Origin of the sequence: Rhodococcus sp. HNM0569, from assembly GCF_012726205.1 — a bacterium.
Classification (GTDB): Bacteria; Actinomycetota; Actinomycetes; order Mycobacteriales; family Mycobacteriaceae; genus Rhodococcus_F.
The window spans coordinates 1-56,690 of record NZ_JAASAE010000013.1; the positions used below are offsets into that span (position 1 = coordinate 1).

Annotated in this window: 55 protein-coding genes and 1 pseudogene (1 of these 56 running past the window's edge); 35 read left to right on the forward strand and 21 right to left on the reverse strand. The window is 68.8% G+C overall.

Annotated features, from left to right (window positions below; translation table 11 throughout):
* Positions 1-220: pseudogene (locus HCA44_RS16360) on the reverse strand (HNH endonuclease); the annotation flags it as partial.
* A gap of 297 nt (positions 221-517) precedes the next feature.
* Between HCA44_RS16360 and HCA44_RS16365 the strand changes: the two are divergent.
* The 7 genes from HCA44_RS16365 to HCA44_RS16395 all read left to right on the forward strand — a co-directional run bounded on the left by HCA44_RS16365 (position 518) and on the right by HCA44_RS16395 (position 7,709).
* On the forward strand, positions 518-1,756 hold the full coding sequence (locus HCA44_RS16365) for a hypothetical protein (RefSeq protein WP_169650291.1): 1,239 nt from the start codon (positions 518-520) through the stop codon (positions 1,754-1,756).
* Positions 1,753-2,526 (forward strand): ESX secretion-associated protein EspG, encoded by a 774-nt coding sequence (locus tag HCA44_RS16370; protein WP_169650293.1) that lies wholly within the window; start codon positions 1,753-1,755, stop codon positions 2,524-2,526. The genes HCA44_RS16365 and HCA44_RS16370 overlap by 4 nt, the downstream gene beginning before the upstream one ends.
* A 61-nt stretch (positions 2,527-2,587) precedes the next feature.
* Positions 2,588-3,043 (forward strand): hypothetical protein, encoded by a 456-nt coding sequence (locus HCA44_RS16375; RefSeq protein WP_169650295.1) that lies wholly within the window; start codon positions 2,588-2,590, stop codon positions 3,041-3,043.
* A gap of 188 nt (positions 3,044-3,231) precedes the next feature.
* Positions 3,232-4,008, forward strand: coding sequence for a cyclase family protein (locus tag HCA44_RS16380; protein ID WP_169650480.1), 777 nt, complete (start codon positions 3,232-3,234; stop codon positions 4,006-4,008).
* A complete protein-coding gene (locus HCA44_RS16385) occupies positions 4,005-5,657 on the forward strand; it encodes a thiamine pyrophosphate-binding protein (RefSeq protein ID WP_169650297.1) in 1,653 nt (550 codons plus the stop codon). The genes HCA44_RS16380 and HCA44_RS16385 overlap by 4 nt, the downstream gene beginning before the upstream one ends.
* 129 nt (positions 5,658-5,786) lie before the next feature.
* Positions 5,787-6,278, forward strand: a complete 492-nt coding sequence (locus HCA44_RS16390; RefSeq protein WP_169650298.1) for a flavin reductase family protein — start codon at positions 5,787-5,789, stop codon at positions 6,276-6,278.
* A gap of 69 nt (positions 6,279-6,347) precedes the next feature.
* On the forward strand, positions 6,348-7,709 hold the full coding sequence (locus HCA44_RS16395) for an acetamidase/formamidase family protein (RefSeq protein ID WP_169650299.1): 1,362 nt from the start codon (positions 6,348-6,350) through the stop codon (positions 7,707-7,709).
* A gap of 18 nt (positions 7,710-7,727) precedes the next feature.
* On the opposite strand, the gene HCA44_RS16400 is transcribed toward HCA44_RS16395, so the two are convergent.
* The 3 genes from HCA44_RS16400 to HCA44_RS16410 form a co-directional block, all read right to left on the reverse strand.
* Positions 7,728-10,943 carry an arabinosyltransferase domain-containing protein gene (locus HCA44_RS16400; protein ID WP_346764768.1) on the reverse strand — a complete coding sequence of 1,072 codons (3,216 nt, stop codon included), beginning with the start codon at positions 10,941-10,943 and terminating at the stop codon, positions 7,728-7,730.
* A 74-nt stretch (positions 10,944-11,017) separates the two neighbouring features.
* Positions 11,018-11,983: a RelA/SpoT protein gene (locus HCA44_RS16405; protein WP_346764760.1), complete on the reverse strand. Its 966-nt coding sequence runs from the start codon at positions 11,981-11,983 to the stop codon at positions 11,018-11,020.
* 42 nt (positions 11,984-12,025) lie between these two features.
* Entirely contained in the window at positions 12,026-13,516 is a 1,491-nt protein-coding gene (locus HCA44_RS16410; protein ID WP_169650302.1) for a dicarboxylate/amino acid:cation symporter, read from the reverse strand.
* A 212-nt stretch (positions 13,517-13,728) separates the two neighbouring features.
* Between HCA44_RS16410 and nhaA the strand changes: the two genes are divergently transcribed.
* Positions 13,729-15,591, forward strand: coding sequence for a Na+/H+ antiporter NhaA (nhaA, locus tag HCA44_RS16415; RefSeq protein WP_169650304.1), 1,863 nt, complete (start codon positions 13,729-13,731; stop codon positions 15,589-15,591).
* A gap of 3 nt (positions 15,592-15,594) precedes the next feature.
* Here the strand turns inward: nhaA and HCA44_RS16420 are convergent, their stop codons facing one another.
* A complete protein-coding gene (locus HCA44_RS16420; RefSeq protein ID WP_169650305.1) occupies positions 15,595-16,593 on the reverse strand; it encodes an MBL fold metallo-hydrolase in 999 nt (332 codons plus the stop codon).
* Positions 16,594-16,753: 160 nt separating this feature from the next.
* On the opposite strand from HCA44_RS16420, the gene HCA44_RS16425 reads away from it, so the two are divergent.
* Complete coding sequence (locus HCA44_RS16425) at positions 16,754-17,461, forward strand: alpha/beta fold hydrolase (RefSeq protein WP_169650307.1); 708 nt, start codon at positions 16,754-16,756, stop codon at positions 17,459-17,461.
* Between the two features lie 10 nt (positions 17,462-17,471).
* Here HCA44_RS16425 and HCA44_RS16430 read toward each other — a convergent pair whose 3' ends face one another.
* Positions 17,472-18,851, reverse strand: coding sequence for a hypothetical protein (locus tag HCA44_RS16430; RefSeq protein ID WP_169650309.1), 1,380 nt, complete (start codon positions 18,849-18,851; stop codon positions 17,472-17,474).
* 363 nt (positions 18,852-19,214) lie between these two features.
* Here HCA44_RS16430 and HCA44_RS16435 point away from each other — a divergent pair, with 363 nt between their 5' ends.
* A complete protein-coding gene (locus HCA44_RS16435; RefSeq protein ID WP_169650310.1) occupies positions 19,215-19,505 on the forward strand; it encodes a hypothetical protein in 291 nt (96 codons plus the stop codon).
* Positions 19,506-19,584: 79 nt separating this feature from the next.
* Complete coding sequence (locus HCA44_RS16440) at positions 19,585-20,031, forward strand: DoxX family protein (protein WP_169650312.1); 447 nt, start codon at positions 19,585-19,587, stop codon at positions 20,029-20,031.
* A 12-nt stretch (positions 20,032-20,043) separates the two neighbouring features.
* On the opposite strand, the gene HCA44_RS16445 is transcribed toward HCA44_RS16440, so the two are convergent.
* Entirely contained in the window at positions 20,044-20,451 is a 408-nt protein-coding gene (locus HCA44_RS16445; RefSeq protein ID WP_169650314.1) for a hypothetical protein, read from the reverse strand.
* 105 nt (positions 20,452-20,556) lie between these two features.
* Here HCA44_RS16445 and HCA44_RS16450 point away from each other — a divergent pair, with 105 nt between their 5' ends.
* From HCA44_RS16450 to HCA44_RS16470, 5 genes are all read left to right on the forward strand, one after another.
* Complete coding sequence (locus tag HCA44_RS16450; RefSeq protein WP_169650316.1) at positions 20,557-21,054, forward strand: YbaB/EbfC family nucleoid-associated protein; 498 nt, start codon at positions 20,557-20,559, stop codon at positions 21,052-21,054.
* Positions 21,055-21,076: 22 nt separating this feature from the next.
* The gene (locus HCA44_RS16455; RefSeq protein ID WP_206038259.1) at positions 21,077-21,991 is read left to right on the forward strand and encodes a hypothetical protein; all 915 of its coding nucleotides are present in this window, start codon (positions 21,077-21,079) and stop codon (positions 21,989-21,991) included.
* A gap of 72 nt (positions 21,992-22,063) precedes the next feature.
* A complete protein-coding gene (locus tag HCA44_RS16460) occupies positions 22,064-22,405 on the forward strand; it encodes a type VII secretion target (RefSeq protein ID WP_169650319.1) in 342 nt (113 codons plus the stop codon).
* Positions 22,405-23,235 carry a hypothetical protein gene (locus tag HCA44_RS16465; protein ID WP_169650321.1) on the forward strand — a complete coding sequence of 277 codons (831 nt, stop codon included), beginning with the start codon at positions 22,405-22,407 and terminating at the stop codon, positions 23,233-23,235. The genes HCA44_RS16460 and HCA44_RS16465 overlap by 1 nt, the downstream gene beginning before the upstream one ends.
* The gene (locus HCA44_RS16470) at positions 23,232-24,158 is read left to right on the forward strand and encodes a hypothetical protein (RefSeq protein ID WP_169650323.1); all 927 of its coding nucleotides are present in this window, start codon (positions 23,232-23,234) and stop codon (positions 24,156-24,158) included. Before HCA44_RS16465 ends, HCA44_RS16470 begins: the two co-directional genes overlap by 4 nt.
* Here the strand turns inward: HCA44_RS16470 and HCA44_RS16475 are convergent.
* Positions 24,143-24,484, reverse strand: a complete 342-nt coding sequence (locus HCA44_RS16475; RefSeq protein WP_169650325.1) for a hypothetical protein — start codon at positions 24,482-24,484, stop codon at positions 24,143-24,145. The two genes, HCA44_RS16470 and HCA44_RS16475, sit on opposite strands and share 16 nt — an antisense overlap.
* 544 nt (positions 24,485-25,028) lie before the next feature.
* On the opposite strand from HCA44_RS16475, the gene HCA44_RS16480 reads away from it, so the two are divergent.
* The 4 genes from HCA44_RS16480 (at position 25,029) to HCA44_RS16490 (ending at position 26,720) form a co-directional block, all read left to right on the forward strand.
* Positions 25,029-25,220 (forward strand): hypothetical protein, encoded by a 192-nt coding sequence (locus HCA44_RS16480; protein WP_169650327.1) that lies wholly within the window; start codon positions 25,029-25,031, stop codon positions 25,218-25,220.
* Positions 25,221-25,236: 16 nt separating this feature from the next.
* Complete coding sequence (locus HCA44_RS16485) at positions 25,237-26,196, forward strand: ADP-ribosylglycohydrolase family protein (RefSeq protein ID WP_169650482.1); 960 nt, start codon at positions 25,237-25,239, stop codon at positions 26,194-26,196.
* A gap of 126 nt (positions 26,197-26,322) precedes the next feature.
* Positions 26,323-26,445 carry a hypothetical protein gene (locus tag HCA44_RS21200; protein ID WP_277350838.1) on the forward strand — a complete coding sequence of 41 codons (123 nt, stop codon included), beginning with the start codon at positions 26,323-26,325 and terminating at the stop codon, positions 26,443-26,445.
* On the forward strand, positions 26,433-26,720 hold the full coding sequence (locus tag HCA44_RS16490) for a hypothetical protein (protein ID WP_169650329.1): 288 nt from the start codon (positions 26,433-26,435) through the stop codon (positions 26,718-26,720). Before HCA44_RS21200 ends, HCA44_RS16490 begins: the two co-directional genes overlap by 13 nt.
* Positions 26,721-26,778: 58 nt before the next feature.
* On the opposite strand, the gene HCA44_RS16495 is transcribed toward HCA44_RS16490, so the two are convergent.
* Genes HCA44_RS16495 through HCA44_RS16515 form a run of 5 tightly spaced genes read right to left on the reverse strand, consistent with a single transcriptional unit; the run spans position 26,779 to position 31,780 of the window.
* A complete protein-coding gene (locus HCA44_RS16495; protein WP_169650331.1) occupies positions 26,779-28,122 on the reverse strand; it encodes an ABC transporter substrate-binding protein in 1,344 nt (447 codons plus the stop codon).
* Between the two features lie 33 nt (positions 28,123-28,155).
* Positions 28,156-29,295 carry a branched-chain amino acid ABC transporter permease gene (locus HCA44_RS16500; protein ID WP_169650333.1) on the reverse strand — a complete coding sequence of 380 codons (1,140 nt, stop codon included), beginning with the start codon at positions 29,293-29,295 and terminating at the stop codon, positions 28,156-28,158.
* Complete coding sequence (locus HCA44_RS16505) at positions 29,295-30,173, reverse strand: branched-chain amino acid ABC transporter permease (RefSeq protein WP_169650335.1); 879 nt, start codon at positions 30,171-30,173, stop codon at positions 29,295-29,297. Before HCA44_RS16505 ends, HCA44_RS16500 begins: the two co-directional genes overlap by 1 nt.
* A 30-nt stretch (positions 30,174-30,203) precedes the next feature.
* Entirely contained in the window at positions 30,204-30,908 is a 705-nt protein-coding gene (locus HCA44_RS16510) for an ABC transporter ATP-binding protein (RefSeq protein WP_169650483.1), read from the reverse strand.
* Entirely contained in the window at positions 30,908-31,780 is an 873-nt protein-coding gene (locus HCA44_RS16515) for an ABC transporter ATP-binding protein (RefSeq protein WP_169650337.1), read from the reverse strand. Before HCA44_RS16515 ends, HCA44_RS16510 begins: the two co-directional genes overlap by 1 nt.
* A gap of 172 nt (positions 31,781-31,952) precedes the next feature.
* On the opposite strand from HCA44_RS16515, the gene HCA44_RS16520 reads away from it, so the two are divergent.
* The 6 genes from HCA44_RS16520 to HCA44_RS16545 all read left to right on the forward strand — a co-directional run bounded on the left by HCA44_RS16520 (position 31,953) and on the right by HCA44_RS16545 (position 40,506).
* The gene (locus tag HCA44_RS16520; RefSeq protein WP_169650339.1) at positions 31,953-33,179 is read left to right on the forward strand and encodes a helix-turn-helix domain-containing protein; all 1,227 of its coding nucleotides are present in this window, start codon (positions 31,953-31,955) and stop codon (positions 33,177-33,179) included.
* Between the two features lie 85 nt (positions 33,180-33,264).
* The gene (locus HCA44_RS16525) at positions 33,265-34,518 is read left to right on the forward strand and encodes an aminotransferase class III-fold pyridoxal phosphate-dependent enzyme (protein WP_169650341.1); all 1,254 of its coding nucleotides are present in this window, start codon (positions 33,265-33,267) and stop codon (positions 34,516-34,518) included.
* Positions 34,515-37,403 (forward strand): FAD-binding and (Fe-S)-binding domain-containing protein, encoded by a 2,889-nt coding sequence (locus HCA44_RS16530; RefSeq protein WP_206038260.1) that lies wholly within the window; start codon positions 34,515-34,517, stop codon positions 37,401-37,403. The genes HCA44_RS16525 and HCA44_RS16530 overlap by 4 nt, the downstream gene beginning before the upstream one ends.
* Complete coding sequence (locus tag HCA44_RS16535) at positions 37,387-38,862, forward strand: NAD-dependent succinate-semialdehyde dehydrogenase (protein WP_169650343.1); 1,476 nt, start codon at positions 37,387-37,389, stop codon at positions 38,860-38,862. The genes HCA44_RS16530 and HCA44_RS16535 overlap by 17 nt, the downstream gene beginning before the upstream one ends.
* A gap of 4 nt (positions 38,863-38,866) precedes the next feature.
* The gene (locus tag HCA44_RS16540) at positions 38,867-39,553 is read left to right on the forward strand and encodes a GntR family transcriptional regulator (RefSeq protein ID WP_206038261.1); all 687 of its coding nucleotides are present in this window, start codon (positions 38,867-38,869) and stop codon (positions 39,551-39,553) included.
* Complete coding sequence (locus HCA44_RS16545; RefSeq protein WP_206038262.1) at positions 39,550-40,506, forward strand: D-2-hydroxyacid dehydrogenase; 957 nt, start codon at positions 39,550-39,552, stop codon at positions 40,504-40,506. The genes HCA44_RS16540 and HCA44_RS16545 overlap by 4 nt, the downstream gene beginning before the upstream one ends.
* A gap of 121 nt (positions 40,507-40,627) precedes the next feature.
* On the opposite strand, the gene katG is transcribed toward HCA44_RS16545, so the two are convergent.
* Entirely contained in the window at positions 40,628-42,754 is a 2,127-nt protein-coding gene (gene katG / locus HCA44_RS16550; protein ID WP_169650345.1) for a catalase/peroxidase HPI, read from the reverse strand.
* Between the two features lie 58 nt (positions 42,755-42,812).
* Positions 42,813-43,313, reverse strand: coding sequence for a Fur family transcriptional regulator (locus HCA44_RS16555; RefSeq protein WP_346764761.1), 501 nt, complete (start codon positions 43,311-43,313; stop codon positions 42,813-42,815).
* Positions 43,314-43,581: 268 nt separating this feature from the next.
* On the opposite strand from HCA44_RS16555, the gene HCA44_RS16560 reads away from it, so the two are divergent.
* The 5 genes from HCA44_RS16560 to HCA44_RS16580 are packed head-to-tail and all read left to right on the forward strand — an operon-like array spanning position 43,582 to position 48,194.
* Positions 43,582-45,252: an FAD-binding protein gene (locus tag HCA44_RS16560; protein WP_169650349.1), complete on the forward strand. Its 1,671-nt coding sequence runs from the start codon at positions 43,582-43,584 to the stop codon at positions 45,250-45,252.
* Entirely contained in the window at positions 45,249-45,605 is a 357-nt protein-coding gene (locus HCA44_RS16565) for a ferredoxin family protein (RefSeq protein ID WP_169650351.1), read from the forward strand. Before HCA44_RS16560 ends, HCA44_RS16565 begins: the two co-directional genes overlap by 4 nt.
* Entirely contained in the window at positions 45,602-46,606 is a 1,005-nt protein-coding gene (locus HCA44_RS16570) for an ABC transporter substrate-binding protein (protein ID WP_169650353.1), read from the forward strand. The genes HCA44_RS16565 and HCA44_RS16570 overlap by 4 nt, the downstream gene beginning before the upstream one ends.
* Positions 46,603-47,478, forward strand: a complete 876-nt coding sequence (locus HCA44_RS16575) for an ABC transporter permease (RefSeq protein WP_346764762.1) — start codon at positions 46,603-46,605, stop codon at positions 47,476-47,478. The genes HCA44_RS16570 and HCA44_RS16575 overlap by 4 nt, the downstream gene beginning before the upstream one ends.
* Positions 47,478-48,194 (forward strand): ABC transporter ATP-binding protein, encoded by a 717-nt coding sequence (locus HCA44_RS16580; RefSeq protein WP_240945591.1) that lies wholly within the window; start codon positions 47,478-47,480, stop codon positions 48,192-48,194. The genes HCA44_RS16575 and HCA44_RS16580 overlap by 1 nt, the downstream gene beginning before the upstream one ends.
* Before the next feature lie 13 nt (positions 48,195-48,207).
* Here HCA44_RS16580 and HCA44_RS16585 read toward each other — a convergent pair whose 3' ends face one another.
* On the reverse strand, positions 48,208-49,626 hold the full coding sequence (locus HCA44_RS16585; RefSeq protein WP_169650357.1) for an amidase: 1,419 nt from the start codon (positions 49,624-49,626) through the stop codon (positions 48,208-48,210).
* A 25-nt stretch (positions 49,627-49,651) separates the two neighbouring features.
* The gene (locus HCA44_RS16590; RefSeq protein WP_169650359.1) at positions 49,652-50,395 is read right to left on the reverse strand and encodes a maleate cis-trans isomerase; all 744 of its coding nucleotides are present in this window, start codon (positions 50,393-50,395) and stop codon (positions 49,652-49,654) included.
* Positions 50,396-50,487: 92 nt separating this feature from the next.
* Between HCA44_RS16590 and HCA44_RS16595 the strand changes: the two genes are divergently transcribed.
* Positions 50,488-50,991: a DUF3830 family protein gene (locus tag HCA44_RS16595; RefSeq protein ID WP_169650361.1), complete on the forward strand. Its 504-nt coding sequence runs from the start codon at positions 50,488-50,490 to the stop codon at positions 50,989-50,991.
* Positions 50,992-51,039: 48 nt separating this feature from the next.
* On the forward strand, positions 51,040-51,729 hold the full coding sequence (locus HCA44_RS16600; protein WP_169650364.1) for an ATP-binding cassette domain-containing protein: 690 nt from the start codon (positions 51,040-51,042) through the stop codon (positions 51,727-51,729).
* Between the two features lie 20 nt (positions 51,730-51,749).
* Here the strand turns inward: HCA44_RS16600 and HCA44_RS16605 are convergent, their stop codons facing one another.
* Complete coding sequence (locus HCA44_RS16605; RefSeq protein ID WP_169650366.1) at positions 51,750-52,586, reverse strand: Asp/Glu/hydantoin racemase; 837 nt, start codon at positions 52,584-52,586, stop codon at positions 51,750-51,752.
* A 144-nt stretch (positions 52,587-52,730) separates the two neighbouring features.
* On the opposite strand from HCA44_RS16605, the gene HCA44_RS16610 reads away from it, so the two are divergent.
* On the forward strand, positions 52,731-54,176 hold the full coding sequence (locus HCA44_RS16610) for an amidase (RefSeq protein ID WP_346764763.1): 1,446 nt from the start codon (positions 52,731-52,733) through the stop codon (positions 54,174-54,176).
* Positions 54,177-54,191: 15 nt separating this feature from the next.
* On the opposite strand, the gene HCA44_RS16615 is transcribed toward HCA44_RS16610, so the two are convergent.
* On the reverse strand, positions 54,192-54,482 hold the full coding sequence (locus tag HCA44_RS16615; RefSeq protein ID WP_169650369.1) for a hypothetical protein: 291 nt from the start codon (positions 54,480-54,482) through the stop codon (positions 54,192-54,194).
* 156 nt (positions 54,483-54,638) lie between these two features.
* Between HCA44_RS16615 and HCA44_RS16620 the strand changes: the two genes are divergently transcribed.
* Positions 54,639-55,337, forward strand: coding sequence for a restriction endonuclease (locus tag HCA44_RS16620; protein ID WP_346764764.1), 699 nt, complete (start codon positions 54,639-54,641; stop codon positions 55,335-55,337).
* A gap of 6 nt (positions 55,338-55,343) precedes the next feature.
* Here HCA44_RS16620 and HCA44_RS16625 read toward each other — a convergent pair whose 3' ends face one another.
* Positions 55,344-55,790, reverse strand: coding sequence for a 6,7-dimethyl-8-ribityllumazine synthase (locus tag HCA44_RS16625; protein ID WP_169650370.1), 447 nt, complete (start codon positions 55,788-55,790; stop codon positions 55,344-55,346).
* A gap of 53 nt (positions 55,791-55,843) precedes the next feature.
* Positions 55,844-56,690: the 3' portion of a hypothetical protein gene (locus tag HCA44_RS16630; protein ID WP_169650372.1), read on the reverse strand. The gene runs 548 nt beyond the window's last position; the window shows 847 of its 1,395 coding nt (coding positions 549-1,395); its start codon lies off the right edge, out of view — the gene reads right to left on this strand; the stop codon is at positions 55,844-55,846.

Consider the following 56,690-nt stretch of genomic DNA (forward strand, 5'->3'; position numbering starts at 1 on the left):
TCTCCAACAGGGTGTGCGCTGCCAACCAGGCCGCACCGTCGCGATACCCGGCCTCGACCGCCACCCGGCGCACCTCGACCTCCCCCATCACCACGACCCGCCGCGCCTGCAACCCCGCAATCACCCGCGACAACTCGACCGCCTCCGCGAGCAACTCGCCGTCAGCCGACTGCCACGGCTCACCGCCAGATGCGTCTACTACTGATTCCCCCAGCCCCATGAACGAACCTTAGTTCGAACACAGTTTCGACGTCAACGGTTCCGCGTAACAATCTTCAGAAACCACACCCACACCAACCACGCTGCCGCCCAGCACAACCCCCACCCCGAGCCCACAATGTCACATCGTGTGCGTCCAACGCACACACCGTCACATCGTGCCCGATTGCAGCGGTGTGCACAGCGTCGCAAGCCTGTGGATAACCGGTCGTCGGACCGCCGGTCGGCGGCATCCACCGGATAGGGTGACGGCGCGTCGTCGTCGACGTCGCGGGGTGGCTTTCTCGAGGGGGGAATTGTGACCGAACCGATCTATGTCTCCGATGTGGAGTACTTCCAGAAGCATGAATGGAGCCTGGAGGCGCTGCGGGCTCTCGCGCAGTCCATGGCACCTGCCACCGTCGTCGAAGTGCAGAACGCGTGGACGGCACTCGGCGCCGACGCCTGCGCCAGGATCATCGAGTTCGCGGACCGGATCCAGCGCGAGATCGACGCGTGCTGGCTCGGCGATGCGGCTGGTCGGGCCGTCCGGACTGCCGCCGCGTACGGTACCTCCGCCGAGAGCGTCGAATCCCAGATGCGCGGCGTCGCAGAAGCTCTCGGGCCGATCGGTGATGCTGTCGCAAGGCTCGGGAGCGGTGCGATTCCCGAGGATGTCGACTTGCCCGACGCGCTTTCGTGGTGGGACACGAACCACGACGACGAGCGGAGCCGCCGCCTGGACGAGGCGCTGCGTGTGATGAACACGGTGTACTCGTGGGGAGTCACGGGTACGGACGGCGCGGTGCCGGTGTTCGAACCGCTCGAACGGTTTGTCGCACGATCGGGTACGGGCGGCAATCCGCAGGAATCTTCCGACGGCGGTGCGGTGGACGCGGCCGGAATGCCCACAATGACGACGGGCGCGGCGAACCCGGATGTGCCGGCGCCTTCGGTAGGCAGCCTGGCTCCAGGCGCCGGCACCGGATCCGGTGCCGGCGGCCCTGTCGAGAAAGCAAGCACCGAGGAAGAGTTCGTCGTAGCCGGGCCCACGACCGACCAGAGCGTCGTGTCCACCCACGCGGCACCGGCGTCGACGAACGCCGCATCAACGTCGCCCACGGGTTCACCGTCGGCACCCGTGGCGGCAGCGTCGGGTGACAGTGCTCGGGTCGGGGGCGGTGCTCTCGGCGCCGGCAGTCACGGGGGAGCTGTGGGCACCGGTTCGGCCGGCCTCGGTGCAGGCGGCCTCGCGGGAGGTGTGGGGACGAGTTCGGCAGGCCTCGGTGGTCGTGATCTCGCCAGTGGCGCGGTCCTCGGTACGGTGCCGGGCGCTGCGGGTCCTGCCGGAGGTGCAGCGGGCGTGGCGGGTGCCCGGGCCGGCGCCGCCGCATCCCGGGGTGGCGGGATGGGCGCAATGATGGGTGGAGTCGGTGCCAGAGCGCGCGGCGAGGACGACAAGGAGCACGAATTGCCCGGATACCTCGTGACTCTCGGCAACGGCAACGCGCTGATCGGGAAGAGTGCGGCGGCCTCGCCCCGTGTGATCGGCGCATGATGCGCAACTGGCTGATGCGTGGCGAACAGTTCGCGGCGCTGTGGGAGGGTGCTGGGCAGGACACGCAGCCGTATCCGTTCACTCTCGTCAGTTCGGCGAGCACCCGCGACGAGCACGAACACCGGCAGAATCGGATCCGGTCGGCGTTCGCCGGGTCGGATCGCGACGACGTTCGCGCTGCCGTCAGGATTCTCGCCGATCCTGAGGTCTTCGTGGAGATCTCGGGGGTGGATGTCGACGGTTCGCCGATCCGCGTCGTCGGTGCGCAACTGCATCGTTGGTGTTCGGTCGCCGTCCAGCAGGCCGGCCTCACCGCCGATGCCGGTGGCGATGTCGTACTCGGCGCGGGCATCGCGGCGGGCCTCGCGCCGCTGCTCGTCGGTGTGATTCCCGAGAATGACGCGGGTCGAATCACTTTCGCACGACGCGACGAGGACGAGAACCACTTCGCATCGCGCAGTGTTCTCGACTGTGGTTGGGACAGGGCCCCGACTCCGCGTTTCGAGGACGTGATGACGGTCGCATGCGCGGGTCGAGGGCAGATCAAGGTGTTCACTGCTCCGCGCTACCGCAGCAACGAGATCGGACTCGTCCGCTGGTTCGACGCGGCGGCGGACGGGCGGTACATGATCGGCCCGCGTGACCCGGCGGCCGCGGTCCCCGCGAGTCCGCAGCTCATGGTGGACACCGTCACGGCGCTCGTCGAACAGGGCCTTGCCGAGCGTCGCGAGAGGACGGAAGCGCAGTGGTGGACAGAATCACAGTGGTAGACAGAATTACAGTGGTAGACAGAATCACATTGGTAGACAACGGGTTGCGAGGCGAGGAGCGATGAGTATCGACCACATTCGGCCTACGCCCGGCAACGCCGGTGAGTCTGCCACCTCGTCCGTCGGCAGCGCATGGAAGCCGATCCTCGACCATGCCGTCGGCGCGGGACGTCTCGAAGTCGATCCGGACGGGCTCAGACGGTGCATCGGGCTGTGTCACGACCACGCGACGGCGATGGGGGCGATGGCGGACAGGGCGCAGCGCGAGCTGAGGGTCGAGGCGTTGGGTATCGGCGAGCACGAGCTGGGTTCGGCACAGCAGTTGGTGAACAAGTTCGCGGACAAGGCAACCGGCGGAGGGCGGATCGCCTACGCGAGTTCGGCAGTCGGCATGCTCCGTGAGCACGAGTGCTTCGCGAGGGACATGCAGGCCACGCTCGAACGCGTGTTGCGCGCGTACGAAGAGCAGGAGCGAGTCACCGCGGACGGCCTCGACGAGAGTGGAGGTGCGCTGTGAGAGCCCCTGTTCGCCGCCCGCACCGGCTGTCGTCGAGCGTTGCAAGTGCAGCCGCACGACACGGGGCGGGTGCGCGTGACGCCCTCGCGGAGACGGCCACCTCGCGGAGCGCCAGAATGCGTCTCTAGCATCACCAGGACACACCGACCGAGGAGCGAGGCGCCGACGTGACCACATCCGACCCCACCCTGCTGGCGAGTTTCGTCGACGCAATCGCGTCCGGGCAACTCGAGGTCGTCGACCTCACGACCCCGTTGAGCAGTGCGACACCCGCGCTGCGATTGCCTGCCCCGTTCGCGAATCTCGTCGACTTCAGCCTCGAAGAAGTCAGCGCGTACAACGAGCCCGGACCGTTCTGGCGGCACAACAACATCCACACCGGCGAGCACGTCGGCACACACCTCGACGCACCGGTCCATTGGATCACCGGCCGCGACGGCGACGACGTCTCGCAGATCGCGGTCCGCCGGTTGGTGGGCACCGCGTCGGTGATCGACGTGGCGCGGCAGGTGGCCGCCGATCCCGACTATCTGCTCACGGTCGCCGACGTCGAGGCGTGGGAAGCGGAACACGGCCGCCTCGCCGTGGGCACATGGCTGCTGTTGCGCACCGGGTGGGAGGTGCGCGGCGGGTCCGAGGCGGAGTTCCTCAACGCCGACGAGAGCGGCTCGCACACCCCGGGCGTCGCCGTCGACTGCGCCGAATGGCTCGCAACCGAGCGTGAGATCACGGGCCTCGGCGTCGAAACCGTCGGCGTCGACGCCGGACTCGCCGGCGGCTTCGACCCCGCGTTCCCGGTCCACCACCATTTTCTCGGCAACGACAAGTACGGGCTCACATCGCTGCGCAATCTCGGTCGGCTGCCCGCGACCGGCGCGGTGATCGTCGTGGCGCCGCTTCCGATCGTCGGCGGCACCGGCAGTCCGTCGCGGGTCCTCGCGCTGGTCGAGGGCGCCGCCGCGTGACCGTCTACGGTCCGACGGTCGGCGACGTCGTCGGCCACGTGCTCGCAGATCTCGGCGTCGGCCACGCCTTCGGTGTCGTCGGCAGCGGAAATTTCGTGACGACCAACGCATTGCGCCGCGGCGGCGTGCCGTTCACCGCGGCACGGCACGAAGGTGGCGCCGCCACGATGGCCGACGCGTACTCGCGGATGTCGTCGCGCGTGGGGGTGGTGTCGCTGCACCAGGGCTGCGGCCTCACGAATGCGATGACCGGCATCACCGAAGCCGCGAAGAGCCGCACCCCGATGCTGGTGCTCACGGCGGACAGTCCCGCCGCGGCGCTGCGCTCGAACTTCCGCATCGACCAGGACGCGATGGTCGCGGCGGTCGGCGCCGTCAGCACCCGGGTCTACTCCGCTGCGACAGTCGTCGACGACGTGACGCGCGCCTACCGCACCGCCGTGGCCGAGCGGCGCACCGTCGTGCTCAATGTGGCGATCGACGTCGCGGCAGCGCCCGCGAGCGTCGTACGTCCGGTCGCGGCGGCGATCGAGCAGCTGCGTGTACGGCCGGACCGCGCGTCGGTGGACCGGCTCGCCGACGCGATCGGTCGTGCGTCGCGGCCGGTGTTCGTGGCGGGCCGCGGTGCACGGGCGGCCGGTCCCGAGATCGCGGAGCTCGCCGCCGCGGCGGGAGCCCTCGTGGCGACCTCGGCGGTCGCGAACGGCTTGTTCGTGGGGGACGAGTTCTCGCTCGGCATCTCGGGCGGCTTCTCCTCGCCGACGACGGCCGCGCTCGTCGCCGACGCCGACCTGATCGTCGGGTGGGGTTGTGCCCTCAACATGTGGACGATGCGGCACGGTCGGCTCGTCGGGCCGGAGGCCGTCGTCGCGCAGGTCGACGACGACGTCGCGGCGCTCGGCGCACATCGTCCCGTCGACGTGGCCGTCGTGGGCGACTGTGGGCAGACGGCGCGCGATGTCCTCACCCGGGTGTCGCCGGGCGCGCGGTACCGCACCGCCGAGGTGGCGCGCAGGATCGCGGACTCCGCACGGTGGCAGGACGTTCCGGTGGCCGATGCGTCGACCGCGGAGCGCATCGACCCCCGCGTGCTCACCCTGGCGCTCGACGCCATGCTGCCTGCCGAGCGCATCGTGTCGATCGACTCCGGCAACTTCATGGGGTATCCGTCGACTCACCTGTCGGTACCGGACGAGAACGGCTTCTGCTTCACGCAGGCGTTCCAGTCGATCGGTCTCGGGCTGTACACGGCGATCGGCGCGGCGACCGCCCGTCCGGACCGGCTGCCCGTGCTGGGTGCGGGCGACGGCGGATTCCTCATGTCGATCGCCGAACTCGAGACCGCGGTCCGGGCAGGGATACCGCTCGTGGCTGTCGTCTACAACGACGCCGCGTACGGCGCCGAGGTGCACCACTTCGGCGACGCCGACATGGGCACGGTGACGTTCCCGGACACCGACATCGCCGCGATCGCGTCCGGCTTCGGCGCCACCGGCGTCACGGTGCGCACCACGGCCGACCTGGACGCGGTGCAGCAGTGGATCGACGGGTACCGCGCGATCGGCGCCGCCCGCCCGTTGGTGATCGACGCGAAGATCACCGACGACGGCGGCGCCTGGTGGCTCGCCGAAGCGTTCGCCGGGCACTGACCTGGCACCGACGCATCCAGGACAGCCCGCTCAGTGGGATCACGCTGAGGGGAACCATCGCCCTCACTCGCATGATGGAGGACAATCGTGTGGAGGCCCGACGGCAGCAACGACTGGAGTGATAGCGACATGACGGCAGAACTCGACCCCGCGACGCTGCGCGATGCATTCGGGCATTTCCCGAGCGGCGTGGTCGCCATCGGCGCCGACGTCGACGGCACGCGGGTCGCGATGGCGGCGAGTTCTTTCGTGTCGGTCTCGCTCGAGCCGCCGCTGGTCGCGGTGTGCATCCAGAACACGTCCACCACGTGGCCCCGGCTGACGGAAGCCGCCGCGATCGGCATCAGCGTGCTCGGCGAGAGCCACGACGGTGCGGCGCGCTCCCTCGCATCGAAGACGGGCGACCGGTTCGCGGGGCTGACCACGACCACGTCCGTGTCGGGGGCATTGTTCGTCGACGGCGCGAGCGTGTGGCTCGACACCCAGGTCGAGCAGGAGGTACCCGCCGGCGACCACATGATGGTGCTGCTGCGCATCACCGATCTGCAGGTACGTGAAGACGTCGACCCCGTGGTGTTCCACCGCAGCAGTTTCCGTAAGTTGCATCGCGCCGCCGGCTGACACACGCGCGCAACAGGCGCGAAATCTGTGATCGGTACTTTCCGGGCGTTCCCGAGCCCAGGAGAGACCATGCAGCATTTGTTTGCCCAGTCGGCCGCCGTCACCCTCCAGCGGGGCCTCGGCCGTCGCGACTTCATGCGCGCGGTTGCGGCAGTCGGTGCCGGAGTCGGCGTCGCGGGCGCCGCGGCCTGCGCATCGGCAGCATCCACCGGCGAGGCACCGCCACCGACGGAGCCGTTCGCGGGGCCGGTCCCGGTCCTGCAACCCGGCCGGGGCGACATCGCGGGCGAGCACTACCTCGCGTCCGAACCGGACAAGGTGCTGTGGGGCTACGTGCCGACGGTGCACAGCGAACCTGTGCTGCGCGTCGCGTCGGGGGCGACGGTCACGATCGACGCGCTCTCCCACGAAGGCATCCTCGAGGATCAGGGCCGTGATCCGGTCGCGTACTTCGGCGGCAAAGGGGTCGCCGAATCGGACGTCCTCGACGATGCGAAAACAGTGGCCGCCGAATACGACCGTACGCCACGCGATTTCGACAAGGACGGCCCGCACGTGGTCACCGGGCCGATCTTCGTCGAGGGCGCCGCGCCCGGCGACGTCCTCAGGATCGACACACTCGAGGCGACGCCGCGGGTCCCGTACGGGGTGGTGTCGAGTCGGCACGGGAAGGGAGCTCTCGCGCGAACGGCCGACGGGGCCTCACCCGCGGGCATCTCGCTCGACGAGGTGATGCCGCCGGTCGCGACGGACCGACGGACGAGCGCGGATCCGGCCGCGTACGGGAACGTCTCGACCTTCACTGCGATCGAGGACGGGCAGGGTGTCATGCGGTTCGGTGACGGCGCCGTGCGGTTCCCGTTGCGTCCGTTCATGGGCATGATGGGCGTCGCGTTCTCGACGGACACCGACCCGGTGTCGCCCGGCGCCAACTCGATCCCGCCGACTCTGGGCGGCGGCAACATCGACATCCGGCATCTCGGTGCCGGCTCGACCTTCTATCTTCCGGTGTTCGCCGACGGCGCCCTCTTCTACGTCGGCGACCCGCACATGGCGATGGGCGACGGCGAAGTCGCGCTGACGGCGATGGAGGGCTCACTGCGCGGCACGTTCCGGCTGACGGTCTGCAAGCCGGGCTCGGGCGATGCGCCGTCGGTCGCCTACACGTACCCGTTCGGCGAGACGGAGGACGCGTGGATCCCGATCGGGCTGTCCGACCCGGACGGGTCCGCCGACGGCCAGGGCAGCGACCTCGACGTCGCGATGCGCCGGGCCGTCGTGAACGCGCTCGACTTCCTCGAGCACGACCGCGGCATGGACCGTGCGACCGCGTACGCCTACCTGTCGGCAGCAGCCGACTTCACGATCTCCCAGGTCGTCGACCGGACGGTCGGCGTGCACGGGCAGATCGTCAAGTCCCACTTCGTCTAGCGGTGTGACCGGCCGCGATCAGTACGACGTGTTGATCGGGCCGGGCGACCACGTCCCGGACCGCTGCACGTCGGTGGTGTCGACGTCGGCGCGCTCGGCGTTCTGGTCGAGCCGGGTGTACTGCTCGAGGCTGCCCCAGTCACGATCCCAGTCGTTCTTCATGTAGGTCGGGATGGTCCGGGTCGCCGCGCTCATCTGGATCCAGCCGAGCGGTCCACCGCCGTGGTGGTCCTGCCACAGGCTCGTGATCACCGCGGCGGGCCGGTCGGGGAGGATCCGGTACTCGGGGATCTCGGCGACACCGGCAGTGTGATCGAACGGCCGCTGGCACGGGAACTGCAGCCCGACGAGCCAGTCGATCATCGTGGGCGTGTCCGAGCCGACGAGTTGGTTGAGCGTCTCGGTCTGCGGCACGCGCGGCGGGGTCACCGCGAGCCAGCGATCGGGGTCCGGGTCGTCGTCCTGCGCGACGACGCGGATCGTGTCGGCGTCCGGCGAGATCTGATCGAGGGGGATCCGCAGGTTTCGCCAGGACGGCGCGGGCCCGATGTCGACGGGCGCAGCCGTGCCCAGCGGCGTGACCTGCCCGCCTTGGCGCTTGCCGTATTCGACCACGACTGTTCCGCCGTCGGTGACGACCCCGTCGCCGCTGATCGAGTGAATGCGGCCGGCCGCACCGATCGAGATCAGGTCGCCGCCGTCACGGGGGAGGGCGTACCACTCGGACGTGAGCGACGACGGTGCGTCCGATCCGAAGCTGCCGAGTACCGGCGTCGTCGCGGGGTCGAGGCCGAACGGCAGCGCGACGGTGCTGCCGTTGACGCCGACGGCACCGGAGCCGCCGCCCGTGCCCGCGGTGTTGCCGGTCTGTTCCTGGTCGCTGTCGACCGAGTTCGCCATCCCCTCGGACGTGGCCTTCTCGTCGGCGCTGAGGTCGCCTGCGACGCCGTTGGGGGTGAAGCCGGTGGCTGTTGCGGCGAGCGCGGCTGCCCGGTTGCCCGACAGCGGCTCGAGCATCGACGCGTTCGGGTCGGTCTCGACGAGGACGCTGTCGGCGAGTCCGCACGTGTTGCCGCCGACGGCCCCCACGTTCGACGTGGTGAGCGAGAACGCCGGGTACTGCGACACCGCGCCCTTCGCGAACGACAGGACCATGAACACGACCATGAACGCGGCAGCGACGGTCAGCGGGGGGATCGACCACGCCTTGTTCGGACGTCGATCGGCCGGGGCGGGGTTGCGCGATTCGAAGGGCTCGCGGAAGTAGTACCAGGCGGCGACCCCGAGCATCACGACCGCGAGACCCAGCAGTACGGTGCTCGCCCCGATGCCGGCGACGGAGACCGGCGTGTTCCACCACGGGATGCTGTACGACGACACGTACCACCACGAGTTCGGGCCGGTGAAGCACAGTGCGAGCACGAACAGCACCGCGGCGGCGAACAGCGCGCGGTTGCGACGCGAGCGCAGTGCCACGGTGCCCACCGCGATCGACGTGAGGACGGCGAGGGAGCCTGCCAGGCCCGCGTAGATGCCGAAGTGGTGCGTCCACTTGGTCGGCGTGAACATCATCAGGAGCATCGCGGCAAGCGTGATGCCCACGATGCGCCGTGACGGCCCGGTCGACGTGCCGGGGATGCGGCCGCCCTTGCGCAGCATCACCAGCAGCGTCACGACGAGCGACAGGATCATCACGAACACGCCGAACCTGCGGGCGAGACCGCCGTCGGCGCCGGTGTTGTTGAACAGCCACTGGTAGCGCTGGTACTCCTCGAACCACGGCATGTCGGGGCCGATCGCATGCACGCGCTGCATCTCGAGCACGGCCGCGAGCCCCTGGTCGGCGAACACCGCGACGAGGATCACGAGGCCCGTCGCGAGCAGCGGGCCGAGGACCGCGAGATAGCCGACGGTGCGCGCTCGGCGGATCACGATCTGCATGATCGGCCGCGCACCGGCGACGAGTGCGCCGAAGCAGATCAGGCCGGACGGCCCGACGCTCACCGTGAGCGCGCCGACGAGGATCGCGACCGCAGCCGGGAGCAGGCGCCTGGTCGCGATCGCCCGCTCGACCGAGCACCAGGTCAGCAGCGCCCCCACCGCGACGATCGGCTCGGGGCGCAGGCCGTTGTTGTAGGGCAGCCAGAACGCGAGGAACACGAGCCCGCCGGTCCACAGGGCGACCTTGTTGCCACGGACCGCGGCGCCGAGCCGCGGCGCGACCTCGCGGCTGATGACGAGCCACGCGACGATGCCCGCGAGCAGAGCGGGCAGGCGCACCCACGGGCTCGCCGTGGTGACGGACGCCATGATCGCGAGGACGTCGTAGTAGGGCGATCCGAAGGGGGCTTCCGGCACGCCGAACCACCGGAAGTAGTTCGCCATGTAGCCGGAGGCCTCGGACGCGCGCGCCATCGTGAACTGGTAGCCGTCGTCGGACGTCGTGGCACCGATGAAGTGCCACAGCACGAGTGTGCCGAGGACGACGCCGTCGAGTGCGTCGAACCGCCACCAGCGGGCGGGCAGGAAGCGACGGGAACGCCGGCCGTCGAGGTTGTCGATGCGGTGCAGGGACACGAGCGCGATCGCGGTCGCGAGGACCGCGGCGACCATCGCGACCACCTTCACCGCCGACGGGCTCGACGAGAAGCGCGAGTCCAGTTGCGCGGTGACGGACATGCCGTCCGGTGCTGCGCCCTCGAGTTGGGTGTAGACACCCACCATCTGCGGCCGGATGTCGCCGTCGTGCGTGACGGTCCGGTCGCCGACCGATGCGGTGGTCGACGACATCGTCGACGTCACGGCGACGGAGCAGTCGCCGCCGTCGAGAGGCGCCGAGAGGAGGGTCCGGTCGCGCTGCGTGATGTCGACACGTCCCGGACCGGCTTCGGACGCGGGCGTCACCTGGGCGACCATGCCGTACTTCGCCGCATCGGGTGCAGTGGCGGGCGACGTGGAGACGAGCACGCCGCCGCCCTGCTGCGCCAGCTGCTCGACTGCGCTGCACGGAACGGCGACGTCGAGTTCGAGCGGTGCGTAGGACACCAGCGGTGCGTCGACGCTGGTGAGGCTGCCGTTCTGTGGCCAGCTCAGGCTCGATTGCTGCTGGTCGACGGGCAGGAAGGGGAGGGCGAGAGCGCACAGGATGCCGACGAGTGAGGACACGATCGCGACCAGCCGAATCCGCCGTACGGGACTCGTCGAGACACCGATCGGGGGAGCTGCCGGCTTGATCGGGTCGTCGAGAAGGCTGTCGGTCACGGCGACCGATGCTATCGAACACCCGAGCGGGACGAAGAAACCCCAGGTCAGCTACTGGCCGGGCGGTCGACGAGCGCCACCGGGCGGAAATACAGGGCCTCTGCGGTCTCGTCCACAGCGACCGTGAGGTCGTCGCCCACGTCGATGTGGTCGCTGACGCGGATGCGGTCCGATGTGCCGAGCAGCGCGCGCACCGACTGCGCCGGGACGATGCCGCGCCGACCGTCGGCGCTGACCGCGAGCGCGTACTTCGGCCCCGTGCGGGTGACGCGCACGACCTGCGTGGTGTGTTCGTCGCGTGCGTCCGTTGCCGTCGCGGCCGAGCCCGGTGTCCGGGAATCGAACGTCTTGGAGTCGAGCTCCACGGCGAGCGTGTCGGCCATGTCGTCGACCGTCGCGAGCAGGTCCGCCATGCGACGCGCATAGTCTTCGTGCGTCGGATCGGGTTTGAGCACGCCGCCCGGCCGGTACATGTCCTCGTGGGTGAGTTCGCCCCACGCGTCCTGCAACCGGGTCTTGACCTGTACCTCCACCTTGATCGGGCGGGTGCCGTGGTTCGTCGCGACGGGCACCAGGAGGATCGCGTGGTACGCGCGGTAGCCGCTTTCCTTGGGGTGGTCGACGTAGTTGACGGGTGGGATCGCGAACCCGATGGCCGAGTCGGGGGCATTGCACGTGGACTCGAGCGCGAGCGTGAAGGCGGTGAGATCACGCGGGCTCTTGCAGAGCACTTTGATGCCGACGATGTCGTGCAGGCTCGCCTCGACGTCCTCGACGGTTTCGGGCCTGTCGAACACCCCCTCGGCGACTTTGCGCCGAATCTTCTCGACGGCGCGACTGCGCTTCTTGATGCGCGACGTGCCCGCATCGAGCCGGTCACGGTCGTCGTCCTCGAGCACCACGTCGGCGATCGACTCGAGGAACGCGGTGGCCGCGACCAGAGCGACATTCCAGTATCGGCTGCGCTCGCGGTAGAGCGAGCCGACCAGACGGTCGAGGCTGGGGGCGGCCACCGCGGGTTCCTCCTGAGGGTGCGGGTCGGATCAGCGGTGACGTTACGCGGTGGCCGGGGCGGACTCGCGTCGATCGGGTGCCGTGTCGCTTCCTTCCGCGGGCCCGTGCTGCGCCGGGATCGCGGTGTCGTCCTCGCTGATCCCGCTGTCGTCCTGACTGAACGGGTCGCCGTGTCGGGGCGCGTCGAATCGGTTCCGGTCGAGAATGCCTTCCCGCTTGGCGACGATCGTCGGTACGAGCGCCTGGCCGGTGACGTTGACGGCGGTGCGCCCCATGTCGACGATCGGCTCGACGGCGAGCAACAGCCCCACGCCCGCGAGCGGCAGCCCCAGAGTCGAGAGCGTCAGCGTGAGCATCACCGTGGCACCGGTCGTCCCGGCGGTCGCGGCCGATCCGACGACCGACACGACCACGATCAGCAGGTAGTCGGTGATCGACAGCGGCAGGTCGTAGAACTCGGCGACGAAGATGGCCGCGATTGCCGGGTAGATCGCTGCGCAGCCGTCCATCTTGGTCGTCGCGCCCAGCGGGACCGCGAACGAGGCGTACTCGCGGGGCACACCGAGGTTGCGTTCGGTGACACGCTGCGTCAGCGGCAGGGTGCCGATCGACGACCGCGACACGAAGCCCAGCTGGGTCGCCGGCCACACACCCGAGTAGAACTTCCGGACCGACAGCCCGTGCGCCCGGATCAGGACCGGATACACGACGAAGAACACGAGGGCGAGACCGATGTACACGGCCGCGGTGAACCAGCCGAGCGACCCGATCGCGTCCCACCCGTAGCTCGCGACGGCATTGCCGATCAGGGCCGCGGTGCCGATCGGCGCGAGGCGGATGATCCACCACAGCACCTTCTGCACGATCGCGAGCAGTGATGCGTTGAGCTTCAGGAACGGCTCGGCCTTGTCGCCGACCTTCAGGGCCGCGATGCCGATCGCGGCGGACACGACGAGCAGCTGCAGGATGTTGAAGCTGAGCGATGTCGTCGACGTCACCGCGAGGTCTGCGCCGTCACCCGCGACCGTCGACGTGGTCTTGGCGCCGAGCCCGAGGAAGTTGGTGGGGACGAGCCCGGTGAGGAAGGCCCACCACGACCCGCTCGTCGCCGGCGCCTTCTCCGCGGCGGCGGTGACATCGGTGTGGTTGCCGGGCTGCACGAGCAGGCCGACGACGATCCCGATCACCACGGCGACGAACGCGGTGAGCGCGAACCACAGCAGCGTCCGGACCGCGAGCCGAGCCGCGTTCGCGACGTAACGCAGGTTCGCGATCGAGCTGACGACCGCCGTGAACACGAGGGGAACCACCGCGACGGTGAGCAGCTTGACGTAGCTCGACCCGAGCGTGTCGAGCGTGCCGATCAGCCAGTTCTCGTTGCCGTCGGCGGCGGGCGCCATCGAGCGCGCGAGCATGCCGACGAGGACGCCGACGATCAGGCCGGTGACGATCTGGGGGCCGAACGAGGTGACCCATTTCGGGAGGCGGCGCGAGGTGTTCTCGCCCGCCTCGGGCACAGAGGTGCCGGGCATGGTTGTGCCTTTCGGAAGAGCGCGCACGATCGTGCGCGAGAGGGGTGCTGGAAGCGCTATGCGGAGCGCGAACAGATCGCGCTCGCCTGCAGGCGCAGGTCGACGAATCGTCGAGAGGTCAGAAACAGCACGGGTCGAATGTACTCCCCGGCCAAGCGGTGCTCCACGCCGCGTGAGCGGCGTTACGCTGGCGACGGCGCGAGGGGAGTGCGATGGCGGCGGCTGGTGGTGGCGGGCAGACCCGGTTGGGGCGGGTCCAGCTACGGCTGGCGGGCATTCGCGACGGCACCGACGACGCCACGCTGTCGGCGGCGTTTCTGCTCACAGCAACGGTGGTCGCGCTGGTGTGGGCCAACATCGGCGATTCGTACACGACCTTCTGGCACACGCCGGTCGCGATCGAGATCGGGTCCTACTCGATCGATCTCGAGTTGAAGCACTGGGTCAACGACGCGCTCATGACGCTGTTCTTCTTCGTCGTCGGCCTCGAGGTCAAACGCGAGGTGTCGATCGGCGAGCTCACCGAACGCTCCCGCGCGCTCGCACCGGTCGTCGGGGCCGTTGCAGGCCTCGCGCTGCCCGCCGTGCTGTTCCTCGCGCTCAACCCGAGTGGCCCCGAGGCACACGCGTGGGGTGTCGTCGTCTCGACGGACACGGCGTTCGTGCTGGGCGCCCTCGCGCTCGTCGGGCCGAAGCGTTCGGCCCGACTGAGGATCTTCCTGCTCGCGCTCGCCGTCGCCGACGACATCGGTGCACTCGCGATCATCGCGTTCTTCTACACGGAGAGCCTGGAGGTCGTGCCGCTGCTGCTCGGATTCGTCGGGCTGGCCGTCATCTGGCAGCTACGCCGGCTCGAGGTGTGGCGCGGTGTCGTCTACTTCCTCGTCGCGGCGGCCACGTGGGTCGCCTTCTACGAGTCGGGAGTGCACCCGACGCTCGCGGGCGTCCTGATCGCGCTGATCCTGCCGGTGTACCCGCCGCGGCGTTCGGAGGTCGAGCGCGCAGGTCAGGTTGCGCGTGCGTTCCGGCAGTCGCCGAATCCCGACTACGCGCGCAGTGCGCAGCTGGCGCTGCTGCAGGCGGTGTCGGTCAACGAACGGCTGCGGCGGTTCTTCGCGCCCTACACGTCCTTCCTCGTCGTCCCGATCTTCGCGCTCGCGAATGCGGGCATCGTCGTCACCGGCGACAGTCTCGCCGCGGCCCTCACGTCGCGACTCGCGTGGGGCATCGTGCTCGGACTCGTCGTCGGCAAGTTCGTCGGGATCACCGTGTCCACCGCCGTCGTCGCCCGAATGCGGCCGGGAGCACTTCCGCCGGGCCTGCCGCTGTCCCACATCGCAGGCGGCGGTGCGCTGGCCGGCATCGGCTTCACGATCTCGTTGTTCATCGTCGATCTCGCCGTCCCGTCGCCCGATCTCGCGAACGAGGCCCGCATCGGCGTGCTCGTCGCAGCGATACTCGCGACTGCACTCGGGTGGGCGATCTTCCGGATCGTCGACTGGCGCAACCCGCCACGCGAGGAACCGGGCGCGCGGCTGCTGAGACCGGTCGATCCGGACCGCGACCACATTCGGGGAGACGTGTCGGCGCCGCTCACGATCGTCGAGTACGGCGACTTCGAGTGCCCGTTCTGCAGCAAGGCGACCGGAAGCATGTGGGAGGTGCGCGCCCACTTCGGCGACTCGCTGCGGTATGTGTTCCGGCACCTGCCCAAGGACGAGGAACATCCGCTCGCCCGATTCGCGGCGCAGGCGAGCGAGGCCGCGTCCGTACAGGACAGCTTCTGGCAGATGCACGACGTGCTGTTCCGGCACAGTGACGCGCTCGGCGAGGACGAGATCTACCGGTACGCCGACGAACTGGGACTCGACATGCAGGCCTTCGAACACGACCTGCGGCACGGCGACGCGGCTCGCCGCGTCGACGACGACGCCGTCGACGCGAGCAGCAGCGAGGTGGTCGTCACCCCGACGTTCTACGTGGGGCGCAGCGACGGCGTGCTGCGAAAGCACACCGGCCCGTTCGACGCCGCGTCGCTCGTGCAAGCACTCGAGGCCGTCCGGCACGCACCGTGACGCTCAGCGTGTGCGCGCGAATCGCACCGGCTCGGTGCCCGGCACCTGTGCGATCTCGTCGCGCGCCACGAGATGCCGCACGTGCGCGGCGGCCTCGGACAGTGCCATCGACTTGCCCAACGGCGCGATCGCATCCCACGGCTTGTACCACTTCATGCGCGACGCGGCCTGCCACAGGGTGAGCTGTTCGTCGCCGAACGCGTCGACCAGCAGGGACAGCCTTTCCTCGTGGTGGTCGAGCAGTTCACCCGCCCGGCCGGCCACATTGTCGAGCGGAATGCCGTGTGCACCGAGGCCCCGGGTGACGTCCATCGACTGCACACGCCGGAGCGAATCCATGAACTCGGCGAGCGCGTCGCGTTCCTCCAAGGGGTAGACGAAATTGCCGACGTGCGGGGTCGTCTTCTGCAACACGTGGTCGCCGGTGAACATGACGTCGGCGTCCTCGAGGTAGAAGCACACGTGTCCGGGCGTGTGACCCGGCGTGTACACGACGCGCAGACCGCGGCCCGCGAGCGGAACGACCTCGTCGTCGGCGAGCGTGCGATCGGGAGTCGACGCGGCGGTGGTGGGCGGGTCGCCCGCTGCCACGCCGAACGGGGCGGCCTCTTCCTGAGACGCTCCGGCGCGCAGGACGTTCTCGCGCTGCCCGCTCATCCACGCCGAGTCGCGCGGCGTGACCATGCCGTCGAACATCGCGTAGTCGGCTTCGTGCATCGCGATCCACGCACCCGACGCCTCACGCACGCGGCCGCACAGCCCGACGTGGTCGGGGTGGAAGTGGGTGAGGACGACGCCTTCGACGTCCTGCACCGAGTGACCGATGTCGGCGAGACCCTGCTGCAGGCCGTTCCAGCCGTTCTCGTCGTCCCAGCCGGCGTCGACCAGCACGAGGCCACCCGGCGACTCCATCGCGTAGACCAAGGTGTGACCGAGGGGGTTGTCGGTGATGGGCACCGGAATCTGGAAGATCCCGTCGCCGATGGGGGCTGCAATGGGCATCGGTGCTACCTCAGTCAATCGTCGATCGAATACGAGTAGTCCCTCCATATTCATCACAGTGGGGGAGAACGTGTGGCACCGGGTCCCGATCGACGGGAGCGCGGCGCACCGGAACCCTGATTCACCGCCAGTTCGAGAGCCGGCGGGGCACGATGGGTGCATGGGTACGCGGACGGTGTCGGTGGTGTTGTTGCCCGGTGCGGGCTCGGACTCGTGGTACTGGCATCTGGTGGTGCCGCGGCTGGAAGCGGTGGGCCATCGCGTCGTCACTGTGGACCTGCCGTGGGACGACCGCGACGCCGGGCTGTACGAGTACGCGGACGTCGTGGTCGGTGCGGTGCAGGATCTGCCGCGACCGCTCGTGCTGGTTTCCCAGTCGATGTCTGCGTTCACGGCCGTCGCGGTCGCCGAGTTCGTGCCCGTGGATCTGCTGGTGATGGTGGCGCCGATGATCCCGTCGCCGGGGGAGTCGCCTGGGGAGTGGTGGACGAACACGCGGCACGCGGAGGAGCGGCGCACCGCCGACGTCGCCGCCGGGCGCGACCCCGACGCACCGCTCGACCCGCGCGAGGTGTTCTTCCACGACGTCCCCGCTGCGCTCGCCGACGAAGCTTTCGCGCGAGGCGAGAGCGATCCTGCCGAGAGTGCCTTCGCGACGGCGTGGCGTGCCGAAACATGGCCCGACGTGCCGGTGCGCGTGCTCGCGGGACGGCATGACCGACTGTTCCCTTTCGAATTCGTCACGCGGCTCGCGCGGGAGCGGCTGATGGTCGAACCCGACGCGATCGACTCGGGCCACCTGCTCGCGCTCGCGCGTCCCGATGCGGTGGCCGACCATCTCGACCGGTACGCGCGCTCGGTGCAGTGAGTGCGTGCCGTCAGCGGTCGTCGGTGTCGGTGGCGTCTTCCCGCATGATGAAGCTGAACAGCGTCGGATCCGAGGGCAACGCGAACAGTTCGAGCTGCGGCGGCCGGATCGAACGGGCGCTGGGGTGGTTGGTGAGCACCGCGAGCGCGCGGCGCAGTACACGCGCGGTGGCCGCCCAGCCGTCGGCTTCGTGACGGCTCTCGTCGCGTTCGGTGTGATCGTCGAGGCACTCGGCGTCGTCCGCGCTGTCGTCCCACGCCTGCTGCTGGTCGACGGCGACGCCGAGATAGAAGCGCAGGATGTCGGGATCGCGCCCGCATACCTCGAAGACGGTCTCGGAATCCGTGAAACCTGTTGCATCCGGGTCGAGCTCGGCGAGTTGTACCAGCGGCGCGGGCAGGTCGTCGTTCTCCTCTGCCGAGTTGTATTCGATGACGTCGAATTCCGTGGCGTGCTCGTCCACGTCGTCGTCCGGCACGAGCGGCGCGTCGCGCAGGTGTTCGCCGAGCTGGTCGGGCGACAGGCGAGTGGAATCGATGATGGCCGACAACGCGGCGAGTACCTCCGCGAGCTGCCCGGGAACGAACGGGGCGGCCGGAAGCGTGTACTGGGCAACCAGATTCGAGCCCATCACCTCGGCGTGGAAATAACGCCACTGTCTGCTCAGGCTGTCGGCGAGGGCGAGCGCGTCGGCGTGATCGGAGAGATCGCGCACGACCGCCGCCATGATGCGGACCGCGGGCTCGTCGTCGGTGGGCCACACGTGCACGCGCGTGCCGGAGAGTTCGACGACCGGGTCGCGGTCGCCGTCCAGCCTGACCGGCAACTGCAGCGTGCACGACAACGTGTGGACGAGCAAGGAGCGCAGCTCGTCCGGGTTCTCGGGAAAGACCGGGAGCCACGAGTCGTCGGTGGGCTCTGCCGGTGGCGTCGGTTCGAGCTGTTGTGCCGCAGGGCATCCCGACACCCGAATGAACGCCGGATGGGGCACTGCCCACAGGTCACGCAGGACGCGTACTGCGATGTCGGCAAGGCGGTCGGCGAATGCCCGGGGGTCGTCGCGCCAGAACGCGGGTGACCCGTCACCATGGTCCCCGCTGCGCGCGCACGTGGGTCGCGACAGGCCGAGCGATTCGAGCCACGACTCGTCGGCGTCGTCGAGTTGTTCGTCCGCGCCCAGGAACGCATTCGACGGCACCTCGCAGCGGACGAGGCCGCCACCCCAGCTGAGGAACTGCACGCCACGGGACGACGGCGACTCGTCCCACGCTGCCTCGAGCATGACGATCTCGCCCTCGGCCAGCGTTTCGAGGATGTCGGCGAGCGAGCCGCGGAATTCGACCCAGGCGCGTCGAACGCTGCCGTCGAAGTCGGACGGAGTTGCGTGCATCGTGAACCCCCTCGTCGTCGGGTGGCCGGCGACGCGTGCGTCGACCGGTGCCATGAAGATAGACCGCGCGACCGACACGTGCGCCGCGACGCTCCGCGTCGCAGCCGCTCTGTGACCATTGCGCCAGGCACACGCCTCGAGGTTCGCCGCCACGGTCGGGCGTGCCGCGGCATTCGGCTCCGCAGGATCGAACACCGCCGAGCGGAGCCGAGGCCGGACTGTGTGCGGCCCGGTACGTACGACGGCGTGTACTACCGACGCCGGTTCCGTCCTCCGGGCGATGGGGTTGCGCTCTGCGTGACGTGAACACTCGCGACGGTGCTCGACCGGCGGTTGGCGTCGAGCCGAACGGGAGGAGGCGCTGTGCGCACGTACGTGGACGAGACAGGGCACTTTTCCGACACAGCGCGGTGGAACCCCGCTCTCGCGGTCCCGCCGCACGTGGCGTCGTGCTCGGTGGTACTCGCTGCGTCGGTCGACGAGACGGATTCAGGGCGACAGGCTTTCGCCGACGCGGGGTTCGATGTCGTCATGGTGCGGTGCCGCGCGGGACATGTGTCACTCGACGACGACGCGGTCGTCGAGCTGGTTCCGAAGCCCGACATCGATCTGTCGATCGCACGTTCGGCGCTGGACCTTTCGACACCGTGCTGAATTCGAGGCACTGTTGGATAGGTCACTCGCGGGGACGTGGCTCACCGCAACGGGCGCCCTGGTGTAATTCTCAACCACCATGTCGGAAACCTTGAATCGTGTATCGCCGCGGATGATCGCCGTCTTCCGAGTCGTGGTGGGCTTTCTCTTCTTCTGCCACGGTGCGTCGACGCTGTTCGCCTGGCCGGTCGCGCCCTACGGTGGCGCGACGGCATCCGTGGGCCAATGGCCGTCGTGGTGGGCGGGCGCCATCGAGCTCGTGGTGGGCGTGCTGCTCGTCGTCGGACTCGGCACGCGCGCTGCGGCATTCGTCGGATCCGGGGCGATGGCCGTCGCCTACTTCTGGAAGCCTCAGCCGGACGGTCTGCTCCCGATCCAGAACGAGGGCGACTCGTCCGCGCTCTTCTGCTGGTCGCTGCTGCTGCTCGTGTTCCTCGGACCGGGCCGGCTCGCACTCGCGACGGTGGTCCGACCGTCCCGTCCGGCGGTGGGTGAGCCGGACGAAGACGTTGTCGCCGTGCGCTGAGCCGGCCGACGGTCACGGCGACGGGCGAAGGTCGATGCGGAAACCGTTGTCCGCGAAGCAGGTCCCGATGTAGGAAGGCGGATCGTGCGCCGTGCACATCCACCCGTCGATGGGTGTCGCGTCAGTGGGCTCCTGTCGCAGACGCGCGTCGACCACGTTGAATGCCTCCGTGCAGCCGACTCGACCGCCGTCGGTCGCCACCGCGGCGACGTGCAACTCGCCGCCGCCGGGTGCTGTGACGAGCCCGCAGTCGATGCCGTCCTCCGTCTCGTGGGGATAGGTCGTGGGTGCGGCGGCCGTCGACGTGGCAGTCGTAGCGGGGGCGGCAGTGCGAGGCTGCTCCTCGGTCGCCTCCCCGCACGCACTCGGAGCGGCGCTCAGTACGGCGCCCAGCACAGCGGTGCGGGCAATCGATCTCATGGTCACGGTGCTCCTTCCGGTTTCGTCGGCGGACGGGATGCTAGTTTGGCGCGAATCGATCAGGGAGGGCCGTCGCGTACGGCGGTGTCGACGGGAGGGAAAACCGTGATCAGTGCCGACCCGGGCCGGGCTGCACAGGAACTGGACGAATGGGCAAAGGGCCTCGAGGAGAAGGCGCGTTCCTTCCAGACGCTGCACGAGCAGATGAATGCCACCACTGTCACGCACACCTCGCGGGACGGAAGGGTGCGCGTCACCGTCGACGGCAACGGGCTACCGACCGACATCACGCTCACCGACGCGGCGCGTGGTACCGAGCCCGCAGCGCTGTCGGCCGAGATCATGCAGTGCCTCCGCGAGGCGCGGACACAACTGCGCGAACGAGTCACCTCGCTCGTGCGGGGCACAGTCGGTGACGACGAGGCGGGTAACGGCATCGTGTCGCAGTACGTCGCGCGCTTCCCCGACCCCACCGAGGACAGCGATCCGGTGGGCTCCGAACCGTGTTCGCGCCAGAGTGTCGCTCGTCCCGCCGACGAGATGGAGGACGACGACTACTTCCGGAATCAGTCGTTCGTGCGTCGCGACGACACCGCGCGATGAGCCGGGTGTCGTGATGCACCCGGTGTCCCGCAGTCGCATGATCGCGCCGCTCGAATGGAGCAGTCAACGGCCCGGCCCGCGCCATCCGGTCACGGTTGTGCTGCGGATCGTCTTCGCGATGCTCGTCGTCGGCCCGGTCGTGGTCGTTGCCATGTCAGGCGCGTGGCTACTCGCACTCGGCCTGGCAATCCTGGTCGGACTCCTGTCGATCCCGGCCGTCACCCTCGGGGCGAACACGCGCTGTGATGCGATCTCACCGCGGGTACGTCGCGTCGACGTCGATCCGGCGACCGGGCGCAGCCACGACGCGGACACCTCCGTGCCGCCGACGCTCGACACCGTTCGCGGCCTACTCCTGCCGCACAACGGGATTCGCGTTCTCTCGCTGTTCGCGCCGGGCGCCGGTCTGCTCGTGTTGCCGGCACTCAGCGCTGCGCGATTCCCGGATTCGACGGTCGGTTCCGCTCTCGGGATCGCCGTCATGACGATCGTCGCTGCGATCCCCGCTGCCGTCGTTCTCGCCGGTGCGGCGCTGACGCAGGCGCGCCGCAAGTACGGCGTCGTCGCGGTCGCCGACGGTCTTTTGGTATCGAATCCGCATTATGCGCGGTTCGTGCGCTGGGAACAGATCGCCTGGATCCGCCCGTACCACAACACCGAAGGCCGCGCGGGGGTCGAGATGATCCGCATCGATCTGCATCCGTCGGCACCGCCAGTCGTGCGCTACGCCTTCGATCCGTTCGGTCGCCTCGCGCTCACGATGGTGGACCCGCGGAGAGACCGAATCGAGTTGCCGATCCAGCATTTCGACCTCGATCCGGTGCTTCTGCTCAACCTGCTCTACGACCTGCACACGCATCCCGAACTGCGACCCGAACTCGCCGACGGGCGCATCGTCGACTATCTCCGATTCATGCTCACCCAGCCGAGGCAGTAGTGGGGTCGTGTTAGGTTCGACGCGACGTGCGCCCGGGGGAGGTGCCGACCACAGGGGAGGGGAACAGCGACGGTGTCCGATTCGTTCTCGGTCGACCTCGACCAGCTGACCGGCCATGCGCGGGAGATCGACGGTTTCGGCGAGCGCACCACGGCCGCGGCCGGATCGGCGTCGCAGCTGGCGGGTATGACCGACGCGTTCGGGTTGTTCTGCCAGCCGTTCGGCGCGATGTTGTCGATCCCGCAGCAGAGCGGCGCGCAGGCCGTCCAGGCGACGGCCGACGCGATGCGCCGCGCAGGTGACAACCTGCGTGCCGCCGTCGAGCAGTACGGCGAAGCCGACGACGGCTTCGCGCAATCGTTGAAGGACATCGTCGACGAGATCGCACCGGGCGCGACGGCGGGTGGACGCTGATGGCCGACTACGACATCCCCACCGCTCTGCTGTCACCCGTGGCGGCGCCATTCCTCGGTCCGACGACGACCGTCGAGAACGTCTCCCTCCCCAGCAGCGACTCCACGGGAGTCGCCACCGGCGTGACATCCTTCGAAGCCGGGTGGCAGCTCGGCAAGGGGATCGCGGAAGGCGACATCGGTGCCGCTGCGTCCGGCGCACTCGGCGTCGGTCTCGACGTCGCTTCGGCCGCGAGCGACCCCATCGGCTACGTCGCCGCACAGTGCCTGTCGTGGATGCTCGAGCACATCGAGCCCGCTCGCGAAGCGCTCGACAATCTTGCGGGCGACCCTGCAGGCGTCAAGGAATACGCGCAGCAGTGGACCGGTATCGAGACCGAGCTCATGTCCGTGCGGGAGGCGATGCTCTCCGCGGTGGCCTCCGGCACGAGCCAATGGTCGGGTGCGGCCGCCGATGCCTACCGTGCGCACGCGCAGTCGGTCGCCGATCTCGCCGGTGGCGCCGCCGGAGGCGCACACGGAATCTCGAAACTGACCGAAGGCATGTCCGAGATCGTCGGTGGTGTGCGTACCGCGGTTCGAGACCTGCTGTCCACCATTGCGGGCGCGTTGGTGAGCTGGACGATCGAGATCCTCGCGTCGGTCGGTGTGGGTACTCCTGTCGTCGTCGCCCAGGCGACCTCGCGAATCGCGCAGGTTGTACGCACCGTGTCGAAGCTGCTGAAAGAGTTGGGCGAAGCGGTCACCAGTGCGACCACCCAGCTCACGCTGTTGCGCGATCTGTTCGACGGCTTCTACAAGTCGATGCAGACGTTGACGGCCGAATCATGATGTCACTCGTACCCGCTCGGCCACCCGGTGCCGTCGGCGACGTCGCACCCGACCTGCAGCGCTCGTGGTCGAAGGTGCGCACACACCTCAACGTCGCCTTCGTCTTCGTCCCCCTCGTCGCGGTGTTGCTCACGGCAGGGGTCGCCGTCGTGGCGACGGCCGCCTCGGTAGCGTCGTTGGTCGCGCTGGCGTGTGTCGCCATCCCGCCGATGTGTGCGGCACTGTGGTTGCGGCACGGCGGCTTCCGATCGATCACTCGGTGGGTGTCGATCGCGGTCCTGGCGTCGCTCGTGCAGGCGCTGGCCGGTTCGATCGGTACGGCGGTCGCGGTCGCGGGCCACACGGAACCGTCGCAGGTCTCAGCCCTGTGGGGTCTCGTATGGATCTGTCCGCTCGTCGCAGTGGTGTCGGCATTCATGGCGCGGAGCGCTCTTGTTCCGCCTCGCTCCGCGGAGGTCGGTGACACCGACCTGGAGCTGAAATTCCTCGTCAGGTACGACGGAACTCCTCAGGGCCACACGATGGGTGTGCACCGCTACACGGTCACGCGAGGCCCGGTGGGCATTCAGTTGCTGTTCGCATCCCTGTCCGGGGACGCTCTCGAACTGTGGGTGGGTAGTCCCGGATATGTCGGGGCGATGACCCTGCCCGACGAGGGCACATACGCCTCGATCCCTTTCCGCGACATCCAATCCTGCCGCGTCGTCCAGTTGGGACCGGAAGTCCAAGGCATGCAGTGGATGGTGCTGCGCAGCGGGGCAGTGCTGCGTCCCACGCCGGGCCCCGCGGTGCTGATCACGACGAACGGCGTCGAACGCTTCATTCCGTTGAACGACGCGACTCTCGTCGCCTCCGTGATCGAAAGGCGCATGCGGCGGGCGCAGATGCTCGCTCACGAGCAGAATGTTCACAAGTCGAGCTGATTCGCAAAGCGCCGAGAATTTTCGGCGTCGGTCGCCGCAATGAAACTGGCCTCGGCGCGGTAGCGACTCGTGGCCGTGACGAGATCCTGCTGCAATTGGTGAATGCCTTCGTCGAGACCGAAAACTGCCGCCCTGAAGGCCCCTGCCGCGGTACCGGAAAGCTGCTCGGCGCAGTCGGTCAGCTGTGAAGAAACCTCGCTGTGGCGTGCCGAGATTCTGGCTGACGACGCCTGCAATTCATCGGCGTGTGACACGGGATCGGATCGGTGAAGGGGTGTCTGTCCGAGCGCCCGCTGTACGTCGTCGCGCAGGACGTCCATGGTCATCGACGCCGATCGACATGGACATGACACATCGTGCCGCGACGTATCCATGGTGGCCGCAGATGCGGGGGATACTAAGGCAGCCCAAGTGAGAGCGAGGGCGGCAAGAGCCGACAGCGAGCCGCGATATCGTGCTTTCATCCGCTCAATATGGCATTGGCACGGCCTCGACTCCGGAAACGATTTCCTTCGACGCGCCGACGAGTTGGAGGATCTTGCGAAAAGCCCGCCGACGGCCACTGAACTCCGCGGGTTGAAGCTGGGCGGCGGGAGTGTTGGTCGGCGTTCGGCGTCGGAATCTTCACCTCGGGTGCCGTCGACTCGGTTTTCAAGGACGGCTTCGACGCCGACGCCATGTGGGATGGCGGAAAGAACGCTGTCGTGGATACGGGCAGCGCAATCAAAGGGGTGTTCACCGGTGCGTGGGACTCAGTCTTCTGCTCGACCTCGGCCGGCAGAGTGGCCGACGAACGGCTGGCGGAGTGGAAAGGATCTCTTGCGGTTCGTCTGGTCTGTCGTCGGCTGTTTGGTGCTTGCAGGGGTGTGTGTGGCAGGTGCAATCTCGTACTTCGATCGCGACGACGCCGGGACGGCGAAGTACTTCGTCATGACGGCGGCGGTCTTCGGCGTGATCGCGGCATTCCCACTCGTGTTTCGTCGTTCGGCAAGTGGAGGCTCGTCGCCCCCGCAGAAAGCGTGCCGGGCGGGCGAACTCGTTCCTGTCGGTGAGCCGCGCTAGCTTTCTCGCCATGAGCATGGTGATCACGCGGGAACATCGCGAGCGGGCAGCCGGAGCGCTGGTGGCGTCGGCGGTGGGTGACGCGCTCGGTGCGGGATACGAGTTCACGCATCCCACGCCCGATACGCACATCGACATGATCGGCGGCGGGCCGTTCGGTTTCGCGCCGGGGGAGTGGACGGACGACACGTCGATGACGATCGCGGTCGCGACAGCCGCGACGCAGCACGACCTCCGCACCTGCGCAGGTCTCGACAGCGTGGTAGCCGAGTTCCTGCGGTGGTCGGGGTCGAATCCGAAGGACATCGGCAACCAGACCCGCGCGGTGCTGTCGCAGGTGCCCGCGTCGGCTGCGGAGATGACCCGCGTCGCGCAGGCGCTTCCCGGCCGGACGGGCGGCAACGGCTCGCTCATGCGCACTTCGCCGGTGGGTCTGCGGCATCTCGACGACGGCGTCGCGTGCATCGCGGCGGCGCGCGCGGTCAGCGACCTCACCCACTCCGACCCGCGGGCGGGGGAGGCCTGCGAGATGTGGTCGTACGCAATCCGTCACGCCGTTCTCACCGGCACATTCGACGGCGTGCGCCAGTACCTCGACGTCGTAGGCGCAGACACGAAGAGCTTCTGGACGCCGCTGCTGGATCAGGCCGAGCGCGGTGCGCCCGCCGACTTCCCGAACAACGGGTGGGTGGTCCACGCGCTGCAGACGGCCTGGTGGGCGATCACGTCCACCGATCGGTCGAACTCCGGGCACCTTGCCGCCGCGCTCGAGCAGGCAGTACGGGCGGGTAACGACACCGACACCGTCGCGGCCATCGCAGGCGGCCTCCTCGGCGCGCGCTGGGGCCTGTCCGCGGTCCCGCCGCGGTGGCGGTCACAGCTGCATGGTTGGCCGGGGAGCAAAGCCGACTACCTGGAGGATCTGGCTGACCGGATCCTCGATTGCATCGCCCCCCGAGGAGAGCGCCTCGGGTGACGACTCCCCGCAGGTGCTGTGGTTGGGACGGCGTGCTCGATCCTGCCGAGCTCGGCGGCAAGTCGCACTTCACACCGCTGCACCCGTCGGCGTGGGCGGGGGACCCTTCCCGCGGTCGAGGGGCTCGTGGCACGCGGCGGGTGGCGGACGGTCCGCGATGCAGCAGGCAAGCAGCCGATCGACGTCGCCCGGGAGCGCGGGCATCACCACCTGGTCGACGAGCTGACCCGCGACCGGTGCACGAACTGAGCGCGGCGCACGTGCGCGCGTTGCAGCGCAATGTCGACTTCGTGCCCGGCGGCGAGCTGCACTGGCGCGAGAAACCCCTCCGCTACCCGCAGGTCGAAGTACTCACGGAAATCCCGTCCGCCACCCTGTTGTTCGGTGTGCCGATGCAGTACGGCGGCATCCGGGTCACGCTCGACGGACTCGACGTGATCCTGGAGTCGTCGTCACGCATGGGGCACGAGGTGCGGATCTACCGGGTGAACCGGCACGGCGTCCAGATCGTGCGCCACCCGTGAAGCCGGCACACCTCCCCGGCCGAAAGCTCGGCCGGGGAGGTGCGGTGGCAGATGTCGCTCACGGCGCCTCGGGAATCCCGTTCTCGGGCGGTGCATCTTCGCCCGATCCACTGGACTCGGGTTCGATCGGGGCGTCGCCGATGTCGGTCACCAGGATCGGCGTCAAGTACTCGCCGCCGGCGCCCTCGATGCGGGAGACGGCCATACCCGAAATGCCCATGTGGCTGTCGGCGGAGTAGCGGAACGGCGCAAGCGCGGGGCCCTCGAAGTCGCCTCCGCGTTCCTGCAGAGCCTCGACCACGGACTCGCGGGTCAGGTCTTCTCCTGCGGCCATCAGCGTCTGCACGAAGGTGTAGGCCTGCGACATGCCGTACAGGCGGTAGTTCGTCAACGGTTGGCCGTTGCCGTACTCCTCCCAGACTCGCGTGAACAGCTGGATCCACGGATTGTCCGTCTGGTCGATACCGGGCAGGTACTCGGTGGTGAGAGTGCCGTCGAGCGCACTCGCACCCTCGACACGGCCTTCGGAGAACCTCGCCAGCAGCCCGCCGACGAGGGCGGGATCCGATCCCACATTCGAATAGAACCACTGCGGGTGGTAACCGAGCGTCATCCCGGCAAGCTGGCTCAGTGCGGTGTAGGACGGCACCGTGAAGCCGAGGACGACATCGGCGCCGGATGCCTGCAGGGCGGCGATCTGCGGCCCCACCTCGGTGTTGCCGGACGTATATCGCTGCACGGAGACGATCTGGTCGTCGTTCAGGAACTGGCGCACACCCTTCTCGCCGTCTTCGCCGAAGTCGTCGTCCTGCAGGAACAGGCCGACCTTGGCGTCCGGCATGTTCTCGGCCACATACTGTCCGATGATCTTCCCTTCGGACTCGTAGTCGGTCTGCCAGCCGAAGGTCCACGGGTTCGCCTCGGGATCGTCGCCCCACTGCAGCGAACCACTCGACACGAAGAGGTCGGGAACCTGCTCGTCGTTGAGATAGTCGATCACCGCATTGTGCGGGGGCGTTCCGAGACCGGCGACCATCGCGAAGATCTGGTCCTGCAGAACGAGTTTCTCGGTGACGGTGCTCGTGTTGGTCGGGTTGTAGCCGTCGTCCTCGACGATCCATTCGATCTGTCGACCGTGCACGCCACCTGCGGCATTGACGAAGTCGTAGTAGGCCTGGTGGCCTGAGGGAATCTCGCTGTAGCCGGGCGCGGCGACGCCGGTGAGCGGGAAGTGGCCGCCGATGGTGACGGTGTCGTCGGTGACGCCGGTCGTGTCCCCGGCGCCGTCCCCGCCCGACGCATCGCCGCCGCGGTCGCCCCCCGCGCCGCACGCGGCAGCGACGAGCGCTGTGGCGGTGAGCATTCCGACAGCCGCAGCTGCCCTGCGCACTCTGATTCTCATGTCGTTTCTCCTCGGGTCCGGGTTCGTCCGGGCTTACTGGTGGGATTCCTGCGAGGTTGTGCTCATCGCGGCGATCTCGGCGCGGGCCCGACGGGCGAACCATCGGTTGCGCAGCGTGCCGACGATTCCGGCGGGAGCTGCCAGGATCACGACGACGACGGTCGCACCGAGGATCACCGGGCTCAGTTCGGCAAGCCGTTCCGGCGCGATGTCGAAGTTCGCCCCGACTTCTTCCGCGTAGTACTGAAGGAACACCAGCACCGCCGAGCCGAGCAATGCTCCGGTGAGACTGCCGAGACCTCCGAGCACGACGGCGGCCAGCAGGAGCAACGACAGTGTGATGTGGAAGTTGGTGGGTGCCGCGAGCCGCACGTTCATCGCCATCAGCGCCCCGGCGACCCCGGCGGTGGTCGCGCTGAGCGAGAAGCACACCACTCGGGTCCGGGCGAGGTCGATCCCGGCGAGTTCGGCGGCCACGTCGTCGTCGCGCACGGCGCGCCACTGCCGGCCTACGCGGCTCCGTGAGAGGTTCGCCAGGGCGACGAAGGTGAGCGCCAACAGGATCCAGCCGAGATATGCGAGGAAACGGTAGCGGTCGAGTTCGACTCCGGTGACGAACCAGAACGCGTCGAGCAGCCACGACGGCATGCCCTCCGTCATGTCGGGCAGCGTGACTCGAAGCCCCTGGTCGCCGCCGAGCACGCGAAACTGCAGGGCCAGTGACGGAACCGCGACGGCGAGTGCGAGGGTGGCCCCGGCGATGTACGGGCCGTGCAGACGCGCCGCGGCGATGCCGACCACGACACCCACCGCGAGCGCCACGGCGCTTGCGAGCACTACGGCAGCCAACACCGTCCAGAGAGTGGGACTGCCCTCGGAGAGCAGCAGTGCCGCCGTGTAGGCGCCGATCGCCATGAAAGCGCCGTGCCCGAGCGACAACTGGCCGCTGAGGCCGATCAACACCGTGAGCCCGCCCGCGGCGATTCCGTAGTACGCCATGTTGCCGATCTGGCTCTGCCGGAACTCGGGGGACGTCTCGACGAGCAGCGCGACGACGAGCAGGCCGAGGACGGCGATCGCACCGTGGCGTACCAGTGGAGTCGACAGTGCGCGACGCACACGGGAGGCCGGCCTCGGTGAGGCGTGCTCGGTGGTGGGCAGGGTCGTCGTCATCAGACTCTCCGTTCGGCGACGTGCGAGAACAGGCCACCCGGGCGAACCAGGAGGACCACGATGAGGATCGCGAGGGCGAACACCGAGACGAGGTGACCGCCGAGGTATCCGCTGACGAAACTGAGCGTCAGGCCGAGGATCAGGCCGCCGACGACCGAGCCGACAGGACTGTCCAGGCCGCCGAGTACCGCTGCCACGAAACCGAATACGACGTACGCATCCATGTACCCCGGATGAATGAACGAGCCGCTGCCGATCAGGAGCCCGGCGAGCGCACCGATCATCGCCGCGAGCGCCCAGCCGAGCGTCAGCATCCGGCCCACCCGCACGCCCAGCAGCCGGGAGACTTCGGGGTTGAACGCGGCGGCACGCATACGCAAGCCGAGGTCGGTGTACTGGAAGAGCAACAGCAGACAGGTCATCACGACACCGACTGCGGCGATCGTGAACAGACCCATCGGTGAGATCGGAACGGTCGTGTCGCCGACGCGGAGACCCTCGATGCTGAACGGAGCCTGCATCGGCTGGTACTGCGTGCCGAAGACCAGTGCGGCGAGCGCGTGGATCATCATGAAGAGTCCCAGCGTCAGGATCACCGCGTTGATCTCCGACTTGCCTTCGACGGGCCGCACGACGACGCGTTCGACGAACGCGCCGAGCGCGAGCCCCGCGATCAACGCGGCGGCGAAACCGACCCAGTAGTTCGCACCGGCGTCGATCAGCTCGAGCGCGATGTAGGTGGTGACCATCGCCATCGCCGCCTGCGCGAAGTTGACGATCCGGGTGGAGCGCCAGATCATGCACAGCGCCAGTGCGAATGCCGCGTACACGGCGCCGAGGACCAGACCGCTCAGGGTCGTGGCGAGAAACTGTTGCACTACGGTTCCTTCTTTCGAGAACCCGGCTTCTCAGAAGCCGAGGTAGGCGTGCCGGAGCTGTTCGTCGGCAGCGAGCACCGCCGCGTCGTCGGTTGCGACGACCCTGCCGAGGCTCAGAACGACGCCGAGGTCCGCGATCGACAGGGCGCTGCGGGCGTTCTGCTCGACGAGCACCACGGTCAGGCCTTCGGCAGCGACGAGCCGTGTGAGCAGATCGAAGATCTGGGTGACGACACGCGGCGCGAGCCCAAGCGAAGGCTCGTCCAGCAGAAGTACTTTCGGCCGTGCCATGAGTGCTCGACCGATGACGAGCATCTGCCGTTCGCCACCGGACAACTGGTGCGCCGTGGCCTGGCGGCGTTCGCCGAGCCGGGGGAACAGGTCGAAGACCTCGTCCACGGTCATGGGCGGCGTGCCTGCTGCGCGATGCAGCCCGCCGAGGCGCAGGTTCTCGGTCACCGTCATCTCCGCGATGACGCCTCGACCCTCCGGCACGTGGGCAAGACCGAGGCCGGACAGCTTCTCCGCCGCGACCGTCGTGATGTCGCGGCCGGCCAGACGCACCTTCCCGCTACGAGCCGGGACGAGCCCGGACACGGTCCGCAGCAACGTGGTCTTCCCGGCGCCGTTGGCGCCGAGGACTGCGGTCACCCGTCCCTCGGGTGCGGTGAAGCTCACCCCGTCGAGGGCCTTCACCGGGCCGTATCCGGCACTGAGCGCTTCGACGGCGAACATCACCGCACCTCCTCGATGTACCCGTGCGTGTGCTCTTCGGACGTGTGCTGCTCGACGTCTTCCCCGAGGTAGGCGGCAAGCACCGCGGGGTCGGTTCGGACGTCGGCAGGGGATCCGGACGCGATGACCTTTCCGAAGTCCAGGACGGTGATGTGATCGGACACCGTCATCACCAGGTCCATGTGGTGCTCGACGAGCATCACCGAGGTGTGCTCGGCGAGCCCGCGGATGAGTTCGCCGAGTTCGTGCATCTCCTCGGCGGACAGGCCGCTCGCGGGTTCGTCGAGCAGGAGCAGTTCGGGCTCGGCGACCAGCGCGCGCGCGAGCGCCACCCGCTTGCGCACCGGATAGGGCAGCGACGACGGGTACCTGTGGGCGTAGTCGGCGATCCCCAACTCGCCCAGTATGTTCCGTGAACGTGCCTCGAGGTCGCGGTCGTCCGTGGGTCCGCGTCCGATGCCGACGAAGCCTGCGAGGAAACCTGCGCGCGCGTGACGGTCGGCGCCGACCATGACGTTCTCGAGCACGCTCATCCGGTCGAAGAGCCCGAGTCCCTGCAGGGTGCGTGCGATGCCGAGGCCGGCGAGCTGGTGTGGCCGCAACCGTCGCAGTCGTCTTCCCCGCAGCCACAGTTCCCCCGCCGAGGGCGTGACGAATCCGCACACCACGTTGAACAGCGTCGTCTTGCCCGCGCCGTTGGGGCCGATCACGGCGAGCACCTGGCGCGGTGCGATCTCGAGGGAGACGTCGCTCAACGCCTGGACGCCGCCGAAACGCACCGAGACATTTCTCGCCGCGAACAAGGGTGCGGGGTCGGTGGCCGCGGACGCCACGGTGTCGTCGGTCTCGCCCGCGACGTCGGTGTCCGCCATCGGGTCTCCTCTCGTTTCGACCACGGCCGCCTGCGCGGACCTATGACGTGGATCACTTTGGCGTCTCTGCACAGTTCGGGATATGGGCTGAGCGCACAAAACTGGTCGGGCGCTGTGTACGGGTGTTCCGGTTTGTCTTGGTTTTTCCAGCCGGGCGTGCAACCCTCCGCACATGGATGTGACCCACTACACATCGCCGGATCCCGCTCCCGATTCGGATCATGACGAGCTTCGGCGCGGCATCGCGCGGGCCTGGGCAGCACTGGTCGACCAGGCCGATGCGGTCGCCGACGACATCACGCGCCGACTGATCGAGCGGGACAAGGAGTGGCACGAGACGGTCGGACCGGAGTTTCGGGCCGAGCTCCGGCACAACACGCGCGAGCACGTGCGGCGGGGAGTCCGCACGATGGCGGGCCTGTCCTCCGACGGTGAGACCACCTCGCTGTGGCGGGAGACAGGTCGCCGACGCGCGCGACAGGGGGTGCCACTCGAGCTCGTCCTCAACGCCTACACGATCGGCACTCGTGTGATGTGGGAGGCGCTGCTGACCCAGCAGGCGACGCTCGGCATCGACGACCGGGTCCTGGTCCACGCCGGACGGCGGATCTGGTCGAACCTCGACGTGCAGAACTCGGTGATGTCTGCGGCGTACCGCAAGGAGGCGGCGCTCATGCAGCGCCGGGACCTGCACCTGCAAGGCCGGTTGCTCGACGGGCTCGTCGAGGGCCGGGGTGCGGACCCGCAGTTCGCCGCCGAGGTCCAGGAGGTTCTCGGGGTCGGTGCGGACGATCCGATCGCATGCGTGGTGGCTCCCTTCGACGGGCATCGCGACAGCCCCCTCCGGGCGCCCGACGACCGGCTCGACGACGCCGACATCGCGTCGTACTGGCAGGTTCGCGGCGACCTGCACTTCGGTCTCGTCGTCCTGATCGGGACCACGCTCGACGACCTCGTGTGTCACCTGCGCCCGTGCGCGACCGGCCGCGTCGGGATAGCGGGGGCGCCCGAGGGGATCTCGGGCTTCGGCACCGCATTCCAGCTCGCCGGGCGCACCGTCGACACGATCGCGCGCGGCAGCGTCGACGTCGCTGTCGTCGACGACCGGCTACCTCAGGTTCTGTTGGCCTCCTCGCCCGCGGCGACCGGGCTGCTCGTCCGCCGGACGCTCGGGCCGGTTCTCGCGATGCCGCGCCATCAGTCCGATGTGCTGCTCGGCACGCTTCGGGCCTTGCTCGCGCACAACGGTTCGCCCACACATGCCGCGGAATCGTTGTACTGCCACCGCAATACGGTCATCTATCGCATGCGGCAGGTCAAGGAACTCACCGGGCGTAGCATCGCCGACCCCGACGACCGGCTGCTGCTGTCACTGGCCCTGATGGGGCTCGACGTCTGAGAAAATCGCACGTGGCGGCATGTATCGTGATCTCACGCCATGTCGATTGTTGACAATCTGCGGATGCAGAAGAACACTGAATGCCATGACCACCCTGAGCCCCATTCTCAAGCAGGCCACCCCAGTGGTGGTCGACCATGCGCTCGGTAGCTGGATCCACGGCACGGACGGGCGCGAGTACCTCGACTTCACGACCGGCATCGGCGTGACGAGCACCGGCCACTGTCACCCGCGCGTGGTGGAGGCCGCGCGCGAACAGGTCGGCTCGATCGTGCACGCGCAGTACACGACGGTGATGCACAAGCCGCTGCTCGAGCTGACCGACAAGCTGGGGGAGTACCTGCCTACGGGGCTCGACTCGGTGTTCTACGCGACGACCGGAGCCGAGGCCGTGGAGGCATCGGTGCGACTCGCGCGGATGGCGACCGAACGGCCGAACGTCGTCGCGTTCCACGGCGGATTCCACGGCCGTACGGTCGCGGCCGCGTCGCTCACGACGGCAGGCACCCGCTTCCGGTCGGGTTTCGCACCGTTGATGAGCGGCGTGCACATCGCCCCGTTCCCGTATGCCTTCCGCTACGGGTGGGACGAAGACACGGCGGTCGATTTCGCGCTGAAGGAACTCGACTACCTACTGCAGTCGATCTCGGCGCCCGCGGACACTGCGGCGTTCCTCATCGAGCCTGTGCTCGGCGACGGCGGTTATCTCCCGACGCCCGTGCGGTTCATGGAGGGGTTGCGAGAGCGGGCCGACGCCCACGGCATCCTGCTGATCTTCGACGAGGTGCAGGCGGGCGTCGGGCGTACCGGCAGGTTCTGGGGCCACCAGTGGTCGACGGCGACGCCGGACATCCTGATCACCGCGAAGGGACTCGCGTCGGGGTTCCCGATCTCCGCGATCGCCGCGCCCACCACCGTCATGGACAAGGCGTGGCCCGGTTCGCAGGGCGGCACGTACGGCGGCAACGCGGTGTCTGCCGCGGCGGCGATCGCGACGCTCGACGTCATCCGCGACGAGAATCTCGTCCACAACGCGGCGGTGCGCGGCGAGCAACTGGCTGCCGGGCTGCGCGCACTGCAGACGCAGTTCCCACGCCTCGCGGATGTTCGCGGGCGGGGACTGATGCAGGGCCTCGAATTCACCACCGCGCAAGGCGCTCCCGACGCCGCTGCGGCGGTCGGCGTACAGCAGGCGGCGATTGCGGAGGACCTGCTGCTCCTCACGTGCGGCGGCTTTGGCAACGTAGTGCGCGTGATCCCCGCGCTCAACGTCTCGGAAAACGAAATCGACCAGGGCCTCACCCGCCTCGAGGCCGCTATGAAGGCGGCCTTCGCTTGATCGACACCGCTACGGTCGACGCTGTGGCCGCCGCGCTGCGCGACCACGGCGTCGACGTCGACATCTCGCCGCGCCGCCTCGCGGAGTACAGCTACGACGCGTCGAACTACCGCGTCCCGCCGGTGGGTGTGGTGTTCCCGCGCGATGGCGACGACGTGATCGCCGTCGTCCGTGAGTGCGGGCGCGCGGGCATTCCGGTGGTGGGACGTGGCGGCGGAACATCCCTCGCGGGCAACGCGATCGGTCCGGGAGTCGTCCTCGACTTCTCGCGACACATGAACGCGGTCGTCTCGTTCGACGGCGACACCGCATGCGTGCAACCGGGCATCGTGCTGACCGATCTGCAGGCGCAGATCCTGGCGGCCTCCGACGGGGCCCGCACGTTCGCGCCCGACCCGTCGAGCAAGTCCCGTGCAACGGTGGGCGGGGCGATCGGAAACGACGCGTGTGGAAACCACTCGGTGCGCTACGGGCGTACGAGCGACCACGTGCTCGCGCTCGACCTCGTGACCGCGTCGGGGCAGCGGGTGACCGCGACACGCACGGGTGTCGTCGCGACCGACGCGGGTGACGCCGAGGCGAGGCGCGAAGCCGAACGGTTGACGAGTGCACTGCACGACCTCGCGGCCGAGTACCTCGCCGAGTTCCGCCTCGAACTCGGCCGGATCCCACGGCAGGTGTCGGGATTCCACGTGCAGAACCTGCTGCCCGAGAACGGGTTCGACGTCGCACGTGCGCTCGTCGGAAGCGAGGGCACGTGTGCGATCGTGGTGGCGGCCACGGTGCGCCTCGTGCCGGTGCCGCCGACGGCGATCCTGCTGTGTCTCGGTTACCGCGACATCGTCGATGCCGCTCGCGACACGACGACCATCCTCGACTACGACCCGGCCGCACTCGAGGGCATCGACTCGAAGATCGTCGACACGATGCGCTGGCGGCGTGGCGCCGACTCCGTCGTCGGACTCCCGGAGGGTAATGCGTGGCTGTACGTCTCGCTCGACGGCGACGACCCTGCCGAGGTGCATCAGCGGCGCGACGACCTGGTGGAGAAGCTTCGGGCGAACGGTCGCCTCGTCGACGCGCGGGTTGTCGACGACCCCGCCGAGCGCACGTCGCTGTGGCGTGTGCGCGAGGACGGCGCGGGCCTGTCGGGGCGGCTCGAGGAGGGCGGCGAATCGTGGACCGGGTGGGAGGATTCGGCCGTCGCGCCGGATCGTCTCGCAGACTATCTCGTCGCGCTCACCGCACTGCTCGACGAATTCGCGCTCACCGGAATCTTCTACGGTCACTTCGGTGCCGGGTGCATGCACATCCGCATCGACTTCGACCAGCGCACGCCCGAGGGGCGCGACGTCATGTCGCGGTTCATCCACCGGGCGGGTGCACTGTGTGTCGAGTTCGGCGGCTCGATGTCGGGCGAGCACGGCGACGGCCGTGCCCGCTCCGAGCTGCTGCCACTGATGTACTCGCCTCGGGTGATGGACTCGTTCGCGCGGTTCAAGCACATCTGGGATCCGGACGGCGTGCTCGGGCCGAACCAGATCGTGCACCCGGAGCCCCTGATGGCCAACCTGTCCCAGGACGGCATCAGCCCACGAGACTGGCCGACGAGCTTCGATCTGACGCCGAGTCACGCGGTACCGGTCGCCGGCTTCGTGCACGCCGTGCAGGGCTGTATCGGAGTCGGCCGTTGCCGTGCCGACTCGGGGGGCGTCATGTGCCCGAGCTACCGCGCTACCCGTGACGAGAAGGACTCGACCCGCGGCCGCGCGCGTGCACTGCAGGAGATGGTGCGCTCGTCGCCCACGGTCGCCGACGGCTGGAAGTCCGATGCCGTACGCGAATCGCTCGACCTGTGCCTCTCGTGCAAGGCGTGCTCGACGGATTGTCCGGTGGGCGTGGACATGTCGACCTACAAGTCGGAGTTCTTCGATCACTACTACCGCTCGCGGCGCAGGCCGATGTCGCACTACTCGCTGGGCTGGCTGCCCCGGTGGCTCGAGATCACCGAACGCGCCGCTCCGCTCGTCAACCGCGCGGGCCGCAGCGTGCTCGCGAAGGTCGGTGCGCGGCTGGGCGGCCTGACCACCCGCCGCGAGATTCCGCATTTCGCGTCCCGCACCCGGATTCGTCGTGCCGTCGGCGAACGCAACCCCGACGGTGACGTCGTGCTGTTCGCCGACACCTTCACCCGCGGGTTCCGGCCCGAGGTGATCGACGCCGCGCGACGCGTGCTGGGCGAGGTGCCGGGCAGCTCCGGTGTCGACTGCCGCGCCGACGCGTGCTGCGGCCTCACCTATATCTCGACCGGACAACTCGGCATCGCGAAGAGGCTGCTGCGCAAGACCGCGGCGGCGCTCGACGACGGCACCGATCGGCCGATCGTCGTCCTCGAACCGAGCTGCGCGGCGGCGCTGCGCAAGGACCTGCCCGAGCTGGTCGACACGGAGCAGGCGCAGCGCGTCGCGGTGCGCGTCCGCAGCTTCGCCGACCATGTCGTCCACCTCGCGGGCAGCGGGTGGCGGCCGCGCGGGTCGTTGCCCGATTCGGTGACGGTGCAGACGCATTGCCACGAGTACGCGACCTTCGGTGCCGCGACGCAGCGCAAGGCCCTCGCGGCAGTCGGCGTCGAACGCGTGCGGGAGGCCGTCGGCTGTTGCGGCGTGGCGGGCAACTTCGGGTTCGAACGCGACCACTACGACGTCAGCATGAAGGTCGCCGAACAGGCCCTCGCGCCCGCACTGGCAGCGGACACCGCGCAGGTGCTCACCGACGGCTTCTCCTGCCACATGCAGGTCCGGCAGCTCGAACCGGGCCGCGAATCACTTCACCTCGCACAGATTCTCGATCCGGAACGGAAGGGCGGCCATGACGACGACCTCTGAGAAGACGACACATCCCGCATTGTCCGCGGTCCCGCTCGATCTCTACCTCGACGGCGCGTGGACGCCCGCGGCATCCGGACGCACGTTCGCCGTCGAGAATCCCGCAACCGGCGAGACTCTCGCCCATGTCGCGGACGGTGGGCCGGACGACGCACGGCGTGCCGTCGAGACCGCGGCGCGGGTACAGGACGAGTGGGCGCGTACAGCGCCACGCGAGCGAAGCGAGATCTTGCGCCGTGCCTACGATCTGATCCTCGCACGGACCGACGAGCTCGCCACGATCATGACCCTGGAGATGGGCAAGCCCTTCGCCGAGGCGCGAGGCGAGGTCGCGTACGGCGCCGAATTCTTCCGCTGGTTCTCCGAGGAAGCGGTACGTATCGCGGGCGACACCACGACCACCGGGGACGGGAAGAACCGCATCGTCGTGGGCCGGGTTCCGGTGGGCCCGTGCGTGCTGATCACACCGTGGAACTTTCCGCTCGCGATGGGTACCCGCAAGATCGGTCCGGCGATCGCGGCAGGCTGCACGATGGTGTTCAAGCCGGCGCCGCAGACACCGCTGACGGCCTTGGCGCTCACCGAGATCCTTGCCGAAGCCGGTTTGCCGAAGGGCGTGCTCAATGTCGTCCCGACGACCGACGCGTCGGGAGTCGTGACGCCCTGGCTCGAAGGCGGCCTTGCTCGCAAGCTCAGCTTCACCGGCTCGACCGGCGTCGGGAAGATCCTGCTCGCCCAGGCAGCGACGACCGTGATGCGCACGTCGATGGAGTTGGGCGGCAATGCGCCGTTCGTCGTGTGCGCCGACGCCGATCTGGACAAGGCCGTCGAGGGTGCGATGGTCGCGAAGCTGCGCAACATGGGTGAGGCGTGCACGGCCGCCAATCGCTTCTACGTGCACCGCGACGTGGCGGACGAGTTCACCGCGAAACTCGCACAGCGGATGAGCGCGCTCACCGTGGGCGACGGGTTGGCCGAGGGGACCGACGTCGGACCGTTGATCGACGCGGCCGCGATCGACAAGGTCCGGGCCCTCGTGACCGATGCGATCGCGAAGGGAGCGAGCGTCGCGATCGGCGGCGACACGGTCGGCGCGAGTGGCCACTTCTACCAGCCGACCGTGCTTACCGGCGTCCCGCGCGACGCCGACCTCGCGAGCACCGAGATCTTCGGCCCGGTGGCACCGATTTTCGTGTTCGACGACGAGGACGAGATCGTCCGGGTCGCGAACGACACGGACTGGGGACTCGTCGGCTACCTGTTCACGCAGGACCTCGACCGGGCGTTCCGGATGAGCGACCGGATGGAGGTGGGCATGGTGGGCCTCAACACCGGCCTGGTCTCGAACCCCGCTGCCCCGTTCGGCGGCGTCAAGCAGTCGGGGCTGGGACGTGAAGGCGGCCGCGTCGGCATCGACGAATTCCTCGAGTACAAGTACCTCGCCATTCCGAAGGGATGAGGTCATGAGCAAGACACTCTCTCCGATCGATGCGCCGCAGACCGCGGTGCTGATCGCGGACCAGTTGCGGGAGAAGATCCTCGACGGCTCGTACGGGCCGGGCGAGCAGCTCAGTGAAGCGGCGCTCGCGTCGCAGCTCGAGGTGTCGCGCGGTCCGGTCCGGGAAGCGCTGCAACGGCTCTCGCAGGAGGGCCTGTTGGTGAGCCATCGCAACCGCGGCGTGTTCGTCGTCGAGTTGACCGCTGCCGACGTCGCCGAGATCTACGCGGCGCGCGACGCCGTCGAGACGGCTGCGGCGCAGACCGTCTACGCGCTGCCCGAGGCGCGCAAGAAACATGCCGTCGACAAGCTTGCGAAGATCGTGGCGGGTATGCCGAAGCCGATCGCCGCCAACGACTGGGCCCGCGTCGCGAAACAGGACCTGAAGTTCCACCAGACTCTGGTCGAGGCGACGGGTAACAGCCGCCTCGTACGCATCTACTCGACTCTCGCAGCCGAATCGCGGATCTGCATGGTGCACCTCGAGAATGCGTACAACCGTCCGCATGCCCTCGCCGAGGAGCATCAGCGCCTCGTGGACCTGCTGGCGTCGGGTTCGCTGTCGGAACTCGAGAAGGCGATTCACGAACATCTCGAGACGGCGGTGCGCGACCTCACCTCGTTGATGGCGCGGCGGGACGGTGCGTCATGATCGTGACGGTGTTGCACGCCGACCACCGGCCCGACGGCATGGACGCCGTCGAGCAGTTCGCCGAGGTGCGATACGCGACGGTCGAGACGCTCGCCGACGCACTCCCCGGAAGCGATGTGCTGCTCGTGTGGGACTTCTTCTCGCGCGCGCTGCAGGACGCGTGGCCGGCCGCGGACTCGCTGCGCTGGATCCACGTAGCAGCCGCGGGCGTCGACACACTGTTGTTCGACGAGCTCGTGAACTCGGATGTGGTGGTGACGAACTCGCGTGGCGTGTTCGACCGGCCGATCGCCGAGTTCGTCCTGGCGTCGATCCTCGCGTTCGCGAAGGACGTGCCGGCGTCGCTGCGCCTGCAGAACCAACGGCAGTGGCGTCACCGCGAGACCGAACAGATCTCGGGCAGCAGGGCAATCGTCGTCGGCACCGGGGCGATCGGGCGCGAGATCGCGCGACTGCTGCGGGCAGTGGGTGTCGAGGTATCGGGGGCGGGGCGCCGCGCACGCAGTGGCGACCCCGACTTCGGTGAGGTGCGGCTCAGTGACGAGCTCGCCGGATATATCGGCGACGCAGACTATCTCGTGCTCGTCGCGCCGCTGACCGAGCAGACCGAGGGCATGGTCGATGCGTCCGTGCTCGCCGCGATGAAGCCAACGGCCCGTCTCGTCAACGTGGGCCGCGGCGAGCTCGTCGTCACGGACGCTCTCGTCGACGCGCTACGCAAGGGCCGCATCGCGGGCGCTGCGCTCGACGTGTTCGACACCGAGCCGCTGCCCCCGCAATCGCCTCTGTGGGACATGGAGTCGGTGCTGATCTCACCCCACATGAGCGGCGACGCCGCCGGGTGGCGGGAACGGCTTGCGGGCGTGTTCGTCGACAACGCGGAGCGGTATCGAGACGGCCTGCCCCTGCTCAATGTGGTCGACAAGCAGCGCGGGTACGTTCCGTCCGCGTGACCCTGTGAGCACCTGACGAGTCCCGGCACGCCGGAAACGCGCACGGCGCCCGCGAGTGAAGGACACTCGCGGGCGCCGTGACGGTCGGGAGTTCCGGCACTGCCCTGTGCCGGAGCCGATCTCAGGCCAGATCGAACCGGTCGTTGTCCATGACCTTGGCCCACGCCGAGACGAAGTCGCGCACGAACTTCTCCTTCGCGTCCTCTGCCGCGTAGACCTCGGCGAGGCTGCGCAGGATCGAGTTGGAGCCGAACACCAGGTCGGCGCCGGTCGCGGTCCAGCGGGGCGCACCGGTGACCCGGTCGGTGCCCTCGTAGACGTTCTCCGCCGCCTCGGACACCTTCCACTCGGTGCCCATGTCGAGCAGGTTGACGAAGAAGTCGTTCGTCAGTACGCCGGGACGTTCGGTGAAGACGCCGTGCGCCGACTGCCCGTAGTTGGTGCCGAGCGCACGCAGGCCGCCCACGAGGACCGTCATCTCCGGTGCCGTGAGGTTCAGCATGTACGCGCGATCGACGAGCAGGTGCTCGGCCGGCACCTTGGCACCGGGCAGCAGGTAGTTGCGGAAGCCGTCGGCCTTCGGCTCGAGGAAGTCGAACGATTCGACGTCCGTGTCCTCCTGCGACGCGTCGGTGCGACCGGGTGTGAACGGCACGGTGACGTCGAATCCGGCGTCCTTGGCGGCCTTTTCGACCGCTGCCGCACCGCCGAGCACGACGACGTCGGCGAAGGACACCTTCTTGCCGCCGGATGCCGAGGCGTTGAAGTCGTCAGCGATCTGTTCGAGCTTCGCGACGACCGGCGCGAGCTCGGCCGGCTGGTTGACCTCCCAGTCCTTCTGCGGCGCGAGGCGCAGCCGCCCGCCGTTGGCGCCGCCGCGCATGTCGGTGCCGCGGAAGCTCGCCGCGGCGGCCCACGCGGTCGACGCGAGCTGCTGGACGGTCAGACCCGAGTCGAGGAGCGTCGCCTTGAGTGATGCGACGTCCTTGTCGTCGATCAGCGGGTGGTCGACGGCGGGAACCGGGTCCTGCCACAGCTGCTGCTCCGGCACCCACGGGCCGAGGTAGCGCGCCACCGGTCCCATGTCGCGATGCAGCAGCTTGTACCACGCCTTGGCGAACGCCTCGGCGAGCTCTTCGGGATGCTCGAGCCACCGGCGGGTGATCTTCTCGTAGGCCGGGTCCTGGCGCATCGACAGGTCGGTCGTGAGCATCGTCGGCGCGCGGCCCGGCCCGTCGAACGGATCCGGGATGGTGCCCGCGCCCGCACCGTCCTTCGCGGTCCACTGCCACGCACCTGCGGGGCTCTTGGTGAGCTCCCACTCGTAGCCGTAGAGGGTTTCGAGGAAGGTGTTGTCCCATGCGGTCGGGGTGGGCGTCCAGACGACCTCGGGTCCACCGGTGATCGCGTCCTTGCCGGCGCCTGTACCGAACGAGCTCTTCCAGCCGAGGCCCTGTGACTCGAGCGGGGCTGCCTCGGGTTCGGGACCGACGAGGTCGGGATCGCCCGCGCCGTGGGTCTTTCCGAACGTGTGACCGCCGACGATGAGTGCCGCGGTCTCCTCGTCGTTCATCGCCATGCGCCCGAACGTCTCGCGGATGTCGTGCGCCGCCGCGACCGGATCGGGTTGGCCTTCGGGCCCTTCGGGATTGACGTAGATCAGGCCCATCGTGGTGGCCCCGAGCGGGTTCGCGAGTTCACGCTTGCCGGAGTAACGGCGGTCGGTGCCCAGCCACGCGTCCTCTTCGCCGAAGAAGATCTCCTCCGGCTCCCAGATGTCCTCGCGGCCGAAACCGAACCCGAAGGTGGGCAGGCCCATCTGTTCGATGGCGCAGTTGCCCGCGAACACGAGCAGGTCGGCCCACGACAGGGCACGACCGTACTTCTGCTTGATCGGCCACAGCAGCCGCCGCGCCTTGTCGAGGCTCGCATTGTCCGGCCAGCTGTTGAGGGGTGCGAAGCGCTGCGCGCCCTCGCCGCCGCCGCCTCGGCCGTCGAGCGTGCGGTAGGTGCCCGCGGAGTGCCAGCTCATGCGGATGAACAGCGGGCCGTAGTGACCGTAGTCGGCAGGCCACCAGTCCTGGGAGGTGGTCATGAGCTCGAACAGGTCGCGCTTGACGGCCTCGACGTCGAGCTTCTGGAACTCTTTCGCGTAGTCGAAGTCGTCGCCGAGCGGACTCGCCTGCGGGGCATGCTTCTTCAGGATCGTCAGGTCGACCTGTTCCGGCCACCAGTCCCGGTTCGTCATCGGCCGATGGGCCGTGGGCGTCGGCGAGGGGATTGCCGGGTTTTCGCTCTCGGACACTTCAGTTCTTCCTTCCGCTGTCGGTGAGTGGGCTGTGCTCACCGGGGTGATCGTGACGCTTCGGGTCGGGAACGGACGTTTCGGATCGGGAACATTCGGGGCACAGGCCCCAGAAGACGACTTCCGCCTCGTCGAGAAGGAAGCCGGTCCGGTCGGGCGGGGTGAGGCACGGCGCCTCACCGGCTGCGCAGTCGACGTCTTCGACGGCGCCGCACGACCGGCAGACCAGGTGGTGGTGGTTGTCGCCGACACGTGCCTCGTACAGCGCGACCGAGCCGGCCGGCTGAATACGACGCACGAGATCTGCATCGGTGAGCGCGCGCAGCACGTCGTACACGGCTTGCCGCGACACCGACGGCAGGCTCGCGCGGACAGCCCGGAACACCGTCTCGGTGTCCGAATGCGGGTGCGCGTGCACAGTTTCCATCACGGCGACGCGTGGCCGCGTGACACGCAGCCGCGCGTCGCGCAGCTGCTGTGCGAACTCGGCGTGTGTTGCCACCGTCACACTATGGACCATTTATCTTGAACAAGTCGAGAGTTTGGCGAAATCGTGTCGAAACGCGGGGTCCCGCGCGGGTGCCTGTCGCGCCGCGCGCAGCATTGCTCTCAGCGTGATTGCAATTGCCGGACCAGCGGAATCACCCGCCGGCGTGGCGTCGGCACCGAGCTACGGCGCATCGGGCGCGGTTACATAGTCGTTATCCATCGCCACGCGCCTGTGCAGTGCGTGCGAGTCCACCATCACCCAGCCCCGGAGGTTTCGTGCCATGGCACGCCGTCCTGTCTTCACCGGTGCGCGACTCGTCGACACCACCGACGAGTTGACGCTCCGCTGCGACGTTCTCGTCGTCGGCGGGGGGCCCGCGGCCGCGTGGGCGACCCTTGCAGCCACCGAAACCGGAGCGTCGGTCGTGGTGGTGGACAAGGGCTATCTCGGCGCGAGCGGCGTCGCCGCGACGGCGGGCGTGGGGCACTGGCTCGTCCCGCCCGTGGCCGAGCGTCGCGACGACGAGATCGGGAGGCGCGAGGAGACCGGCCGGTTTCTCACCGACCGTGTGTGGGCCGACGCGATTCTCGACGAGGCGTGGGAGCGCACCGCGCTGATCGAGGAGTGGGGATTCCGGTCCTCGCAGCCCGCTCGCCGCGAGCGCGGCCCGTTCGCGGGACGGCCGGGCGAGCGGTCGTTCTCCGGTCCCGCGCCCGACTACCTGCGCTTTCTGCGCGGGCGCGTCAAGAAGGCGGGCGCGGTGGTCCTCGACCACAGCCCGGCGATCGAACTCCTATCCGATGCGAGCGGACAAGCCTCGGGCGCGAAGGGATATCAAAGACAGCTCGGTCGCCCGTGGACGGTGTACGCGAGCGCCGTGGTGCTCGCGACCGGAGGCACGACGTGGCAGAGCCACTCGCTCGGTGGCGACGTGAACACGGGAGACGGGCACCTGATGGCGGCCGAACTGGGTGCCCGCCTGTCGAGTATGGAGTTCTCGAACTTCTACGGCATGGTGCCTTTCGGAACGAGCATGGACAAGAACGGCTTCTTCATCTCGGCGTCCTACTGGGACCATCGCGGCAGGCCCATCGAGTACCACGATCTGCACCGCAGTCGGGCCGAACTGCTCGGTGCGTCGCTGAGAGGCACCGTGACCGCTCGGTTCGCACAGTTCGGTCCGGACATGTGGCCGGTGTTACGCGACGCGATGCCGAACTTCTTCATGGTCACCGACAAACTCGGCATCGACCCCTTCACGGAGCGCTTCCCGATCGACTGGGTCCAGGAGGGCACGGTGCGCGGCACCGGCGGAATCCGCCTCGTCGATCGCGACGCCGCGACCGGCGTGCCCGGCCTCTACGCGGCGGGCGATGTGACCGCGCGAGACCGCCTGGTCGGTGCGGCGACCGGGGCCGGAGGGCCGAACCTCGCATGGGCGGTCGCCACCGGCACGTGGGCGGGCCGAGCTGCCGCGCGGTACGCCGTGGGGCGGGGCGTCGAGCTCGGTGACGTTGCGCCCGCGGGGACGAAGGGTGTGCTCGACGGCGCACGGCATCGGTATGACGAAGGCATCGACGACGTCGCGGAGGCGGTGCGCGGCGAGATACTGCCCATCGACAAGGCTGTGTTTCGCAGCGACGACGGTCTGCGCCGGTCGATCTCACTCCTCGACGGCCTGTGGGAGCGTCATACCCTCACGCCTGCCACGCCCGGAGAGGCATTGCGCGCGCGCGAAACCGCCGCGATGCTGGCAATGGGGCGCTGGGCGGTGCACTCCGCCCTGGCCCGTACCGAAACCCGAGGAATGCACACACGTGTGGACCACCCGGCCGAGGACCAGACGCAACGGCACCGCCTGCTGAGCGGCGGCCTCGACGAGGTGTGGGTGCGACCCGACCCCGAGTCGCCCCGGGTTCGCGCCGACGCGGCTGTGCGGGTGGCGTCGTGATCGAGATTCTGAGCACTACGAGGTGCACCGAATGCGATGTGTGCGTGCGGATCTGCCCGATGAATGTATTCGACACGGTCGAGGGCGGTCCGCCGGCGATCGCGCGGCAGAGCGACTGCCAGACGTGCTATCAGTGCGAGGCGTACTGCCCGGCCGACGCGCTGTTCGTCGCGCCCTCACGCACACCGGAACCAGAAGGCTCGTCGCTGCGTGACGAGAACCACCTCGTTCGCGAGAACCTGCTCGGGCTCTACCGCGAGCGCATCGGCTGGCGCCGAGGCGAGCGGAACAGCACGGCCACGGGAACTTTCGACTACCACACGACCGCGGACACCGCGAGGAGACCGTCATGAACCTGTCCTTCACCCACCGCGCACGACACGTGCTCACCGCTGTCGTGGGTGCGGCCGTCGTCGCGTCGACGCTCGCAGCGTGCTCCTCCTCCGACGCAGCGTCCGCCGACGGCCTCACACCGGTCAAGATCGGTGCCCCGTGGAACGGCACTGCGGGCAAGACACCCGCCGACACCGGTCCGTTCGGTTATGCCGTCGAGCGCGGCCTGGCGCAACCGATTCTCCAGAAGTACGGATTCGACTACGACGGATTCGTCGGATTCAACAACGGTCCGCCGGTCGTGCAAGCTCTGCAGACCGGGGACATCCAGGTGGGACTGATCGGCGACACTCCGGCGGTGCAGGCGCGTGCGAGCAGTATCGACGTACCGGCAGTGTTCGTTGCGAAACCGAACTCCGACATCTGGTTCCTGGGTCGCGAGGGTGGAGTGAGCCGCATCGAGGACCTCGCGGGCAAGAAGGTCGCGCTCCAGTTCGGCTCGAACTTCGACAAGTACGGTCGCGCGGTGCTCGAGCGCGCCGGGGTGGTCGACAAGGTCGAGTTGGTCAACATGCTGTTCGCCGACGCGCTGCCCGCATTGCAGCGCGGCGACGTCGACGCGGTGCCGTTGCCCGCGACGACGGCCGGAATCTGGCGCAAGCAGGCCGACTTCCCGATCCTCAGCAAGGCGAGTCTCGACGACCCCGACCTTCTCGCGACGAGCGTCGGGCTCACGTCGCGGGCGACGCTCGATGCCAACCCGGACCTTGCGAGGGCGGTGTGGGAGGTCGTGCGCGCAGGCAACGAAGCGATCGACGCCGACCACGACGCGTACGCGAAGTTCGTTGCCGACACGAGCGGCGCTCCCGAGGATGTCGTGTTGCAGGCGACGTTGTGGCGCTACGCGACAGAGCCCGCCGACCCGGAGGGGCTCGCGACGGCTCAGTCGACCCTCGACTTCCTCCTCCGCGCGGGAACGGTGCCCGGAGGATTCGACGTGCAGCAGTGGGTTGCGCCGTGAGCGTCGAGACCGTCCCGGCCGACCGCACGGCCGCGCAGCCGGACTCCCGAACGCCCTTGCCGGAATCGAAACCGCGCCGTCGAGACATCGTCGAATACTGGCGCAGTTCGCGCGCCGCGGACCTCGTACTGCGTGCGTCGGTGCCACTCGCGATACTCGCGCTGTGGGCTCTCGGGTCGGCTCGCGGTGTCATCGATCCGAAGCTGTTTCCGTCGCCCGGCGCAGTGTGGTCCGCGTTCGCCGAACTCGTGAAGACCGGCGTGTTGTGGGAAAATCTCACGGTGTCGCTCGGTCGGGTCGCGGTCGGCTTCGCGCTCGGCGGCGTGCTCGGACTCGCCCTCGGCGCGGCGGCAGGACTGTCCCGGCTGGGCGACCAGTTGATGGACCCCACGCTGCAGATGCTGCGGACGATCCCAGTTCTCGCGATCACCCCGCTGCTGATCCTGTGGTTCGGGATCGACGAACGACCGAAGATCGTCATCATCGCGGCGGCGGCACTGTTTCCGCTCTACGTCAACACGCACGGTGGCGTCCGCAATGTCGACCGAAAGGTGATCGAGGCGGGACGTGTGTTCGGTCTGCGCGGCCTCGGTCTCGTGCGTCAGGTGATCCTGCCGGAAGCGATTCCCTCGATCCTCGTGGGTCTGCGAGTCGCGTTGTCGGTGTCACTTCTCGCGCTGATCGTCGCCGAACTCAGCAACGCCCCCAAGGGGCTCGGCTTCCTGATGACCTCGGCACAGCAGTACTTCCAGACCGACGTCCTCGTCGTGATCGTGCTCATCTATGCCCTGTGGGGGCTCGCCGCCGACCTCGTGGTGCGGACGCTCGAGCGGATCCTGCTGCCGTACAAGAGGAGAGGTGGTGGGCGATGATGGTGTCGACTCTCGACACCGGGGTACACACCGACGGTGTCGTCAAGACATTCGACGGCCGCACCGTGCTGGACGGCGTATCGCTCGACGTGGGCGCGGGCGAGTTCGTCGCGCTACTCGGCGCGAGCGGCAGTGGTAAGACGACATTCCTGAGGGTGCTCGCGGGACTCGAGGACGCCGACGGGGGAGTTGTGGAAACCCCGGGTGCGCGCACCGTCGTCTTCCAGGAGCCGCGGCTCGTCGCATCGAAACGAGTCCGGGACAACGTTCTTCTGGGGCAGCGGCGCACACGTGCGACGAAAGACGCCGCGTCGAGCGCGCTCCATGAGGTCGGTTTGGCGGGCCGCGAACGGTCGTGGCCGACGACGTTGTCGGGCGGCGAAGCGCAGCGCGTCGCGCTCGCCCGTGCGCTGGTGCGAAAGCCGCGCCTGCTTCTTCTGGACGAGCCGTTCGCGGCCCTCGACGCACTCACTCGGCTCCGGATGCAGGCGCTCGTCGCGAGGCTGTGCCGTCGGCATCGGCCGTCGGTGCTGCTGGTGACCCACGACATCGACGAGGCGATCCTGCTCGCCGACCGTGTCGCGGTGCTGAAGGACGGTCGCATCACGCTGCTGCGGACGCTCGAGCAGAGCCGGCCACGCGACCCGGCGACGACCGAGTACCAGCAGTTGCGTCGCGCGCTGCTTGCCGAACTCGGTGTCGGCGCAGTGGCGTGAACCGCCTGAAGTTTCACAGCCGGGGATGGCGCAGGTGGTGCTCGGTGACCGACTGGAAGGCGTGCGCGGCGCGCAGCACCGTCGATTCCGCGAGGTGGTCGCCGACGAGCTGACTCGCGAGCGGTGTGCCACGCGACGTGAACCCCGACGTGAAGGTGACGGTCGGCTGCCCCGACATGTCGAACGGCGCCGTGGGCACGACGAGGTCGGGGTCGGGTGCCTGCGCCATCCGCTGCACCGTGGGTGACGAGATGCCGATGCTCGGCACGAGCACGAGGTCGACCTCGGTGAAGACGCGGCGCATCCGACCGGTGAACTCGCGGCGGGTTGCCGCCATGCGGGCGAGATCGCGGGCGGTCTGCGCGCGGCCGAACTCGAGGAGCGCGGCCAGGCCCGGGCCGTACTCTTCGCGACGCTGCGGATACGCCCATTCGTGCGCCGCCGCGGTTTCGACGGCGCACGTCGCCATCCAGTCGGCGCACACCTCGGTGACGTCGGGGAGGGTGACGTCGACCGTCTCGTAGCCGAGTTCCTCGAACACCGCGAGCGTCGACAGCACGGTGGCGGTGGTGTCGTCGTCGAACCGGGTCGCGAAGGCCCGATCGACGCCGATGCGCAGGGGAGTGCGGTCCACGAGTTCCTCGACGTAGTCTGGCACCACGTCGAGGAGGGCCGTGGGGTCGGCCTCGTCGGGCCCGGCCAGGACTGTCAGCATCGCCGCGGCGTCGGCGGCCGAGCGTGCCATCGGACCGATGTGGTCGAGACTCGCGGCGAGTTCGACGGTGCCGTGCCTGCTCACACGCCCCCATGTCGGCTTGACACCGGTGAGGCCGTTGACGCTCGACGGCATCCGAATCGATCCGCCGGTGTCGGAGCCGATCGCGCCGTAGCAGAGTCCGGCGGCGGTGGCAGCTCCCGAGCCGCTGGACGAGCTGCCGACCCAGGTGTCGGGGTCCCACGGGTTGAGCGGTGTCGGCAACTCCGGATGGTGATCCATGAACGCACCCTCGGTCATCCGCAACTTGCCGGTGAGTACGGCCCCCGCCGCCTTCAGTCGCTGCACGACGGTGGCATCGAATGTCGGGACGAAGTCGCGCATCACGCGCGTGCCCGCCGCGGTGGTGACGCCCGCGGTGTAGCAGAGATCCTTGACCGCGAGCGGAACCCCGTGCAGCGGACCGCGATACGTGCCGTGCGCGATTTCGTCGGCAGCCGTCGTCGCGGCGGAGAGTGCGGCATCGGGCGTCACGACTACGTAGCTCTGCAGTGTCGGATCGAGACGTTCGATGCGTTCGAGGATGTGCTGGGTGAGCTCGACGGGCGAGAGCTCACGGCGTTCGATCAGACTCGCGACGTCGGCCAATCCGAGGAATGCGAGCGCGTCCCCTCCACGGTCCTCGGAATGCTTCGGAGCGGCACTGCCGGCAGTCATGGCGACCTCCTCGAGTCGGTCTCGGCTACACCGATTCCCGGGCGCGGAACAGGGCACCCAACCGCGGCCGGGCGAGCGGCGCGCCGACCAGACGCAGAGCCTCCCACACCGACACCTGGTTCGCGGTGAGAACGGGTTTGCCGACATGCGCGTCGAGCGCGTCGAGATGCTCGGCGGTGTGGAAGGCCGTGTCCGGAAGCAGCACGGCCTGCGCGCGCGGATGATCGCCGGACTCGGCGATCGCGAACAGCCGTGCGCGGTCGAACGTGCCGACCTCGGCCGCAGTGATCACCTCGTGGCTCGCGACGTGCACGACCTCGACGCCCGTGGCACGCAGGAACTCGCAGAACAGCGACGCGACGTCGGCGGGATAGGTGGCCGCGATCGACACGGTGTCGATGCCCCGCGCGCGCAGTGCGTGCGCGAACGCGAGCGACGTGCTGGACGCGGGGACGCCTGCGTGCCGGGCGAGCGCGTCGGCCTGCGCGTGCGCGCCGTCCCAGCCGTAGCAGAAGCTGCCGCTCGTGCAGGTCCACACGAGTGCGTCGACGGCCCCCGCCTCGTCGGCACCGGCCGCGAGGAGATCGTCCCGGCCCCAGTCGCGCAACTGCTCGACGTGGTGGGCGTCGACGTTCATGAGCGTGTGGGTGACGGGCAGTGCGACGTCACCGCCGAGGAGCGTCTCGAAACGCGGGAAGTCGTCCTCGGCCGAGTGACCGGGGTAGAGCATTCCGACGGCCGGTGCGGAGCTTTCCGGGGTGGCGGACATGACACCTCCGTTGCATGATTGTCGACAATGTACAGCGGGCCGGACGGCGGCGCAGTGCGCGAGGGCCGGGCCTCGGGCATCGAGGAGACACCATGACGCGCTACATCGACATCACACTGACCAAGCGTGGCGTGGGCTGTGTGGCGAAGCTGCTCGACAGCGAGGCGCCTCGCACGTGCGACGCGGTGTGGAGCGCTCTGCCGCTCGGCGTCGACGCCTTCCATGCGAAGTATGCGCGCAACGAGATCTACACGCTCGTCGATGCCTTCGCCGACGAGGAACCGGGGCTCGAGAACCCCACGATCACCCCGATTCCCGGCGACGTCATGTATTTCGAGTTCGCGCCGTGGCAGCTCACGCCGAGTTCGCACGGTTACGGCGACGCCGGCACGCCCGCACAGGGCAAGATCGATCTCGCGGTGTTCTACGGGCGCAACAACCTCCTGCTCAATGCGGACTTCGGGTTCGTGCCCGGCACAGTGTTCGCGACCATCGTCCGTGGTCTGGACGAGATCGCCGCGGCCGCGAACGACCTGTGGCTGCGGGGCGTCGAGGGCGAGGTGCTCCGATTCGACCGCCACGACGGGGAGCTCTGACGGGCAGGCGGGGACGACCGGCAGCGGCGTGCCGCCCACACTGGGTGCATGGTTGCCGGACTGCGTGCGCTCACGGTCGACATCGACACCGGCCGGTGGGCCGGGACGGTCCTCGAGAATGTAAATCTGGAGGTAACCTCCGGGCACGTCACTGCGGTGCTCGGCGGTCCCGGCGACGGCAAGACGATGGTCGCCCGGGCGCTGACCGGGCGCCTGCCCGAGACCGCGTGCGTCACGGGTGAAGTCGTGGTCGACGGGCGGGTCGCGTACGTGCCACAGGACGGCATCGACGCTTTCGCGCCGGATCGGTCGGTCGCCGACCAACTCGACGAGCTCGCACAGCTCTACGGCAAGGGGAGTGTCGAGGACGCCTGCCGGGCCGCGTGCTATCCGCTCGATGCGGCAGAGCTGTTTCCCCGGCACAATTCGGCGGGCCAGATACAGCGTGCGGCCCTCGCCGCTGCGCTGGCCACCGACCCCGACGTGCTCGTCGCCGACGGACCTACGGCGTCGTTGGACCGCGGCGCTGCCCTCTGGGTGTGGCGTTCGCTGCGTCGCTGCGCCGACGACGGTGCCGCGCTGCTCGTCGTCACGCACGACGTGCCGCTTCTCGTCGCCACAGGGTTCGCGGACCGTGTCGTCGTGCTGGAAGCCGGTCGTGTGCTCGCCGACGGGCCGCTCGCGGAGGTATCCGCCGTCGCCGATCCTCGCGTGCAGAGCTACTTTCGCGCGTGCTGACGGCTCGGGTCGTCGGGGCCTCACGCGGTCCGTTGGCCCGAGTCCCCGGCGTGCGCGACACCGTCCCCGACGCCCGCGGGCAGCGCGGACACGGTGGCGAGACGCTCGTGGCCTTCCCGGGCGGCGGCGAACAACCATTGTTTCGATGTGGGTGGCTCGAGCCCGGCCGCGCGCAGCGCCGCCCACACGGACACCTGATTCGCGGTGAGCACGGGTTTGCCGAGTTCGCTCTCGAAGCGACGGATCAACCCGTAGGTGCGCAGGTTGGTGCAGCTGACGAACACCGCGTCCGCGTCCGGACGGTCGGCGTCGAACACCAGTCGGCGCACGGTGGCCGCGTCCACCTCCCAGATGCGTTCGTCGATACCGAGACCCGCGCCGCCCACCACGTCGAGCCCGGCCTCGTGGAGGAATTCGTGCAGCTTGGCGGTCACATTGTCCAGGTACGGGGTGGCCACCGCGAGCCGTCGGACGCCGAGTGCACTGGTGGCCTCGACGAGCGCGCCGGACGTGGTGACCGCTGCCCGCGCGCCTGCCGCGATCATCGTCTCGCGCATCGCCCGCTCGCCGTCGACTCCACGCACGAAGCTGCCCGACGTGCACAGGTACAGAACGACGTCGGGGTCGGTAGTGAGCAGCGCCCGGGTGCCGGACGCGAGGGTATTCGCGTCGCTGACGCCCTCGGCCATCTCGACGGTGGACGGCAGGCCCAGTTGGGCAGTGCGGGTGAGTAGCAGGTTCGCGCGCGTGGGCGTCCACTTCCAGAGCTCGCGGTCGAGCGCGAAGTCGTACGGGGCGATCACTCCGATGTAGCGCTGTCGCCCGGGTGCCCTGCGTGTCGGTGTTGCCTTGTTCATCGGTCCACCCCACAATTGTTGACAATCTACTATCGAAGGCGCGATCGTCGAACGATCGATTTCCGCTGTCGACGTAGTTTCCGGCTCTGAGGCGAAGGAAGTGTTCCAGTGTCCCTGAATCGCGAGTTGACCGACAATTTCGTTGTGACCGACGATCTCGACGTGACCCGGAACCGGGGAGGACTCGCGGACTCGACCGCCACCGAACTGGTGGCCGCGTACCGGAGGGGCGAGGTCTCGCCGGTGGAGGCAACGCAGGCAGTGCTGGAACGCATCGATCTCCGTGACAACACTGTCAATTCCTATTGTCTCCGCGACGACGCGTTCGCGCTAGAGGAAGCCCGGAAGTCGGCCGAACGCTGGGCGGTGGGCGAGCCGTACGGCCCGCTCGACGGCGTGCCGACGTCGGTCAAGGACATCTTCCTCACCGCGGGCTGGCCGACGCTGCGTGGTTCCCGGACGATCGATCCGAACCAGCCGTGGACTGTCGACGCGCCCGCCGTCGCGCGGATCCGCGAGGCGGGTGCCGTCATCGTCGGCAAGACCACGACCCCCGAGTTCGCGTGGAAGGGGGTCACCGACAGTCCGCTCACGGGCATCACCCGCAATCCGTGGAATCCGGCGACGACCTCGGGCGGGTCGAGCGGCGGCGGCGCGGCCGCGGTGGCCGCGGGCATGGGGCCGCTCGCGCTCGGCACCGACGGCGGTGGATCCGTCCGCATCCCGGGCAGCTTCTGCGGTGTGGTGGGCTACAAGGCGACCTACGGTGCGGTGCCGCTGTATCCGTCGAGTCCGTTCGGCACGCTCGCGCACGCGGGTCCGATGTCCCGCACCGTCGCCGACGCAGCACTGCTGCTCGACGCGATCACCGGATTCGACTCGCGGGACTGGTCCGCCCTGCCGCCGCCCGCGCGCAGCTACGCGGAGACGACGATCGCGACGGGTGAGCGGCCGCTGGCCGGCCTGCGCGTCGCGTACAGCGGGACACTCGGATTCGTCGACGTCGACCCCGAGGTCGCCCGCGTGGTCGAGCGTGCGGTGGGGGTGCTCGCGGAGCTCGGTGCCGACGTCGTCGCGATCGACCCCGGGATCGTCGACGAAGTCTGGGCGTTCGAATGCTTGTGGTTCGCAGGCGCAGCGAAGGCCACCGAGCATCTCACCGACCAGGAGCGCGCACTGCTCGAACCCGCGCTCGCGGAGATCTGTGCCCAGGGCCGCGCCTATTCGGCGCAGGACTACCTCGAGGCGACGGCCCGGCGCATGGCGCTCGGCGTGCACATGGGTGCATTCCACGAGACCTACGACCTGTTGGTCACCCCGACCATGCCGATCGTCGCGTTCGATGCAGGCGCCGAGGTGCCACCCGGGTCCGCGCACACGCGATGGACGAGCTGGACGCCGTTCACCTACCCCTTCAATCTCACCCAGCAACCCGCGCTCTCGGTGCCGTGTGGATTCTCGGCGACGGGCATGCCGATCGGTATGCAGATCGTGGGGGCACGGCACGACGACGTGCGCGTGCTCCGTGCGGGCCGCGCGTACGAGGACGCGACCGGCTGGTGGATGCGCACGCCGCGCTGGGAGCGCTGACCGGAACGGGCGAGATCAGTGCCCCACCTGGTCGGTGAGGTCTCGGCCTTCGTCGTGCTTGACCTTGCGGTGGCGCAGCAGTACGTAGCCGAGCCCGCCGACCATCAGGATTCCGAACACGATGCCGGACACCACGGCCCAGCCTGCGAATCCGTAGCCGAGGGCGACGAGGAACATCCCGAGCACTGCGATGCCTGCGCCGATCATGACGAATCCGGGGTAGCCACCCTCGTCCGCCATCGCCTCGCCCGCGTGGCCACGCACGAGTTGTCTCTGATTCCAGCCGTACGCACGGGTGACAGTCATTTCCGTACCTCCTCGTGATGGCGATCACGGCGGTCTGTACCACCACGGTAGCCCAGCGCGAACGCACGTCTCGTGACTTTCCCCAAGGACCCGCGGGACACCGCGACAATGTGTGTACCGTCGAATCGAACACATCGGAAAGGGGAGACGACAGCTGTGACCACGCGTATCCGTACGTCGGCCGATGCCGAGGAGAATGCCGCGGAGTACATGCGTGCACTCGCGTTCCCGGATGCCACCGCGCTCGCACTCGGGACGGGTCACGGAATCGACGTCTACTCGTCGGGCGCGTACGCGCAATGTCGGTGGCGGGGCAGCCCGGCGGATGTCGCGCAACTCGAGAGCCTGTACTCGACGCGTGGGGTCGACTCGCGGCGAGATCTCCTGTACTTCTCCGCGGTCGGATACACCGACGCCGCCCGCACGTATGCGCGATCCACCGGCATCGCACTGTTCGTGTGGGACGCCGACGGACGGGTCGCACCCGACGACGAGCGCGCGAAGGCACTCGTGGCGCGTGGCCACACCACAACTACCGCGCCGCCGCCCCGGCCTGCGCCCGCACCCGCTCCGACGCGAGACCAGGGTGTGCACTGGCGTGCCGTCGGGCAACGTATCGGCCGTGTGCTCTCACCGCTCACCGCATTGTGGCTTCCGCACTGGCGAGTCGTTGCGGCCGTGCTCTTCACCCTCGTGCTGCTCGTCGCGCCTTTCGGCGACGACATGGTTCCGCTGCGGGTGTTCGCGACGCTCGTGTCGGTGGTCGGGGCACCGGTGTGCTGGTTCCTCAGCTACCAGCACTGGCGGTCGGCCGCCGCTCGGCGCATGGCGCGCTCGGCCCGGCGGTACGGCTGACGCCGGCTACTCGGGGAGGCCGGCGAGCGAGGTGAGCGTCGCATCGGCCGCGCGCGCGGCTTCGGCGCCCTTGGTTACGAAATGCCGCGTGAAGTAGTCGACGTGCTCGGCATGCTCGTGGAAATGATGCGGCGTGAGGACGACCGAGAAGACCGGTACGTCGGTGTCGAGCTGGACGCGCATGAGGCCGTCGATCACGGCGGTCGCGACGAACTCGTGGCGGTAGATGCCACCGTCGACGACGAGGCCCGCCGCGACGATGCCGTCGTAGCGGCCGGTGAGGGCGAGTCGGCGTGCGTGGAGCGGGATCTCGAAGGCTCCGGGCACCTCGAAGGCGTCGACCGTGTCGTCGGGGCGCAGGCGCGCGAGCTCGTCGACGAAGCCGACCCGGGCGTTGTCGACGATGGCGCGATGCCACGTGGCTTGGACGAAGGCGATGCGGCGGCTGGTCATGCACTCGAAGGTAGCCGCCGACTGCGCACACCGCGTGGGCGGGTGCGGATCCGTCAGTGCTGCGGATCCTCGCGTGGTGGCGACGCGGTGGGCCGGCCGAACAGGCCCGGCCGGTCGGCGGCGTGCTCGCCGCGTGCGTGCCTGCCCACGAGCCTCAGCGCGCCCCGCACGCTGCCGACGACGCGCTCCCACGTGTCGGCGAGCGCGTCGTATGCCGCTGCCTCGTGTTCGTCTCCGCGCGCCGTACTCTCGCCCGCGTCACGCCGATGCTGCGCGATCCACTCGTTGCCCATGCGTAGCACGTGCAGGATGCGGGCGTGGTCGCCGCCGCACACCGCGGCGACGGTCGCGCCGTCGAGTTGGCCGGTGGCCTCCGGGTCGAGGTCGCGCAGCGTGAGCAGCTCGACGGGGAGGTCGCCGGTGGACAGCCGGCGCCGGTGCGCCGCGGGGTCGACCTGGGTGCGGTCGTCGTGGTCGCCGAAGTACAGCCGGCCGCGCAGCCGAACCGCGAAATCCTCGTCCACCGAACGCAGGAACGCCGAGAACAGGTCGAATGCGTCGACGAGATGCTTGGGTACGAACGGCTCGCCGCGGACGTCCATGTACCCGGACAGCCGGTCCTCGGCGAGCACGAACTTGACCTGAGACCACGCGCGATTGAGATCGGCGGTGATCTCGGCGGACCGGGTGCGATCGGAGATCTGCTGGACGAGCGGGGCGAACAGCTGGACGTCGAGCGAGTCGAGCACCCGGACGAACAGCACCGAGGATCCGATACGGATCGGGATGTCGCCGTCGCGATCTCGCTCGGGAAGCAGGCCGAGCACCGGCACGAGGGCCGCGGTCACGGTGTCGAGCAGATGCGCGCGGTCGCGGGGCTCGACCGCCGCAGTCGGGTCC

Excerpts from the sequence above, each read along its gene's own strand:
- HCA44_RS16510 (WP_169650483.1), bottom strand. The coding sequence starts at position 30,908 with ATGTTCGCCGTCGAAGCGCTCAGTGCCGGATACGGCCCGGTGAAGGCC.
- HCA44_RS16410 (WP_169650302.1), bottom strand. The coding sequence starts at position 13,516 with ATGCCCGGCACCTCTGTGCCCGAGGCGGGCGAGAACACCTCGCGCCGC.
- HCA44_RS16395 (WP_169650299.1), top strand. The coding sequence starts at position 6,348 with ATGCAGCATTTGTTTGCCCAGTCGGCCGCCGTCACCCTCCAGCGGGGC.
- HCA44_RS16500 (WP_169650333.1), bottom strand. The coding sequence starts at position 29,295 with ATGACGACGACCCTGCCCACCACCGAGCACGCCTCACCGAGGCCGGCC.
- HCA44_RS16375 (WP_169650295.1), top strand. The coding sequence starts at position 2,588 with ATGAGTATCGACCACATTCGGCCTACGCCCGGCAACGCCGGTGAGTCT.
- HCA44_RS16615 (WP_169650369.1), bottom strand. The coding sequence starts at position 54,482 with ATGACTGTCACCCGTGCGTACGGCTGGAATCAGAGACAACTCGTGCGT.
- HCA44_RS16570 (WP_169650353.1), top strand. The coding sequence starts at position 45,602 with ATGAACCTGTCCTTCACCCACCGCGCACGACACGTGCTCACCGCTGTC.
- nhaA (WP_169650304.1), top strand. The coding sequence starts at position 13,729 with ATGGCGGCGGCTGGTGGTGGCGGGCAGACCCGGTTGGGGCGGGTCCAG.
- HCA44_RS16590 (WP_169650359.1), bottom strand. The coding sequence starts at position 50,395 with ATGTCCGCCACCCCGGAAAGCTCCGCACCGGCCGTCGGAATGCTCTAC.
- HCA44_RS16420 (WP_169650305.1), bottom strand. The coding sequence starts at position 16,593 with ATGCCCATTGCAGCCCCCATCGGCGACGGGATCTTCCAGATTCCGGTG.
- HCA44_RS16390 (WP_169650298.1), top strand. The coding sequence starts at position 5,787 with ATGACGGCAGAACTCGACCCCGCGACGCTGCGCGATGCATTCGGGCAT.
- HCA44_RS16440 (WP_169650312.1), top strand. The coding sequence starts at position 19,585 with ATGTCGGAAACCTTGAATCGTGTATCGCCGCGGATGATCGCCGTCTTC.
- HCA44_RS16560 (WP_169650349.1), top strand. The coding sequence starts at position 43,582 with ATGGCACGCCGTCCTGTCTTCACCGGTGCGCGACTCGTCGACACCACC.
- HCA44_RS16545 (WP_206038262.1), top strand. The coding sequence starts at position 39,550 with ATGATCGTGACGGTGTTGCACGCCGACCACCGGCCCGACGGCATGGAC.
- HCA44_RS16525 (WP_169650341.1), top strand. The coding sequence starts at position 33,265 with ATGACCACCCTGAGCCCCATTCTCAAGCAGGCCACCCCAGTGGTGGTC.
- HCA44_RS16625 (WP_169650370.1), bottom strand. The coding sequence starts at position 55,790 with ATGACCAGCCGCCGCATCGCCTTCGTCCAAGCCACGTGGCATCGCGCC.
- HCA44_RS16580 (WP_240945591.1), top strand. The coding sequence starts at position 47,478 with ATGGTGTCGACTCTCGACACCGGGGTACACACCGACGGTGTCGTCAAG.
- HCA44_RS16540 (WP_206038261.1), top strand. The coding sequence starts at position 38,867 with ATGAGCAAGACACTCTCTCCGATCGATGCGCCGCAGACCGCGGTGCTG.
- katG (WP_169650345.1), bottom strand. The coding sequence starts at position 42,754 with ATGACGAACCGGGACTGGTGGCCGGAACAGGTCGACCTGACGATCCTG.
- HCA44_RS16445 (WP_169650314.1), bottom strand. The coding sequence starts at position 20,451 with ATGAGATCGATTGCCCGCACCGCTGTGCTGGGCGCCGTACTGAGCGCC.
- HCA44_RS16535 (WP_169650343.1), top strand. The coding sequence starts at position 37,387 with ATGACGACGACCTCTGAGAAGACGACACATCCCGCATTGTCCGCGGTC.
- HCA44_RS16595 (WP_169650361.1), top strand. The coding sequence starts at position 50,488 with ATGACGCGCTACATCGACATCACACTGACCAAGCGTGGCGTGGGCTGT.
- HCA44_RS16495 (WP_169650331.1), bottom strand. The coding sequence starts at position 28,122 with ATGAGAATCAGAGTGCGCAGGGCAGCTGCGGCTGTCGGAATGCTCACC.
- HCA44_RS16465 (WP_169650321.1), top strand. The coding sequence starts at position 22,405 with ATGGCCGACTACGACATCCCCACCGCTCTGCTGTCACCCGTGGCGGCG.
- HCA44_RS16470 (WP_169650323.1), top strand. The coding sequence starts at position 23,232 with ATGATGTCACTCGTACCCGCTCGGCCACCCGGTGCCGTCGGCGACGTC.
- HCA44_RS16585 (WP_169650357.1), bottom strand. The coding sequence starts at position 49,626 with ATGACTGCCGGCAGTGCCGCTCCGAAGCATTCCGAGGACCGTGGAGGG.
- HCA44_RS16515 (WP_169650337.1), bottom strand. The coding sequence starts at position 31,780 with ATGGCGGACACCGACGTCGCGGGCGAGACCGACGACACCGTGGCGTCC.
- HCA44_RS16485 (WP_169650482.1), top strand. The coding sequence starts at position 25,237 with ATGGTGATCACGCGGGAACATCGCGAGCGGGCAGCCGGAGCGCTGGTG.
- HCA44_RS16600 (WP_169650364.1), top strand. The coding sequence starts at position 51,040 with ATGGTTGCCGGACTGCGTGCGCTCACGGTCGACATCGACACCGGCCGG.
- HCA44_RS16520 (WP_169650339.1), top strand. The coding sequence starts at position 31,953 with ATGGATGTGACCCACTACACATCGCCGGATCCCGCTCCCGATTCGGAT.
- HCA44_RS16370 (WP_169650293.1), top strand. The coding sequence starts at position 1,753 with ATGATGCGCAACTGGCTGATGCGTGGCGAACAGTTCGCGGCGCTGTGG.
- HCA44_RS16430 (WP_169650309.1), bottom strand. The coding sequence starts at position 18,851 with ATGCACGCAACTCCGTCCGACTTCGACGGCAGCGTTCGACGCGCCTGG.
- HCA44_RS16425 (WP_169650307.1), top strand. The coding sequence starts at position 16,754 with ATGGGTACGCGGACGGTGTCGGTGGTGTTGTTGCCCGGTGCGGGCTCG.
- HCA44_RS16475 (WP_169650325.1), bottom strand. The coding sequence starts at position 24,484 with ATGACCATGGACGTCCTGCGCGACGACGTACAGCGGGCGCTCGGACAG.
- HCA44_RS16605 (WP_169650366.1), bottom strand. The coding sequence starts at position 52,586 with ATGAACAAGGCAACACCGACACGCAGGGCACCCGGGCGACAGCGCTAC.